This window comes from Aliivibrio kagoshimensis (genome assembly GCF_050337105.1).
GTDB lineage: Bacteria > Pseudomonadota > Gammaproteobacteria > Enterobacterales > Vibrionaceae > Aliivibrio_A > Aliivibrio_A kagoshimensis.
Genome location: NZ_JAKJSQ010000005.1, coordinates 114,692 through 172,362, shown reverse-complemented (window position 1 = coordinate 172,362; position 57,671 = coordinate 114,692). Strand labels below are relative to the sequence as shown.

The 57,671-nt window shown below is 43.4% G+C and carries 51 protein-coding genes and 1 riboswitch (2 of these 52 running past the window's edge); of the genes, 26 read left to right on the top strand and 25 right to left on the bottom strand.

Going from position 1 to position 57,671, the window contains the following annotated elements; translation table 11 throughout:
* The 7 genes from L4C32_RS03415 to L4C32_RS03385 form a co-directional block, all read right to left on the bottom strand.
* A protein-coding gene (locus tag L4C32_RS03415) for a TIGR03899 family protein (protein ID WP_428195442.1) crosses the window boundary here: on the bottom strand, window positions 1–893 show its 5' portion. Its footprint begins 13 nt before the window's first position; only the first 893 of its 906 coding nucleotides appear in the window; it begins with the start codon at window positions 891–893; the stop codon falls past the left edge of the window.
* Between the two features lie 304 nt (window positions 894–1,197).
* On the bottom strand, window positions 1,198–1,680 hold the full coding sequence (locus tag L4C32_RS03410) for a DUF3299 domain-containing protein (RefSeq protein WP_428195441.1): 483 nt from the start codon (window positions 1,678–1,680) through the stop codon (window positions 1,198–1,200).
* A gap of 13 nt (window positions 1,681–1,693) precedes the next feature.
* Complete coding sequence (locus L4C32_RS03405) at window positions 1,694–2,953, bottom strand: ABC transporter permease (RefSeq protein WP_428195440.1); 1,260 nt, start codon at window positions 2,951–2,953, stop codon at window positions 1,694–1,696.
* Window positions 2,950–3,642: an ABC transporter ATP-binding protein gene (locus tag L4C32_RS03400; protein ID WP_428195439.1), complete on the bottom strand. Its 693-nt coding sequence runs from the start codon at window positions 3,640–3,642 to the stop codon at window positions 2,950–2,952. Before L4C32_RS03400 ends, L4C32_RS03405 begins: the two co-directional genes overlap by 4 nt.
* 129 nt (window positions 3,643–3,771) lie before the next feature.
* Complete coding sequence (locus tag L4C32_RS03395) at window positions 3,772–4,281, bottom strand: ZrgA family zinc uptake protein (RefSeq protein ID WP_428195438.1); 510 nt, start codon at window positions 4,279–4,281, stop codon at window positions 3,772–3,774.
* 50 nt (window positions 4,282–4,331) lie between these two features.
* Entirely contained in the window at window positions 4,332–4,616 is a 285-nt protein-coding gene (locus L4C32_RS03390) for a DUF2607 family protein (RefSeq protein ID WP_428195437.1), read from the bottom strand.
* 99 nt (window positions 4,617–4,715) lie between these two features.
* Window positions 4,716–5,267, bottom strand: a complete 552-nt coding sequence (locus L4C32_RS03385) for a YtfJ family protein (protein WP_428195436.1) — start codon at window positions 5,265–5,267, stop codon at window positions 4,716–4,718.
* Window positions 5,268–5,500: 233 nt separating this feature from the next.
* Here L4C32_RS03385 and L4C32_RS03380 point away from each other — a divergent pair, with 233 nt between their 5' ends.
* Window positions 5,501–5,710, top strand: coding sequence for a DUF1107 domain-containing protein (locus L4C32_RS03380; RefSeq protein WP_428195435.1), 210 nt, complete (start codon window positions 5,501–5,503; stop codon window positions 5,708–5,710).
* A 69-nt stretch (window positions 5,711–5,779) separates the two neighbouring features.
* Here the strand turns inward: L4C32_RS03380 and msrA are convergent, their stop codons facing one another.
* The gene (gene msrA / locus L4C32_RS03375) at window positions 5,780–6,409 is read right to left on the bottom strand and encodes a peptide-methionine (S)-S-oxide reductase MsrA (RefSeq protein ID WP_428195494.1); all 630 of its coding nucleotides are present in this window, start codon (window positions 6,407–6,409) and stop codon (window positions 5,780–5,782) included.
* A gap of 199 nt (window positions 6,410–6,608) precedes the next feature.
* Here msrA and tamA point away from each other — a divergent pair, with 199 nt between their 5' ends.
* Together tamA and tamB are read left to right on the top strand one after the other, a co-directional pair.
* A complete protein-coding gene (tamA, locus tag L4C32_RS03370) occupies window positions 6,609–8,330 on the top strand; it encodes an autotransporter assembly complex protein TamA (RefSeq protein WP_428195434.1) in 1,722 nt (573 codons plus the stop codon).
* Window positions 8,327–12,079: an autotransporter assembly complex protein TamB gene (gene tamB / locus L4C32_RS03365; RefSeq protein WP_428195433.1), complete on the top strand. Its 3,753-nt coding sequence runs from the start codon at window positions 8,327–8,329 to the stop codon at window positions 12,077–12,079. The genes tamA and tamB overlap by 4 nt, the downstream gene beginning before the upstream one ends.
* Here tamB and ppa read toward each other — a convergent pair.
* Both ppa and fbp read right to left on the bottom strand, forming a co-directional pair.
* Complete coding sequence (ppa, locus tag L4C32_RS03360) at window positions 12,076–12,603, bottom strand: inorganic diphosphatase (RefSeq protein WP_428195432.1); 528 nt, start codon at window positions 12,601–12,603, stop codon at window positions 12,076–12,078. The genes tamB and ppa overlap by 4 nt on opposite strands.
* A 174-nt stretch (window positions 12,604–12,777) precedes the next feature.
* Window positions 12,778–13,791, bottom strand: coding sequence for a class 1 fructose-bisphosphatase (fbp, locus tag L4C32_RS03355; protein WP_428195431.1), 1,014 nt, complete (start codon window positions 13,789–13,791; stop codon window positions 12,778–12,780).
* 186 nt (window positions 13,792–13,977) lie between these two features.
* Between fbp and mpl the strand changes: the two genes are divergently transcribed.
* The 7 genes from mpl to rluA all read left to right on the top strand — a co-directional run bounded on the left by mpl (window position 13,978) and on the right by rluA (window position 23,273).
* Window positions 13,978–15,333, top strand: coding sequence for a UDP-N-acetylmuramate:L-alanyl-gamma-D-glutamyl-meso-diaminopimelate ligase (gene mpl / locus L4C32_RS03350; protein ID WP_428195430.1), 1,356 nt, complete (start codon window positions 13,978–13,980; stop codon window positions 15,331–15,333).
* A gap of 12 nt (window positions 15,334–15,345) precedes the next feature.
* Window positions 15,346–15,981 carry a flavin prenyltransferase UbiX gene (locus L4C32_RS03345; RefSeq protein ID WP_428195493.1) on the top strand — a complete coding sequence of 212 codons (636 nt, stop codon included), beginning with the start codon at window positions 15,346–15,348 and terminating at the stop codon, window positions 15,979–15,981.
* 35 nt (window positions 15,982–16,016) lie between these two features.
* Window positions 16,017–16,122, top strand: a riboswitch (TPP riboswitch).
* Between the two features lie 91 nt (window positions 16,123–16,213).
* Window positions 16,214–17,167 carry a thiamine ABC transporter substrate binding subunit gene (thiB, locus tag L4C32_RS03340; protein ID WP_428195492.1) on the top strand — a complete coding sequence of 318 codons (954 nt, stop codon included), beginning with the start codon at window positions 16,214–16,216 and terminating at the stop codon, window positions 17,165–17,167.
* A gap of 13 nt (window positions 17,168–17,180) precedes the next feature.
* Window positions 17,181–18,785, top strand: coding sequence for a thiamine/thiamine pyrophosphate ABC transporter permease ThiP (gene thiP, locus L4C32_RS03335; protein WP_428195491.1), 1,605 nt, complete (start codon window positions 17,181–17,183; stop codon window positions 18,783–18,785).
* Entirely contained in the window at window positions 18,778–19,482 is a 705-nt protein-coding gene (gene thiQ, locus L4C32_RS03330) for a thiamine ABC transporter ATP-binding protein (protein WP_428195429.1), read from the top strand. The genes thiP and thiQ overlap by 8 nt, the downstream gene beginning before the upstream one ends.
* Before the next feature lie 117 nt (window positions 19,483–19,599).
* A complete protein-coding gene (gene rapA / locus L4C32_RS03325) occupies window positions 19,600–22,512 on the top strand; it encodes an RNA polymerase-associated protein RapA (RefSeq protein ID WP_428195428.1) in 2,913 nt (970 codons plus the stop codon).
* 23 nt (window positions 22,513–22,535) lie between these two features.
* On the top strand, window positions 22,536–23,273 hold the full coding sequence (rluA, locus tag L4C32_RS03320; RefSeq protein WP_428195427.1) for a bifunctional tRNA pseudouridine(32) synthase/23S rRNA pseudouridine(746) synthase RluA: 738 nt from the start codon (window positions 22,536–22,538) through the stop codon (window positions 23,271–23,273).
* A 71-nt stretch (window positions 23,274–23,344) separates the two neighbouring features.
* On the opposite strand, the gene argR is transcribed toward rluA, so the two are convergent.
* Window positions 23,345–23,815, bottom strand: coding sequence for a transcriptional regulator ArgR (gene argR, locus L4C32_RS03315; protein ID WP_428195426.1), 471 nt, complete (start codon window positions 23,813–23,815; stop codon window positions 23,345–23,347).
* A gap of 325 nt (window positions 23,816–24,140) precedes the next feature.
* Here argR and mdh point away from each other — a divergent pair, with 325 nt between their 5' ends.
* Complete coding sequence (mdh, locus tag L4C32_RS03310) at window positions 24,141–25,073, top strand: malate dehydrogenase (RefSeq protein ID WP_428195425.1); 933 nt, start codon at window positions 24,141–24,143, stop codon at window positions 25,071–25,073.
* A gap of 97 nt (window positions 25,074–25,170) precedes the next feature.
* On the opposite strand, the gene ispB is transcribed toward mdh, so the two are convergent.
* On the bottom strand, window positions 25,171–26,142 hold the full coding sequence (gene ispB, locus L4C32_RS03305) for an octaprenyl diphosphate synthase (RefSeq protein WP_428195490.1): 972 nt from the start codon (window positions 26,140–26,142) through the stop codon (window positions 25,171–25,173).
* A gap of 268 nt (window positions 26,143–26,410) precedes the next feature.
* Here ispB and rplU point away from each other — a divergent pair, with 268 nt between their 5' ends.
* The 6 genes from rplU to folA all read left to right on the top strand — a co-directional run bounded on the left by rplU (window position 26,411) and on the right by folA (window position 30,295).
* On the top strand, window positions 26,411–26,722 hold the full coding sequence (rplU, locus tag L4C32_RS03300; RefSeq protein WP_428195424.1) for a 50S ribosomal protein L21: 312 nt from the start codon (window positions 26,411–26,413) through the stop codon (window positions 26,720–26,722).
* A gap of 17 nt (window positions 26,723–26,739) precedes the next feature.
* On the top strand, window positions 26,740–26,997 hold the full coding sequence (gene rpmA, locus L4C32_RS03295) for a 50S ribosomal protein L27 (protein WP_428195423.1): 258 nt from the start codon (window positions 26,740–26,742) through the stop codon (window positions 26,995–26,997).
* Window positions 26,998–27,215: 218 nt separating this feature from the next.
* A complete protein-coding gene (cgtA, locus tag L4C32_RS03290; RefSeq protein WP_428195422.1) occupies window positions 27,216–28,388 on the top strand; it encodes an Obg family GTPase CgtA in 1,173 nt (390 codons plus the stop codon).
* Window positions 28,389–28,528: 140 nt separating this feature from the next.
* Window positions 28,529–29,302, top strand: a complete 774-nt coding sequence (locus L4C32_RS03285) for a threonine/serine exporter family protein (protein WP_428195421.1) — start codon at window positions 28,529–28,531, stop codon at window positions 29,300–29,302.
* Window positions 29,295–29,771: a threonine/serine exporter family protein gene (locus tag L4C32_RS03280; protein ID WP_428195420.1), complete on the top strand. Its 477-nt coding sequence runs from the start codon at window positions 29,295–29,297 to the stop codon at window positions 29,769–29,771. Before L4C32_RS03285 ends, L4C32_RS03280 begins: the two co-directional genes overlap by 8 nt.
* Before the next feature lie 35 nt (window positions 29,772–29,806).
* Window positions 29,807–30,295, top strand: coding sequence for a type 3 dihydrofolate reductase (gene folA / locus L4C32_RS03275; RefSeq protein WP_428195419.1), 489 nt, complete (start codon window positions 29,807–29,809; stop codon window positions 30,293–30,295).
* A gap of 17 nt (window positions 30,296–30,312) precedes the next feature.
* On the opposite strand, the gene apaH is transcribed toward folA, so the two are convergent.
* The 6 genes from apaH to lptD all read right to left on the bottom strand — a co-directional run bounded on the left by apaH (window position 30,313) and on the right by lptD (window position 37,097).
* Window positions 30,313–31,128: a bis(5'-nucleosyl)-tetraphosphatase (symmetrical) ApaH gene (gene apaH / locus L4C32_RS03270; protein ID WP_428195418.1), complete on the bottom strand. Its 816-nt coding sequence runs from the start codon at window positions 31,126–31,128 to the stop codon at window positions 30,313–30,315.
* A gap of 6 nt (window positions 31,129–31,134) precedes the next feature.
* The gene (apaG, locus tag L4C32_RS03265; RefSeq protein WP_428195417.1) at window positions 31,135–31,515 is read right to left on the bottom strand and encodes a Co2+/Mg2+ efflux protein ApaG; all 381 of its coding nucleotides are present in this window, start codon (window positions 31,513–31,515) and stop codon (window positions 31,135–31,137) included.
* A 24-nt stretch (window positions 31,516–31,539) separates the two neighbouring features.
* Entirely contained in the window at window positions 31,540–32,349 is an 810-nt protein-coding gene (rsmA, locus tag L4C32_RS03260) for a 16S rRNA (adenine(1518)-N(6)/adenine(1519)-N(6))-dimethyltransferase RsmA (RefSeq protein ID WP_428195416.1), read from the bottom strand.
* Window positions 32,346–33,338, bottom strand: coding sequence for a 4-hydroxythreonine-4-phosphate dehydrogenase PdxA (gene pdxA, locus L4C32_RS03255; protein WP_428195415.1), 993 nt, complete (start codon window positions 33,336–33,338; stop codon window positions 32,346–32,348). The genes rsmA and pdxA overlap by 4 nt, the downstream gene beginning before the upstream one ends.
* Window positions 33,325–34,641 (bottom strand): peptidylprolyl isomerase SurA, encoded by a 1,317-nt coding sequence (gene surA, locus L4C32_RS03250; RefSeq protein ID WP_428195414.1) that lies wholly within the window; start codon window positions 34,639–34,641, stop codon window positions 33,325–33,327. The genes pdxA and surA overlap by 14 nt, the downstream gene beginning before the upstream one ends.
* Before the next feature lie 110 nt (window positions 34,642–34,751).
* Complete coding sequence (gene lptD / locus L4C32_RS03245; protein WP_428195413.1) at window positions 34,752–37,097, bottom strand: LPS assembly protein LptD; 2,346 nt, start codon at window positions 37,095–37,097, stop codon at window positions 34,752–34,754.
* A 164-nt stretch (window positions 37,098–37,261) separates the two neighbouring features.
* Here lptD and djlA point away from each other — a divergent pair, with 164 nt between their 5' ends.
* Window positions 37,262–38,095, top strand: coding sequence for a co-chaperone DjlA (gene djlA, locus L4C32_RS03240; RefSeq protein WP_428195412.1), 834 nt, complete (start codon window positions 37,262–37,264; stop codon window positions 38,093–38,095).
* 46 nt (window positions 38,096–38,141) lie between these two features.
* Here the strand turns inward: djlA and L4C32_RS03235 are convergent, their stop codons facing one another.
* The 5 genes from L4C32_RS03235 to leuA all read right to left on the bottom strand — a co-directional run bounded on the left by L4C32_RS03235 (window position 38,142) and on the right by leuA (window position 43,783).
* Window positions 38,142–38,918, bottom strand: a complete 777-nt coding sequence (locus tag L4C32_RS03235) for a DUF547 domain-containing protein (protein WP_428195411.1) — start codon at window positions 38,916–38,918, stop codon at window positions 38,142–38,144.
* A 119-nt stretch (window positions 38,919–39,037) separates the two neighbouring features.
* Window positions 39,038–39,640 carry a 3-isopropylmalate dehydratase small subunit gene (leuD, locus tag L4C32_RS03230; protein WP_428195410.1) on the bottom strand — a complete coding sequence of 201 codons (603 nt, stop codon included), beginning with the start codon at window positions 39,638–39,640 and terminating at the stop codon, window positions 39,038–39,040.
* Window positions 39,641–39,650: 10 nt separating this feature from the next.
* A complete protein-coding gene (leuC, locus tag L4C32_RS03225; RefSeq protein ID WP_428195409.1) occupies window positions 39,651–41,051 on the bottom strand; it encodes a 3-isopropylmalate dehydratase large subunit in 1,401 nt (466 codons plus the stop codon).
* A 41-nt stretch (window positions 41,052–41,092) separates the two neighbouring features.
* Window positions 41,093–42,181: a 3-isopropylmalate dehydrogenase gene (gene leuB / locus L4C32_RS03220; RefSeq protein ID WP_428195408.1), complete on the bottom strand. Its 1,089-nt coding sequence runs from the start codon at window positions 42,179–42,181 to the stop codon at window positions 41,093–41,095.
* A gap of 57 nt (window positions 42,182–42,238) precedes the next feature.
* Entirely contained in the window at window positions 42,239–43,783 is a 1,545-nt protein-coding gene (gene leuA, locus L4C32_RS03215; protein ID WP_428195407.1) for a 2-isopropylmalate synthase, read from the bottom strand.
* A 567-nt stretch (window positions 43,784–44,350) separates the two neighbouring features.
* Between leuA and L4C32_RS03210 the strand changes: the two genes are divergently transcribed.
* From L4C32_RS03210 to L4C32_RS03175, 8 genes are all read left to right on the top strand, one after another.
* A complete protein-coding gene (locus L4C32_RS03210; RefSeq protein ID WP_428195489.1) occupies window positions 44,351–45,013 on the top strand; it encodes a TetR/AcrR family transcriptional regulator in 663 nt (220 codons plus the stop codon).
* A complete protein-coding gene (locus L4C32_RS03205; protein ID WP_428195406.1) occupies window positions 45,010–46,326 on the top strand; it encodes an efflux RND transporter periplasmic adaptor subunit in 1,317 nt (438 codons plus the stop codon). Before L4C32_RS03210 ends, L4C32_RS03205 begins: the two co-directional genes overlap by 4 nt.
* Entirely contained in the window at window positions 46,326–49,433 is a 3,108-nt protein-coding gene (locus L4C32_RS03200; RefSeq protein ID WP_428195405.1) for an efflux RND transporter permease subunit, read from the top strand. Before L4C32_RS03205 ends, L4C32_RS03200 begins: the two co-directional genes overlap by 1 nt.
* 463 nt (window positions 49,434–49,896) lie before the next feature.
* Window positions 49,897–50,862 (top strand): transcriptional regulator LeuO, encoded by a 966-nt coding sequence (gene leuO, locus L4C32_RS03195; protein ID WP_428195404.1) that lies wholly within the window; start codon window positions 49,897–49,899, stop codon window positions 50,860–50,862.
* A 228-nt stretch (window positions 50,863–51,090) separates the two neighbouring features.
* A complete protein-coding gene (locus tag L4C32_RS03190) occupies window positions 51,091–52,887 on the top strand; it encodes an AMP-dependent synthetase/ligase (protein ID WP_428195403.1) in 1,797 nt (598 codons plus the stop codon).
* Between the two features lie 386 nt (window positions 52,888–53,273).
* Window positions 53,274–54,992, top strand: a complete 1,719-nt coding sequence (locus L4C32_RS03185) for an acetolactate synthase 3 large subunit (protein WP_428195402.1) — start codon at window positions 53,274–53,276, stop codon at window positions 54,990–54,992.
* Between the two features lies 1 nt (window position 54,993).
* On the top strand, window positions 54,994–55,488 hold the full coding sequence (gene ilvN / locus L4C32_RS03180) for an acetolactate synthase small subunit (protein ID WP_428195401.1): 495 nt from the start codon (window positions 54,994–54,996) through the stop codon (window positions 55,486–55,488).
* A gap of 219 nt (window positions 55,489–55,707) precedes the next feature.
* Complete coding sequence (locus tag L4C32_RS03175; RefSeq protein WP_428195400.1) at window positions 55,708–55,839, top strand: hypothetical protein; 132 nt, start codon at window positions 55,708–55,710, stop codon at window positions 55,837–55,839.
* A 52-nt stretch (window positions 55,840–55,891) separates the two neighbouring features.
* On the opposite strand, the gene L4C32_RS03170 is transcribed toward L4C32_RS03175, so the two are convergent.
* Both L4C32_RS03170 and pykF read right to left on the bottom strand, forming a co-directional pair.
* Window positions 55,892–56,563, bottom strand: a complete 672-nt coding sequence (locus tag L4C32_RS03170) for a GntR family transcriptional regulator (protein WP_428195399.1) — start codon at window positions 56,561–56,563, stop codon at window positions 55,892–55,894.
* A 259-nt stretch (window positions 56,564–56,822) separates the two neighbouring features.
* A protein-coding gene (pykF, locus tag L4C32_RS03165) for a pyruvate kinase PykF (RefSeq protein WP_428195398.1) crosses the window boundary here: on the bottom strand, window positions 56,823–57,671 show its 3' portion. It continues 564 nt past the right edge of the window; only the last 849 of its 1,413 coding nucleotides appear in the window; its start codon lies beyond the right edge, outside the window; it ends in the stop codon at window positions 56,823–56,825.

Below are 57,671 nucleotides of genomic sequence, written 5' to 3'. Positions count from 1 at the left end.
TGGATACTTGAGTTGGCATCACTTTGCACAATAAAGCGTTGGCTTAATAGCGCTGATATCTGATCGTAGTAACTGTTATTCGGTTTGTTGCCGAGTAATTTACATAGCTCAGCTCCCGTTGGGCTAAAGCGATAATAGATCAGCCGAGCCCCTTTTTGAGTGGGCTGTAGCGTTAAGTGTTTTCCTTGATAGGCCAGAGGAAGAGAGACTTCTGTATCTATCTCACCAGACTCAAGCTCAGTACCTAGCAGTAACCCCAACTCAATCAATAGCAGTAGGCTTGAATAGGGCAGTTTGAAATTGCCTAACGGAATGAGATGCGGTCCGTCGGTTTTGTACAGGGTTGTCAGTTTCCCTGAACACTTGTAGCCCATCAATAATTTTTTGCTATTGTCTTGACCAAAGCTGCAAGCTAACGACGCTGCACGTTGAAAGGTATGCGCCTCTCTCTGTGTCATGTCCTTAAGAACTTTCAGAGCTTTTAAAGAGGTAGAACCAGGAGTTACCACCTCTTGTTTTAGTACCTGACTCCACAACTTTTGCATCGAACTGTCATGGATATCCTGTGCCATATCAAAAAATCGGTATAACCAATCTTGGTCAGGATCTCCAGCCGTTTCGTCTTGGCAAACATCGTGGCTGTAACGAATGATCGTCTCTAAATTCTTTTGACGTTGCTCTCGCAGTTTTTTATCACGAAGCAAAGATCGTTTTAATAGAGAGCTCTCTGCATCTGGTTTAGAGAGCTTAGCATTGATTCCGTGATGACTCGCAATATCACGAATTCGACGATCACTACTAACGACGTAGTTATCTTTTTTGCCGTTTGTTTTGCCCTTCTTCTCTGAAGAGGGATCTTGATCGATCACGACGGGTGTTTCTGGAACCGACATTTCAGACCTCAACCTATGGGAGAAAAAAGGACATTAATGCATTTTTTGCAGAGGTTGTCTGCGAATAATGGCACAATTTTAGCGTTTCAATCAAAATTCACTATTCAAACTCATAACAATTTGTTAACTTATACCCAGTTGGAGGAGGATCTATGAAAATGCCTGTAGACAATAAAGTTAGAAAGTATTTAATGCTTACAAGTTTGTTATTTGGATACCTATTTGTATTAGTGTATTTGTCTGAATTCATCGCTTAATCTGCCGTTTTCCTCTTTATGTTTCGTTTGTTAATCTTTTGTGATGGTTATTCGTCATCATACTCTTCAATTTTTACTCCTTGCAGCAGATAACCCGTTTGAGCCAACTCATGGTCAATAGATTGCGTGGTTAATGTCCCTACGATATAAACGACATCCCACAGTTGCTGTACAGGTGCACCTTCCTTAAATTTCACGTAGATGATCTGATTCGGTGGTGGTGGCGGAACATGGATGCAAGCGCCAAAATAAGGTACAAGCAGAAATTCGGTGATGACATCAGAGTCTCCCTCTAAAGGGATAACAAAGCCTGGTATTTTCACCATGCTTCCGTTTAACTCCTCTCTCACTTGACCTATTTTTGATTGCGGTAATGCATCACCATTATGGTTGATCGTTGGCATACCTTGAGGATCAAAGTGCTGCTTCTCACTTTCAGGGATCAGATCAATCCAATCTAAAGTCAAAACGTCATTGGCCATCCCGTTTAAGGGTAAAAGTGCACAGAGTATCAGTAGTAATCTTTTCATCGGTTTTCTCCTGTTATATTCGTATGGTCATGCCATCTGAGAGTGAGTGTCGGTAAGCTCTAAATGCGGGAATAAAGCCAATGAGTGTTCCTGCTGCGAGCACCACTGCGGTTAACGTTAGCTCGTATGAGGTTAGCAGGGTCAATTCAATGTTGATGCCGAAGTAGCTATGGCTGATGGGTTTGATTATCGCCAGCAGTAGATACAGCGCAATGACACCTAACGTGATACCTAGTGCGGTTAAGACAAAAGCTTCACTGATCAGCAGCGAGAAGATATGTTTTGGTTGCGCCCCCATAGCGCGCAGTATCGCCATCTCCCGTCGCCGCTCTTGTAAGCTGGTCAACAAACTGCTTAACATACCTAATAGTCCCGCTATCACCACAAAGGCAGAAACGGCAAGCAGTGCTTGTTCAGCAATTGACATCATTGACCACAACTCGTGAAGCGCAATACCCGGCATAATGGCACTAAGTGGCTCGTTAGGGTAAGTGTTGATTTGACGCTGAAGGGCGAAGGTTTGAATTTTGGATTTGAGTCCTAACATGAAGGCGGTTATCTGCTTAGGAGCCAAAGATTGCTGACTCAGCTGCTCTTGAGAAGGAGAGGCTCCAAGGTGTGCGCCTGACTCCCATCCAACATGAATCGCCTCAATGGCCTCGAGACTGACATGAACGGTTTTATCAACCGGTGTGCCTGTTGGATTCAGTATTCCTACGATGTTAAAAGGTAAGTTTTTGTGCCTATTAAAGGATTGATCGCTAATACCGTGGGCAATGATCACCTCTGACCCCAGTTCATAACCTAAGGTTTTTGCCACATCTGCGCCAACAACAGCTTCAAATGTCTGTGTAAATTCATTACCTTGTTTAAAGGTTAATGGTTGTTTTTTACCGTACTGGTAAAAGCGGAAATAGTCTTGATTGGTACCCATCACTCTAAAGCCTTGATGAGAATCTCCTAGCGAGATAGGTATCGCCCATTTTACCGCCGGATTTTTCGAGATCGCTTGGTAGCTTTGCCAATCAATATTATTGGTGGCATTTCCAATTCGAAATACGGAATAGAGCAGCAGATTGATTTGACCTGAACGGGCTCCAACAATGAGGTCGGTGTTAGAGATGGTATTAGCAAAACTCTCTTTAGTTTGAGTTCGAATGCGCTCTACCCCTAATAATAAGAGGACTGAGATAGCAACGGTCACTATGGTCAGAATCGCCGTGGTTTTTCGGTTGGTTAGGCTCTGCCAAGCGAGCTTTAGCATAGTGGTCATACGGATTCTCCAGCAAGATAGTTGATCTGCTCTAAACGCACACTTCTATCAAATAGAGGCTCTAAGCTAGGGTCATGGCTGACAAACAATAGCGTGGTATCGCTGGCTTCACACTCACTCATTAACAGTTGAATGAACGCGGTGCGATTGTCGTGATCCAGTGCGGAGGTAGGCTCATCTGCAATTAAGATTTCTGGGCGACCTATTAAGGCTCTTGCTGCAGCGACTCTCTGTTGTTGTCCAATACTTAACTCAGTGACGGGAGTATCAATGCATTCAATTGGCAGCTGAAGTTGCTGTAATACTCTTTTTGCTTCCGTGAACAGTTCAGAGCCAACATTCTTAGCTCGACGCGATGAAAACTGGCAAGGAAGAAGAACATTTTGAAGCACAGATAGATAGGGAATCAGGTTAAATTGTTGAAAGATATAACCAATGTGGTCTGCTCTAAATCGATCTTTTTGAGTATTCGTCAGGCTATTCAACTCTTGGGAGAGAATATGGATATGGCCCGATGTGGGGGTGATAATACCGGCAAGCAGACTGAGTAGCGTTGATTTACCGCTACCACTGGCTCCCTTGATAAAGAGCTTCTCTCCTTTTTTAACAGAAAAGCACTGGATATCAATGGTTGGCTGGACTTTGTTAGGCCAGTGATAGCGAAGATCATTCAATTCGATTATGTTCATTGTGTCTATTTAGGAGGTGTTGCCACCTCCTAGTCCAATCATTCGAAGTTAATGCGTGAATGCTGTTTATCCAGAGATGTGGCGACTTGTCCATGGTCAGTTAAGAGATGGACATCCGCTTTCTGGCTATTAGGGAAAAGAGTAAACCATTGAGTGTTCGGCATGTTCGGCATGTTCGGCATGTTCGGCATGTTCGGCATGTTCGGCATGTTCGGCATGTTCGGCATGTTCGGCATGTTCGGTATGTTCATGCTCATCATGATGTTCTTCGTGTTCTTCGTCAGAGTGGTGCTCGTTTAGTGTATGCGTGACAGAAACATGTTCAACGGTACAAGCCCCTGACTTAGGGAGGATAAAGACACTTTCGGGCTGCTTTAAGATACGAATCGCTGTTTCTAGTTGGGATTTCTGTTGTTCCGTCTCTGGTGGATGCTCAAAGCCAACAACATCAGAGCCAGGCGCAGTAACTTCTAACAATAAGTCATGGTCATCTTGTGCAATATTAATGGCTACGATACCGTGTTGATGCGCTTGATGTTGGATAAATTCTTGTTGATGATGATCAGCAAATGATGAAAATGTTACGGTCATTCCCGCCGCTAAAATAGCAGCATTTGTTAATCGAAAATAGGCAGACATACCTTCTCCAAATTGTGTAAGTAATAAATTTTAAGGGTGTAGTAATAAATTTAAAACCTATTTGGTGGTGAGCGGGCATTACTTGAAATAGATTCAATCACGATGGTATGAAAACGTGGGGCTGAAGTTAAAATAGATTGATAGCTGGGGAGTTCAAAATGGTCAATGTGCTGAGTTAGCGCGTGAGTTGCTGCATGAAACAAAGAGCAGTTGTGCTCAGTATGATTAGACGTATCGAGATCATATTGGTGAGAAATAACCGTATGACTAAGAAGGAGAATTAGTACGACTAATCCCCATGCTGGCCATCTGTTTGGTTGTTCTCGTCTTAACATACTGTCTTTTAAAGTGGGATTAACTATTCATGTGATAATATAACATCACATGAATAGTGCAAGTAAAATAGAGGGTAAACTAACAAGGTGACAGTCAGATTAAATGGCTTGTTCAATCAGTGTCAAAACCTTCGCTATCTCGTCATCATTAAGTGACCCCTGTTTGAAAAATAGAATATTTCCATTTTTATCTTGAACGATGATCGCTGAACTATCTGATTCCAATTGCCAAGATTGTGCAACTACGCCATCTTCATCAACAATCAATGAAGACCACGAAAACTCCAGCTTGCTGTCTTCTGCTTTTGAGAGGACAAATCCCCCTGTTCCCCAAATGGCATCATCTTGATTTATGATAGTTGTGGTTTGATAGTCAGTTATTGGGAACTTTTTAGCGGTTATTGCGGTCATTAAAGGAGCATTCATTTTTTTTGCACTGCTTCGTCCAGCGATTGCTTGGATGACTCGAACTTTGCCGAGCATCATAGATGATTGCCACTCTTGATAGATGATTTCGCTATCTTGAATGATGAGTTCACCATGAGATTGCACTTCAACAGGTGGCACATTTTCGCCGATAGTGAGGTTACTTGCCCATGTTGTTACTGGAAGTATAGAAAGAAGGAGTATGCAAAGGGTTTTGATAGTCATATTTTTATCCAATTGATTTATTTTGGTATTTGTTATTGTTTTATTGGTTGATCACAAAAAACAGCCTCTGTTTTGCGATAAAATTCGCWCAACAATATAATGTTATCAAATTTTTATAGATTTGTTGTTTTTAGTGCTTATTGATAAATCGATTATAATTACTATAGTGATCGTGATGACACATTTTGTCATCAAAGAATAATAATAAACCTTAGCGTTAATGAGGTATCACCATGTTACGGATTTTTAAAAGTTATCGACCAATGCAAGTAGCAAGATTCGTGAAAACACTCTTCCGAGGACGAATCTACATCAAAGGAGTTGGCGTTTTCGAATTTGATAAGGGAAAGTTGCTGCTACCTAGCCGGAATAGCAAGTTAAAACTACTGGTAATGAAAGAGGTGAATCTACAAATTGATGCTTTAGCGGCAATGCCCGCTTAGCCAGCAAAGGTATTAATAATTGATTGATAAGAGAGAGGCTTAATGGCCTCTCTTTTTTATTGAGGGTATTTACTCAGCGGGGAAGCAGACCCCACTTCCACCTAAACCACAATAACCCTGAGGATTTTTAGCTAGATATTGCTGATGGTACTCTTCAGCAAAATAATAAGGACCAGCCAATGATATCTCAGTGGTAATCTCATCGTGTTGCTCTTCTGAATGAGTAAGTGCAGCTTGATACTGATGGCGGCTCTCTACCGCGATATCGACCTGTTGTTGAGTGTTGCAGTAGATAGCAGAACGATATTGAGTGCCTAGGTCATTGCCTTGTCGCATACCTTGGGTCGGAATATGATTTTGCCAAAAATGAACCAATAGAACTTCAAATGAGGTGATTGCTGGGTCATAAGTGACATTAACCACTTCACTATGGCCTGTCTGGCCACTACACACCTGTTCATACGTTGGATTAACGGTAAAGCCACCGCTGTAACCGACTGAGGTGCAATAGATACCTTCTATCTGCCATAAAAAACGCTCTGCTCCCCAGAAACATCCCATGCCTAACAGAACGGATTGATGTCCTTTGGGAGCGGGTGGCAGCATGGATACCTTATGTACAAAGTGCATCTGCTGCGGTGTGATCTGTTGCTGATTACCCGGGAGGGCACTTTGAGCGGTAACCATCTGTAGTTTCATCTGCGTCATGTTGAGTCCTTGAATGGAGTATTAAGTGGCATTGTCGGCGTTGCGCAATGGATGATGGTTTCTCTTCATTTCTAGTCATATTAGTATGTTGCTCTTTAGGAAAGCAATCATTTCTGCTAGTTTGTGTAAGTTGTATCGTTTCGATATCGTTATTGGATATCTCTCATTAAATAGTGGCTTGTAATCGAAAATGATGAAACAGATTAAGCTATTCGCTGTACTGCTGATGGCAACCTTCTCCTTTACCCTTCAGGCTGAGACTGAAATGAGTGTAGAGGGACTAGATGGTGATCTAGAGGAGAATGTCGAAGCCTATTTATCGGCCATTCCCGAGGACGAGTACTCGGTCTCATTACGTTTTCAATCTAGAGTAGAAACCAGTATTAAAGAGGCGCTAAAAGCGTTAGGTTTTTATGATCCTGTGATTACCTTCAATGTAAGTGGTGAGCAGGGAAGTCGACTATTGGTTGTTAATGTTATTCCAGGTGAGCCTGTGTCCATTTATGATAGCGATATTATTATTGACGGAGAGGCGAAATTTGATCCAGAATTTATTGCAGCGGTTGCTAATTCAGGTTTGAACCTAGGAGCGGTGTTAAATCACGGAAACTACGACGCTCTAAAAACAAGACTACGAAACTTAGCGTTAAGAAAAGGGTACTTTGACGGTGACTTTAGCGTTACTCGTTTAGAGGTCTCTCCAGAGAGAAAGCAAGCTTTTGTGCATCTGCACTATGACAGTGGAGATCGATACTTTTTTGGAAAAACCTTCATTGATGGCTCTCAAATTGAAGATTACAGAGTGCAATCTATAATCCCTTATCAAAGTGGCGATCCTTATTTAGCCAGTAAAGTGGGAGAGTTTAATCAATCCCTCTCTAACACTGAGTGGTTTTCATCAGTATTGGTGGAGCCAGATATTAACAATGTCAGTCAGAGCGGTGAGCTGCCGATGCAGGTGCATTTGAGCCCTCAAACTAAAAACCTTCTTGAAACCGGTATTGGGTATTCAACGGACGTTGGCATCAGAGGAAAAATCAACTGGAAGAAACCGTGGCTAAACAGTTATGGACACAGTTTAAAGACCAGTTTGTCCATCTCCAATCCCGAACAAACAGTGACCGCTGCGTATAAAATCCCATTAGAAAACGTATTGCGTGATTACTATATTGTGCAGTACGGAATGAAAAATATTGATGATCGAGACACGGACAGCTTAGAGTCGAACTTGGCCTTTGAGAGGCACTGGGTGTTGGACTCTGGTTGGCATAGAACCCTGTTTACACGACTTTTATATGAAGAGTTTACGCAAGGGAAACAGGATGGCTCTTCATGGCTGGTGTTGCCGGGTATTACATTGTCAAAGACTCGAAGTCGCGGTGGGATGATGCCAATGTGGGGCGACAGAAAGTCGATCACTTTTGAAGGCACTGATCCGGCACTATCTTCTGATGCACGCTTGGTTCGTGTGCAAGCTCATACGACTTGGATCCGAAGTCTTGGTCAGAACCATAGGGGACTATTCGGTGCTGACGTTGGCGCTATCTATACTGATGAGTTCGACAGTCTGCCACCATCGATTCGATTTTTTGCTGGAGGAGATAACAGTTTAAGAGGTTATGGTTATGAAGAGATCTCGCCGAAAGACAGTGACGGTTTCTTAACAGGGGGCCAATATATGGCAACCTCAAGCCTTGAGTATCAATATCGGGTGGTAGGGAATTGGTGGTTAGCGACATTCGTCGATTATGGTGATGCGTGGGCCTCTGTTCCGCAGTGGAAAACGGGTGTCGGCGCTGGTATTCGTTGGGGATCACCTGTGGGTCCCGTTAGTTTAGACTTTGCTTGGGGATTGGAACAACCTCAAGGTGAAGAGTTTCATATTCACTTCTCGTTAGGGCCTGAAATATGATCCTAAAAACAGTTAACAAATGGGGTGTTAGGTGCGGTATAGCCGTTGTTGCTATGCTGGTGGTATTGATGTTCCTGTTATCCACGCTGCTGTGGACTAACTTGGGGTTAAACGCTCTGTTATGGGGGGCTCAAAAAGCACTACCTGAATTACAGATAGAGGAGAACTCCGGTGCTTTGCTTTCTGATTTTACGCTCACAGGTCTCTCTTTTTCTGATGGTGATACGATCGATATCGCCATTAAACGGCTTCGTTTAGCAATTATGCCATCTTGTCTTTTGAATCCAGAAATATGCATTGAAGCGGTTGAACTCGAAGGTGTTGTCTTTTCAATGCCGACTTTACCTATCTCTTCATCTTCTAATCAGGCCACCACAGAAAGTGAACCGTTAAGGAAGGTAGAGTCGCCAATACCGGTGGAAGTTAATCAAATAGTACTCAATGATATAGCGCTTAATATTTTGGGTAATCAAGTAAGTTGGCAGCGCTTTTCGACAGGTTTAACCATGAGCGGCCATCGATTAATGATCTCGCCAGTAACATGGCAGAGTGTGATTGTGCAGCTTGCAGAGCAAAAGAGTGTTGACGAACCGGCTCCTGTGGCAGATGCCTCACCTTCTGTCATTGAGCTGCCAGAGGTGTTAATACCGCTTGAAGTGGATCTCGCCTCTTTGAAACTGCAAGACTTTACCTTACAACAGCATGAGCCAATTATCGTCAACAGCTTAGCGTTCAGTGCAAAGGCGAAAGAGCATCAGGTATCGGTTAGCGATCTTACTCTTGATATGCCGCAGTTAAGTGTGGAGCTAAACAGTCAAATCGCTTTGATGGGGGATTATCCTTTAGATTTACAAGGGGTGATAACCCTAAAAGAGAGTGAACTGAAAGGACATACGCTTCAATTACATGCCACTAAGAGCGTAGCCGAACTGGAACTCTCAGCTCAGCTCGATGGTATGTTAAAAGCGACACTTGAAGGAAGCGTTCAACCACTGCAACCAAGGTTACCATTTGAGCTGATCCTGCATGATGGTGATCTTCGCTGGCCGTTGAACTCGACACCTGATTATCAGATACAGCTCTCTAAGCTCTCTACTAAAGGAGACTTAGAAGGGTACCAACTATCTCTGCAAGGGGATCTTCAAGGCACTGAGCTCCCTGATATAACGTTAGATGCACAAGCAAAGGGCGATCTAAAACAGATCTCAATATCTGACGTTGTTGTTAAAACCTTAGGCGGTGAGATAGCGGGTCAGGTGATGGTTAATTGGCAGCAACCCCTCAACTGGCAATCTGATCTGACGTTATCAACCATTAAACCAGGCCTGCAATGGCCAGAAGTCGAAGGTGTGTTAAATGGCGGTATCACGACCCAAGGTTCATTAACGCAGCAAGGCGGATGGAAGGTGACGGTTCCGTTGTTGGATATCCAAGGGGTAATTCGTGAATATCCATTAGACCTTCATGGGTCATTAATGGCTAGCGATGAATCCGGTCTGGGGGATCTGCAGATTAAACTGGATGATTTAGTCTTAAAACATGGCAGCAACTCGATTCAGGTAACTGGGCAGTTAGATCATGTTTGGGCAATGAACGTTGATATTGATATTCCTGAACTATCCGCCTCGGTACCTGAATTACAAGGCCAAGCAGTTGGTGAGATCAGTCTATCTGGTCTGCTGGAGACTCCTGATATTAATCTAGATCTGTCAGTCATGAGCTTAAATTGGCAGAACGAAGCAAAGTTAGAGCAGTTGACGGTAAAAGGAGGAGTATCGCCTCTGCCACGTTTTAGTGGTGATATTGATGTCGTCGCAAAAGGTGGCTTGTATCAACAAAAACGTCTCAACGCGTTAACTATGGGGTTGCAAGGCAGTGAAGAATCGCATCAGTTGACGATAACCGCGGACTCTGAACTTCTCACATTAGGCTTGTTGCTCAAAGGTGATTTCAACCGTAAAACGGGTTGGCAAGGGGAACTAAGCCGAGCTGACATTAGCACTGAGCTGGGGGATTGGATCTTAAATCGAGCGGCGAAACTGAACTATAATCTTACTAACCATTCAATGATGGTGGGGGCACACTGCTGGGGACAAGGTAAGAGTGCCATCTGCTTAGATAGAGATCTGCAAGTAGGAGAGAGAGGGGAGGCGTCCGTCAGTGTCCAACATTTTATGTTTAATACACTGAAACCCTTTATGCCCGTAAACACCAGCATTGATGCAGAGCTGAATGCGACGGTGTGGGCGAAATGGGCGCCTGATCGTTCGCCACAATTAAAAGCGAAAGTTGACATTCCTTCCGGTGTGTTACAGCAAGATATGGATGAGGTGCTGAGTCTCGGTTGGAATGCTATTTCACTGAATGCAGAGATAAAGCAGGATAAGCTCAATATAGACTGGTTAATCGATCTTACCGATAATGGCCAAATAACGGGAGATGCTCTCATCTCTCCCGTAGATCAAAAGAACAAATCTATTGACGGTACGTTAAGTATTGATGCGATTTCTTTGGCGCAGTTACAACCTTTTTTAGGGGAATACAGTACCTTAAATGCAGTAATGAATTCGAATGTAAAAATAAACGGCCCCCTAGCTCAACCTAAGCTATATGGGGGATTGAGTATTGATAACATCGAAATGAAAGGCGGGGTCTCACCGATTGATATTAATAATGGTGAGATTCAATTGGACTTTTCAGGTTATGGCGCTGCACTACAGTCAGCTATCAGTACTCCTGATGGAGACCTCAAGGTAATCGGCGATGCTGATTGGGTTGATTTAGCCGCTTGGCGCGTTGGCGTTAAGGTATCAGGTGATGAGTTACAGGTGAATTTACCGCCTGAAGTTAAGCTGAAAGTACAGCCGGATCTTACCTTATCAGTCACCCCAAAATTAGCAGAAATAAATGGGAAAGTCGTGATCCCTTGGGGGCGGATTGTGGTTGAAAACTTACCAGAGAGTGCGGTCAGTCCATCAAAAGATGAGGTGATATTAAATGCTGATTTGCAGCCCCTTCAAACGGGTGAGCCCTTCCCTATGCAGGTCAAAACCGATATTAATATTTTGATTGGAGATGACGTTCAAATCGCTACTTTTGGGTTAGAGGGAGATTTAATCGGTAACCTTAATGTGAGCCAACAAGACAAAGGGCCATTTATTAGCGGTGAGATTAATATTGAAAAGGGCACCTATCGCTCCTTTGGCCAAGATTTAGTGATCAATAAAGGAACCATACTGTTTAATGGACCGGCAGATCAACCATATGTTGCGATAGAAGCCATCAGGAATCCCGATAATACTCAAGATGATGTAATTGCTGGAATTCGAGTCAATGGAGCGGCTGATGAACCTAAAGTCGATATTTTCTCTGAGCCATCAATGCCTCAGGCAAACGCACTCTCTTATCTATTGAGGGGGCAAGATATTGGTGGAGAAGCGGGTGGTGGTGCGATGACGAGTGCGCTAATTGGCTTAAGCTTAGCAAAGAGTGGCAAGGTAGTCGGTGAGATCGGTGAGGCGTTTGGTGTTCAAGATTTGGCGCTCGATACTGCTGGTTCAGGTGATGATTCACAAGTCACAGTAAGTGGTTACCTTACCTCAGATCTTCAGGTTAAATATGGTGTTGGTATCTTCGATTCTATGGGGGAATTTACTGTGCGTTATCGCCTACTTACAGGATTGTACCTTGAGGCGATTTCAGGATTAGACAGCGCGGTAGATCTGCTCTATCAGTTTGAGTTTAATTAAGAGTGAGCACGCTCAAAGGAAGAGGTGATCTCATCCCGAGCCGCTTGTGCGTTGTCCCAACCATCAACTTTTACCCATTTACCGGCTTCTAAGTTTTTGTAATGGGTAAAAAACTGCGTTATTTGCCCTTTCAGTTGCTCAGAGAGATCGGCTAAATCATTAATGTGGTCATACTCTTTACTGAGTTTGTTGTGCGGCACGGCAAGGATTTTCGCATCTTCCCCTGATTCGTCTGTCATCTTTAATACTGCTACAGGTCGGCAGCGAATAACAGCGCCTGGCAGCAGTGGGTAGGGAGTGGGAACCAAAACATCTACTGGGTCACCATCTAACGATAAGGTGTGGTTAATGTAGCCATAATTGCACGGATAGAACATAGGAGCTGACATAAAGCGGTCGACAAAAATAGCACCACTCTCTTTATCCACTTCATATTTAATGGGATCGGCATTAGCGGGGATCTCTATCACCACATAAATATCATTAGGAAGATCCTTTCCTGCCGGAACATCATTCAAACTCATTGGTAACTCCTCTAGATTAGATAGAAATTAATAAAGAAATGAAATCATTGAGTAATGAGTGTGGTCAGGATTGGTGAGAAAGTCTACTAATTGACTCAGAAAGTGATAGAAGAAACAGGGAGGTAGCGGTGGAGTGTTAGGCCATCAATACTGACGAATGATGGCCTAGGGATTTTAGTGGCCTGGGCTCTCTTTTAGGAAAGACTCAAGTTTGTCGACCATATCGGTTGTGCCGACAAAGAAAGGAACACGCTGGTGTAACTCTTTAGGGTCGATGTCCAAAATACGTTGGTTACCATCGGTTGCTTTGCCGCCCGCTTGCTCCATAATTAACGCAATAGGGTTACATTCGTACAGCAAACGTAACTTACCATCTGGGTGAGTGAGCGTACTTGGGTAGAGGTACATCCCCCCTTTTAATAGGTTTCTGTGGAAATCGGCAACCAGAGATCCAATATAGCGAGAGGTATATGGACGATGCTCTTCAGGGCAGTTCTCTTGGCAGTACTTGATGTATTTTTTTACTCCAAGAGGGAAACGGAAGTAGTTTCCTTCATTGATTGAGTAAATTTTACCCACATCAGGGATCTGCATGTTTTCGTGAGAGAGACAGAATACACCTAACGATGGGTCATAAGTAAAGCCATGAACACCGTTACCTGTGGTGTAAACCAACATGGTTGAAGAACCGTAGATAACATAACCTGCCGCAACCTGTTTGTTACCTGGCTGTAGGAAATCCTCTTCTACTGCGGGAGTGCCTTCTGGAGAGATACGACGGTAGATAGAGAAGATGGTACCGACTGAAACATTGACATCAATGTTCGATGAGCCGTCAAGTGGATCCATTAATACTACGTATTTTGCACTGCGATTTAACGCTTTGTTAAAGGCAACTGCTTCATCTTCTTCTTCACTCGCCACACCGCAAACTTGATCTCGTGCTTCGAGTGCAGATTTGAATACTTCGTTAGCGTATAAGTCTAATTTCTGTTGCTCTTCGCCTTGAACATTCTCACTGCCGACTGAACCTGTGATATCGACCAATCCGGCCTTATTTATCTCACGGTTTACGATTTTTGCAGCAAGTTTAATCGAACCGAGTAGGGAAGAAAGGTCTCCACTGGCGTGGGCAAAATCATTTTGTTTTTCAACAATAAACTCGCCTAGTGTTCTGGTCTGTGACATGTTCTATCCTTAGTAATCATTTATGATTGGATGTCATTGGAATTAGGCTCAGGTACAATACGTGTTAAGAACCGTGTTTTATTTTTAATAAATCTTGTTAGCTGTATCTAATTGTATAGCAAAGATCTTTTTATTCGTATTGAAGTAACTCAAAATGGCGTTACTTATCTTCTTTGAGCAATGATTATGCATATTCATATTTTGGGCATCTGTGGCACCTTTATGGGCGGAGCGGCCGTTTTAGCTAGGCAACTAGGGCATAAAGTCACCGGCTGTGATGCTAATGTTTACCCCCCGATGAGCACTCTTTTAGAGTCGCAAGGTATTGAAATTATTGAAGGGTTCAATCCTGAACAGCTGAATCCTGCACCGGACCTCGTGGTCATTGGTAATGCAATGAGTCGCGGTAATCCATGTGTTGAATATGTATTGAATCACAACCTCAAATACACTTCTGGTCCGCAGTGGCTGCAAGAATTTTTATTGCACGACCGTTGGGTTCTGGCTGTTTCAGGCACCCACGGTAAAACTACCACGTCGAGTATGTTGTCTTGGATTCTTGAAGATTGCGGCTATTCTCCGGGCTTTCTAGTCGGCGGAGTGCTAGGAAACTTCGGGGTTTCAGCCCGTTTGGGCGACAGTATGTTCTTTGTTGTGGAAGCCGATGAATATGACAGCGCTTTTTTCGATAAACGTTCCAAGTTCGTCCATTACCACCCAAGAACGTTGGTGATGAATAATCTAGAGTTTGATCATGCCGACATTTTTGACAATCTTGCCGCGATTCAAAAGCAGTTTCATCACTTGGTGAGGACAGTACCGGGTAATGGTCGTATTTTTGCACCAAAATCTGATCCGGTACTGGCCGAGGTGATTAATCAAGGGTGCTGGAGTGAATTGGAGTTTACTGGCGCCGATGGTGTGTGGCAGGTGGAGAAGCATAAATCTGATGGTTCACGATTTGATGTCATCTTTGAGGGGGAAATATCCGGCAGCGTAGATTGGGATTTAGTCGGTGATCATAATGTTCAAAATGGGTTGATGGCGATTGCAGCGGCAAGGCACGTTGGTGTGACTATCGATCTTGCTTGTGAAGCCCTAGGGAAATTCATTAATACCAAGCGCCGTTTAGAGTTAAAAGGCACGGTTAACGAGATTACTGTCTATGATGATTTTGCTCACCACCCAACCGCAATTGGTCTCACATTAGATGGCCTGCGTAATAAAGTGGGTCAGAAGAAGATCATTGCGGTGCTTGAGCCTCGTTCAAGCACCATGAAACTTGGGGTTCATAAGGATACGCTCGCCAGCTCTTTAGCTCTGGCTGACTCGGTCTACCTTTATCAGCCTGCTAATATCGACTGGTCATTGCAGGACGTTGCTGAACAGTGTCGTCAACCTGCAATGATTTCAGACGATATTGAACATTTTGTTGATGCGATAGTCGCTGAGGCGAATCCTGGGGATCAAATCTTAGTGATGAGCAACGGCGGCTTTGAAGGTATTCACGACAAATTACTAACCAAGTTACAGGCCAAGTAGGGAGTAGTAATGATGAATGATGTGAAAGTAGATTTTGAGAGTAAATCGATCACGTTAGCCATGACCGGAGCGTCGGGTGCCCCCTACGGCTTGAGGTTATTAGAGTGTCTGTTGGCATCAGGTTATCAAGTCTATGTATTGATCTCTTCGGCAGCGCGAGTTGTGATGGCCACTGAACATCACTTAAAACTTCCAGCCAGTCCTGCAGGAATCAAAAAGGCGTTGGTTGAACACTTACATTGCCCGCCTGAGCGATTAGTAGTGTGCGGTAAAGAGGAGTGGTTCTCTCCTGTCGCTTCGGGCTCCGCGGCACCAAAACAGATGGTGGTTTGTCCTTGTTCTGCCGGAACATTGGCGTCGATTGCTCATGGCATGTCTGATAACTTAATTGAGCGCGCCGCAGATGTGGTGCTTAAAGAGCGTGGTCAGCTGATCTTAATGGTTCGGGAAACGCCATTCTCTACTCTGCATTTAGAGAATATGCATAAGCTCTCTACAATGGGGGTGACAATTATGCCAGCGGCTCCGGGTTTTTATCATAATCCGAAATCCATTGATGATTTAGTCGATTTTATGGTAGCCAGAGTGCTGGACCATCTCGGTATTAACCAAGGCTTGGTTCCTCGTTGGGGATATGACCAGCGATAATTGATTTGGCATTGCCTCATTTTTCTATACAATGAGGCTTCTCAACGGGGAGCTTAATGTGAATTAGGCTGAGATTGTAGATACAGGACCCGTATACCTGAACCAGATAATACTGGCGTAGGAATTGAGCGCTCAGTTATCGTATGTCGATACTCTCCTCATTTCTATGCCATCCACGCTATATATGGAGTGCATAGTGAAAAAAATTCTTCCTCTTGTAACGTTAGCTGCCATGACATCGATGTCCGCTTCGGCCGCAGATACATTAACCGTTTATACATATGACTCATTTGCCTCTGATTGGGGACCTGGCCCAAAAGTTGAAAAAGCGTTTGAGCAGAAGTGTGGTTGTGATCTTGAGTTTGTTGCTCTTGATGATGGCGTTACCATTTTAAATCGCTTGCGTTTAGAGGGTAAAAACAGCAAAGCCGATATCGTGCTAGGTTTAGACAATAATTTGATTGCAGAAGCGAAGAAGACCGGGTTATTGACTCAGCATAGTGTCGATACCAGCAGCGTTACTTTGCCAAACGGTTGGTCAGATACAACATTTGTTCCATTTGATTACGGCTACTTCTCTTTTGTTTACAACAAAGAGAGCTTAAAGAACCCACCTAAGAGCTTGAAAGAGTTAGTTGAACAGCGCGATGATATTAAAGTGATCTACCAAGATCCTCGCACTTCTACTCCAGGACAAGGTTTGATGCTGTGGATGAAGTCTGTCTATGGTGACGATGTGACTGGTGCATGGAAACAGCTGGCGGAAAAAACGGTCACTGTAACTAAAGGTTGGTCTGAAGCTTATAATATGTTCTTAAAAGGTGAAGCGGATATGGTGCTCTCTTACACCACCTCGCCGGCTTATCACATTATTGCGGAGCAGAAAAACCAATATGTATCAGCGGATTTTGCTGAAGGTCACTACACGCAAGTAGAAGTTGCGGCTAAAGTGAAAAGTAGCAAAAATCAGACGTTAGCGGATCAATTTATGGCCTTTATCTTAAGTGATGAGTTCCAAGAGGTCATGCCTACTGGGAATTGGATGTACCCAGTGACAGAGGTTGAGCTACCAGAAGGGTTTGAGCAACTTACTATCCCGTCAAAATCACTGACATTTAACTCAGATGAAATTGCTGAGAATCGTAAAACTTGGATTCGTGAGTGGCAGCACTCAGTCAGCTTCTAATGTTGTTCTATTGATGTCTATCGATAAAAAACAGATGCCCGGCATAGCGATTGCCGGGTTTATTTTTGTTTTTGTAGGCTCTGCCATTACGGCGTTGCTGTTGCAATCTCCAACTTTAGATCTCAGTGCCATCTGGTTTGATCCCTACTATCGACACGTCACTACTTTCAGTTTTTACCAATCCTTTTTATCTACCTTATTGAGTGTTGGCCTCGCTATTCCCGTTTCTCATGCTCTGTCACGTCGCACCTTCCCAGGTAAAGCACTGCTTCTTAAACTGTTTGCCACTACTCTGGTACTCCCTGTCTTGGTCGGGGTGTTTGGTCTGCTCTCAATTTATGGTAACAGCGGTTTACTTTCACAGCTGTTGGCGGTGTTTGAGCAAAAATTACCTTTTTCTATCTACGGCCTTAATGGCATTTTATTGGCTCATGTCTTCTTTAATCTTCCATTTGCTACCCGTTTGTTATTGCAATCTCTCGACTCTATTCCAGCGGAGCAACATAAACTGGCGGCTCATTTAGGAATTAATCACTGGAATAAATTTAAATTGGTTGAGTGGCCGATGCTTCGTCAGCAGCTGCCCCATGTGGCTGGTTTGGTCTTTATGCTCTGCTTTACCAGTTTTGCCACGGTAATGGCACTGGGGGGGGGGCCAAAGTCCACCACGATTGAGCTGGCTATCTATCAGGCGATTAAGTTTGATTTTGACCTACAAGCAGGTGCACTGCTGGCATTGTGGCAGATGTTATTGTGCGGCCTACTGGCTATGGCCATACAGAGGATCTCTCGTCCTGTTCCGATTGCTAGTGGAAGTCGAGGTCATGTTCAGCGGTTGTATGGTGATTCAAAACTCGCTAAATATTGGGATATCAGTTGGATAGTACTGGTGGTTCTATTGGTTATTCCCCCGCTGATGTCGGTGGTTGCATACGGTGTGAATGAGCGATTTTTTGATGTCGTTAGTAGTTCGAACTTTTGGAGTGCCATTAAAAGCTCTCTATTGGTAGCGACGTTTGCCGCAACGTTATCTCTTATTGCAGGTTTGTTTATTTTGATAGCCAGCCGAGTATGGCGCTTGGCTGGGATGAATTTTCGTTCAGATAAGTTGGAGTTAATTGGCACTATTATTCTGGTAACACCAGGGCTGGTAATAAGTACCGGGATATTTTTGTTGCTTCGAGATGTTACGGATGTATTTCGTTTAGCGATAGTCATCGTCATCGCAGTCAATGCGTTGATGGCACTACCTTATGTGATAAAAACCTTAGCGCAACCCATGCTGCATATCGCTCAACAATATGACACCTTGTGTGCCAGCTTAGGTATATTGGGTTTTCACCGTTTTTGTCTGATTGAGTGGCGAGCATTAAAGGCGCCAATTATTCATGCCTTTGCGATTAGCTTTGTATTGTCGATGGGGGACATCAGCGCGATATCACTGTTTGGAAGTCAAGATTTTAATACGCTACCTCTCTATCTGTTTCAACTGCTTGGCAGTTATCAGATGGATGCTGCTGCGGTAGTGTCACTGTTTCTATTACTATTCAGTGTTGGGGTATTTGTGGTGCTTGAAAGGGTATTTATGGTGAATAAAAAAGGGACACACAATGATTAACTTCTCCAACGTTCAATATCAATACCAGCAAGAGAGATTCAATTTTGAACTGGATATTGAAGCAGGAAGTGTTGTTGCCGTGTTAGGAGCCAGTGGGGCAGGTAAAAGCACCTTATTGCACTTAGCAGCGGGTTTCATTGATCCGGCTGTTGGCGATATTTTTGTAGAAGGAGCACGAGTTAACGGCCTTGCTCCTCATCAACGCCCACTCTCTATGTTATTTCAAGAGCATAACCTTTTTGCGCATCTTAGCGTGGCCGATAACATAGGTTTAGGGTTAGAACCCAGTTTGAAACTGAGTGTGCAGCAACAAAAGAAAGTCATCGAAGTGGCAAAACAGGTTGGGGTAGATGCGTTATTGTTCCGCTTACCAGAGCAATTATCAGGTGGCCAGAAACAGCGAGTGGCCCTAGCACGTTGTTTTGCCCAAGAGCGTGCTCTACTGCTGCTTGATGAACCATTTTCTGCTCTCGATCCTGTGTTGAGGGAGGAGATGTTATTGACCGTTAAACAGCTGGCCGCGATGAATCAAGTGACCGTATTAATGGTGACTCATCACATTTCAGATGCCCTCAATATTGCTTCCCATTATGCCTTTATTGAGCAGGGAGCAATTGCCAGTTTTGACTCGATTGGGAAGCTGACTGCTGAACATCCTCTGCTCAGTTTGGGTCAATTTGTAAAGTCGGGTCAATAGTTTACTTTTGGTCGTTCAAAATTTGCAGTTGATAGTATAATTACTAGTGATCTTGTTACCATCTTAACGTAGAATCATCGCCCATTTTATCCTCTTAATTTAAGGTCTATTACCATAATGCCATTTGCTCTCGGACAACGTTGGATCAGTGATACAGAAAGTGATTTAGGATTGGGAACGGTCGTTTCAGTAGACGTTCGTACCGTAACGATTATGTTTTCCGCTTCTGAAGAGAATCGTTTATACGCAAAAAGCGATGCGCCTGTGACACGAGTTATGTTCAATGTTGGTGATAACGTTGAGAGCTATGAGGGGTGGAGCCTTAACGTTGAAGAGGTTCGAGAAGACGCTGGCACACTTATCTATGTAGGGACACGTTCTGACACCGAAGAGACTGGTGTGGTATTGCGTGAGATCATGTTGAGTCATCAGATTCGATTCAATAAACCACAAGATAAGTTGTTTGCAGGGCAGATTGATCGTATGGATCGATTTACGCTGCGCTATAACGCATTAAATAATCAATTTGCACAGCATAAGAGCCCAATGCGAGGCTTATGTGGGATGCGTGCAGGTTTAATTCCTCATCAGCTATTTATTGCTCACGAAGTGGGGCGTCGTTATGCACCTCGAGTGCTACTGGCCGATGAAGTGGGGTTAGGCAAAACCATTGAAGCGGGCATGATCCTTCATCAGCAAGTGTTGTCCGGCCGAGCGGAGCGTGTCCTTATCTTGGTTCCAGAGACGCTTCAGCATCAGTGGTTGGTTGAGATGATGCGCCGTTTTAATTTGCACTTCTCCATTTTTGATGAAGAGCGCTGCGTTGAAGCGTATGCCGATGCAGAGAACCCATTTGAAACCGCACAGTTTGTTCTATGTTCACTGGATTTTGTTCGCCGAAGTAAGCGACGCTTTCAGCAGGTACTGGATGCCGAATGGGATCTATTGATTGTTGATGAGGCGCATCACCTTGAATGGAGCCAAGACAAGCCAAGCCGAGAGTATCAAGTGGTAGAAGCGATCGCTGAACAGACTGCGGGTGTTCTACTATTAACAGCAACACCAGAGCAGTTGGGTCATGAGAGTCACTTTGCTCGTCTGCGTCTATTGGATCCCGACCGCTTTTATGATTATCGTGCGTTTGTTGAAGAGGAGCGCCAGTACGAACCTGTGGCTGATGCTGTTGCGACCTTATTTTCGGGGGATCCTCTTTACAATGAGGCCAAAAATAGCATCACCGAACTGTTGTCAGAGCAGGATGTTGAGCCACTGCTGAGAGTGATTGAGTCATCAGATGTTGATGATGAGCAGCGCGCTGAAGCCAGACAAGAGTTGATTGATAACTTAATGGATAGGCACGGTACTGGCCGAATTTTGTTTAGAAATACACGTTCAGCCATTAAAGGATTCCCGCAGCGTAATCTACACCTACTGCCAATGGAAACTCCCGCTCAATATGTTACCTCTATGCGTGTCGCCAATATGATGGGTGGTCAACTAAGCGCAGAAGAGAAAGCGGTGAAAAACCTCTATCCAGAAGAGATATTTCAAGAGTTTGAAGGTGAAGGTAGCTCATGGTGGCAGTTTGACCCACGAGTGAACTGGTTGCTTGAACTGTTAAAAGAGAAGCGCAATAAAAAGATTTTGGTTATCGCCTCTCGAGCCTCAACGGCACTGCAACTTGAACAAGCGCTACGTGAGCGTGAAGGCATTCGCGCGTCAGTTTTTCATGAAGGGATGTCCATTCTAGAGCGTGATAAAGCGGCAGCCTATTTTGCGCAAGATGAAGCGGGTGCTCAGGTACTGATCTGTTCAGAGATTGGCTCAGAAGGTCGAAATTTCCAGTTTGCTAGTCACTTAGTCATGTTTGATTTGCCGTTTAACCCAGATCTGTTAGAGCAACGTATTGGACGTCTTGATCGCATCGGTCAATCTAACGATATCGATATCTACGTGCCATATTTAACCACCTCTTCTCAGCAGCTACTGGCTCGCTGGTTTAACGAAGGACTGAATGCTTTTTCTGAGACCTGTCCAACTGGCCGTGCGGTGTATGAACAGTTCTCTGATCGTATTATCGAAATGTTGGCTTCTGGAAACTCTGATGATCTTGACGCGGTGATTGAAGAGTCTGCTGCAATGAATCAGGGGTTAAAAACTCAAATGGAGCAGGGTCGAGACCGTTTGTTGGAGATGCACTCAAATGGTGGGGATAAAGCGCAAAAGATTGTAGAGAAAATAAGCGCAGCGGATGGTGATACTAATCTGGTCACGTTTGCCTTAAGTCTGTTTGATACCGTTGGATTAAACCAAGATGATAATGGCGAAAATGCGATTATCATTACTCCCTCTGAGCATATGATGGTCTCCAGTTACCCAGGCCTGCCAGAAGAAGGCTGTACCATTACCTTTGATCGCGAAACGGCGTTATCACGTGAGGATATGCACTTTATCAGCTGGGAGCACCCAATGATTCAAGGGGGTATTGATCTCTTATTGAGTGAAGGCGTTGGTACCTGTGCGGTATCACTATTAAAGAACAAAGCACTGCCTGTGGGAACTCTGCTGCTAGAGCTTATCTATGTGGTTGATGCACAAGCACCAAAGCGCAGTGGTATCGCAAGGTTCTTGCCAAAAACACCAATCAGAATGCTGATGGATGGCTCAGGTAATGATCTCTCCGCTAATGTGGAATTTGAAGGTTTTAATCGTCAACTTAGCCCAGTGAACCGTCATCTAGGCAGTAAATTAGTGAACTCGGTACAAGGAGATGTACACCGTTTGATTGAGGCTGCTGAACCTAAAATGGTTGATCACCTTGCATCGGTCCGTGCAGCAGCGAAAGGTGACATGCAAGGAGCCTTAAACAGTGAACTGCAGCGTCTTCAGGCTTTGAAAGCGGTTAACCCAAACATTCGTGAAGATGAATTGACGCAGATTGAAGAGCAGATTGAGAGTTTGACCAGTTACATTGATAAAGCGCAGGTGCAACTGGATTCACTGCGTTTGATTGTTGTTAGTCATAATTAATCGCGCCACTGTTGAGTTTTAATATGTCTGTTATTGAGTATCACCCACCGACTGACCCTTGGTTAGAGATTGTTTATCAAGATGAGCATATTCTTACGGTCAATAAGCCTGCCGGGTTGCTGTCAAATCCTGGTAAACACCCCGATCACTATGACAGTGTCTGGTCTCGAGTGATCGCTGAGTTTCCAGAGGCGCAGCTGGTGCATCGCTTGGATATGGCAACTTCAGGCTTGATGGTGTTTGCTCTGCATAAAGAAGCAGAGCGTCATATAAAAAAGCAGTTTCAATACCGATTGACGCACAAAGTCTACTACGCTCGAGTGTGGGGAAGAGTTGAGCAACAGCAAGGGGAGATTGATCTTCCTCTGATTTGTGACTGGCCAAATAGGCCTAAGCAGAAAGTCTGTTATGAACATGGCAAGCAGTCTCAAACTCGATACGAAGTGATTGCTTACGAAGATCAAACCACGTTGGTGAGGTTGCTGCCTGTCACAGGACGCTCCCATCAACTCCGGGTACATATGATGGCACTAGGGCATCCTATTGTTGGAGATGAGTTTTATGCCTGTGAAGCGTCAAGAGCGTTTTCAGAGCGTCTACAGCTACACTCTGCTGAGTTAAGTCTTTATCACCCTCACAGCAATCAACTGACTCATCTCTTTGTTCCGTGTGATTTTTATCCTGAGGCGAGAGGCGATGTATTACCAGCCATTGAGCGGCCAGTTGAACTGCCAGATTATAAGTTACTTGTCTCTTCGTAGTGTTGATTAAATTGCGGGCAAAAAAAAGGATGAGACGTAGGCTCTCATCCTTAGCTATTTTGGGTGGCCATTTATACTGAGTAATCAAATAAGTCACAAACAGAATCAAATAACTCTACCGTCGAGACATTGAGTGTCGGTGTAATAAAGATAGTATCATCACCCGCAACAACCCCTAAAATCCCTTCAGATTTACCTAATGAATCCAGTAATCTCGCAATGAGCTGAGCGGCACCAGGCCCAGTATGAATAACAACAATCGCTTGGTTGCGATCGATATCCATGACTAAATCTCGTAGTGGACTTGTGGTGGTGGGTACCCCAAGTTCAATTGGAAGGCAGTAGACCATTTCCATTTTGGCATTACGAGTTCTCACCGCGCCATATTTGGTCAACATACGTGATATTTTTGATTGGTTTATATTGTCAAAGCCTTGGTGTTTAAGGGCATCAACAATTTCGCCTTGTGAGCCAAATCGTTCTTCTTTCAGAATAGCCTTAAATGCTTTGACCAAGTGGTCATTTTTTTCAGTATTTCGCATATCAATTATTTCTAAGAGAGAGGAGGAACTCATATTTTCGCATATATTGATAAAAAACATCAAACAAAGTCATAGAAATGGTGTCCAAGTCACTATGTAGCGGTGTTAACTATATGAACGCTATGTAGGTTAAATGTAAAATAAGTTATATTCTTTAGTCGTATGTGTATTGAGTGATGCGGTTAGCCCGTATAGAATACAAACTCGTAGGCTCCTAAAGCTGATGGTTCTGGATTGAAATTCAGTAATGCTTACGATAACTTTAGAGAATACTGAATCTTATAAAATTTCGAGAATATAACTTCGAGCGTAAAGGAGAACGAATATGAAAGTTGCTGTGATTGGAGCTGCTGGTGGCATTGGGCAAGCTCTTGCCTTACTACTGAAAAACAATTTGCCAGCGGGATCGGATCTTGCTTTGTATGATATCGCACCTGTGACTCCTGGCGTTGCTGTCGATCTGAGCCATATCCCAACACCAGTTTCTATTAAAGGTTACTGTGGTGAAGATCCATCTCCAGCACTAGAGGGTGCTGATGTGGTCCTTATCTCTGCTGGTGTCGCTCGTAAACCAGGTATGGATCGTTCTGATCTGTTTAATATCAATGCAGGGATTGTGAAGTCTTTAGCGGAGAAAGTGGCTATCTCATGCCCAGATGCATGCATAGGTATTATTACTAACCCTGTAAATACGACAGTAGCGATTGCTGCTGATGTATTGAAAAAAGCCGGTGTGTACAATAAACGTAAACTATTTGGTATCACGACGCTGGATGTTATCCGCTCTGAGACTTTTGTCGCTGAGCTAAAAAACAGAGCGGTCGGTGAAGTGAGTGTTCCGGTTATTGGTGGTCACTCAGGTGTGACGATTCTTCCTCTTCTCTCTCAAGTAGAAGGTGTTGAGTTTACTGCTGAAGAAGTGACTGCTTTGACTCCTCGTATTCAAAATGCAGGTACAGAAGTAGTAGAAGCTAAAGCAGGCGGTGGTTCTGCTACGCTCTCTATGGGTCAAGCGGCGTGTCGTTTTGGTCTCTCTTTAGTTAAGGCACTACAAGGCGAAAAAGGCGTTGTAGAGTGTGCTTATGTTGAGAGTGATAATCCTCATGCTCGTTTCTTTGCTCAACCAATCTTATTGGGTAAAGAGGGCGTTGAAGAGGTACAGAGCTATGGTAAGTTGAGTGATTTTGAGCAACAAGCCTTAGACAGCATGTTAGATACGCTAAAAGCGGACATTAAGCTGGGCGAAGATTTCGTCTAACCATTTAAATAAAAGTCATCTAATAAARAAGGAAGCGACTCGGTCGCTTCCTTTTTTCATCCTGTAGATGCCATAGCTTATAGCTAGCTGCCAGATATTAACTGCTACGACGTACTGCCATATGAGCAAGTGCCTTTAACGCCTCTTTATACTCAGACTCTGGAAGAATCGTTAATTCAGCGATTGCTTTGTCTGCTTCTTCTTCCGCTTTTTGGCTGGTATAAGCAAGGGATCCTACTTGATCCATTGCGGCTAAGATTGGAGTTAACTGGTCCAAACCGTTGCCATTCTCGATCGCTTCTCTGATCATGGCTGCTTGTTGTTGATTACCATGTTTCATTGCATGTAATAGAGGCAAGGTCGGTTTTCCTTCAGCAAGATCATCGCCGACGTTTTTGCCCATCTCTTCACCGTCAGCGGCGTAATCCATAACATCATCAATAAGCTGAAATGCCGTTCCTAAGTATTTTCCGTAATTTTGCATTGCGGTTTCTATCTCAGGTGAAGCGTCATTTAACATCGCGCCAATTTGCGTTGCCGCTTCAAACAGGCGTGCGGTTTTTGAGTAGATGACCTGCATGTAGCTCTCTTCAGTGGTGTCTGGGTTATTGCAGTTCATTAATTGTTGAACTTCGCCCTCAGCGATCACATTAACAGAGTCACTCATTAAACCTAGGATCTTTAAGGATCCTAAACTGGTCATCATTTGAAATGAACGGGTATAGATAAAATCGCCAACCAGTACACTGGCAGCATTACCAAATGCAGCGTTGGCTGTTTCTTTACCACGTCGCATGTCCGACTCGTCGACAACGTCATCGTGCAGTAATGTGGCGGTGTGGATGAACTCAATGAACGCTGCAGCCATGGTATGCTTTTCACCATGGTATCCGAGCGCTTTTGCTGATAAAACGGCGAGCATTGGTCGTAGGCGTTTTCCGCCGCCACTGATAATATAAAAACCAAGTTGATTGATTAATGCTACGTCAGAATTAAGTTGAGCGAGTATCGTTTCGTCTACTTTTTTCATATCGTCAGCAGTAAGCGCTTGGATAGTTTTAAAATCCATCATAGGTCCAGCAAGTAAAAGGCCTGAGCAGGCAAGTGAATTTAATTTATTCAACGAATAGTACACCAAAACAGCCTCGACTATACAATTTATGTGTGACTAAAGGGGGCCCAAATAAATTTGTTTAGCTTTTCGCCATTTTTCTTCACTTTATGGCTTGTCAGCAGTAAATCATTCGCGTAGAATCCACGCCCTATTGATGAGTATAAACGCATACCCATTTTGTCCCAAGAGGCATTAGGCTGTGCGGAAGAAAGCGGAGTAAAACATGTACGCTATTTTCCAAAGTGGTGGTAAACAACACCGTGTAAGTGAAGGTCAAACTCTTCGCTTGGAAAAACTAGACGCTGAAACTGGCGCAACTGTTGATTTTGACAGTGTTCTTATGATTGCTAACGGTGAAGAAATCACTGTAGGTGCACCTTTAGTTGCTGGCGCGAAAATTACTGCTGAAGTAGTTAAGCACGGTCGTGGCGATAAAGTAAAAATCGTTAAGTTCCGTCGTCGTAAGCATTCTCGTAAGCAAATGGGCCATCGTCAATGGTTCACTGAAGTCAAAATTACTGGCATCAGCGCTTAATTTAAGGAGCATATAAAATGGCACATAAAAAAGCTGGCGGTTCTACTAATAACGGCCGTGATTCAGAAAGCAAACGCCTAGGTGTTAAGCGTTTCGGTGGCGAATCTGTACTTGCAGGTAACATCATCGTTCGTCAGCGTGGAACTAAGTTCCACCCTGGAAACAACGTAGGTTGCGGTAAAGACCACACTCTATTCGCTCTTACCGAAGGTAAAGTGAAGTTCGAAGTTAAAGGTCCTAAAAACCGTAAGTTTGTAAGCATCGAAGCTGAGTAATTAGCCTCAAGATGAATTCTAAAGCCCTGCCTATATGGCGGGGCTTTTTATTTATAGATGCCGAGTAATAAAAAGATCCTAGTGATCTTAGTTTCGATCAATAACTGCTATAGAAGCGAATTGAGTTTCTCAGCTTTATATTCTGACCTAAACTTACTGTAAGAGTATTTTGTGTCTAGTTATCAATCGACACACAACGCGATAGTGCGGAGAAAAACATGAAATTCGTTGATGAAGCGGTAATAAAAATTGAAGCGGGAGATGGCGGCAGCGGTGTCGTTAGTTTCTGGCGTGAAAAATTTGTTGATAAGGGCGGCCCAGACGGCGGCGATGGCGGTGATGGCGGTGACGTTTATTTACTTGCCGATAATAATTTAAACACATTGGTCGACTATCGTTTCGAGCGTTTCCATAAAGCGGAACGTGGAACCAATGGTAGTGGCGGCAACTGTACGGGTAAACGCGGTCAAGACAAAGTGATCAAAGTTCCTGTAGGGACTCGTGCGACAGACCTTGAAACCGGTGAAGTCGTTGGTGAGCTTACCGAGCACGGCAAAAAGCTGATGGTTGGTAAAGGTGGGTGGCATGGCTTGGGCAACCAACGCTTTAAATCATCGGTTAACCGTGCACCACGTCAAAAGACACTTGGTACGCCAGGTGAAGTTCGTGAACTGCGCTTAGAGTTACTTCTCCTAGCGGATGTTGGTATGTTAGGCCTGCCAAATGCGGGCAAATCAACCTTTATTCGTGCTGTTTCTGCTGCTAAACCGAAAGTAGCAGATTACCCATTTACGACCTTGATCCCTAGCTTAGGTGTGGTTCGTGTTGGTGCTGGTAATAGCTTTGTGGTTGCTGATATACCGGGTCTGATTGAAGGTGCTGCGGATGGTGCTGGTTTAGGTATTCGATTCTTAAAGCATCTTGAGCGTTGTCGTGTGTTATTACACATGGTTGATCTGCAGCCTGTTGATGGCAGCGATCCAATACAAAATGCACTGACGATTATTGCTGAACTTGAACAGTACAGTGAAAAAGTATCAGCAAAACCAAGATGGTTGATCTTCAATAAAGTGGATCTTATGTCTGAAGAGGAAGCGGATGAGAAGATCACTGAGATCCTTGAAGCCCTTGCTTGGGAAGGCGATCACTTTAGAATTTCTGCAGTTAATCGCATTGGAACTAAAGAGCTGACTTATAAACTCTCAGACTTTATGGAAAACTTAGCCCCTGAAGAGATCGTTGAAGAAGCTTCGGATGATAAAGTGGACTTTAAGTGGGATGATTATCATAAAGACGCCATCGCAGGTAAACATGTGGTGACTGAAGATGATGACGATTGGGATGATTGGGATGACGAAGATGATGGTCATGTCATCTACGTAAGAGACTAATCCTCAGCAATACTTATAAAAGTCGCATTAATTGCGACTTTTTTTATATAGGTCAATAAATCTGCTGGAAATGTGTTCACACTGTGGGTGTTAGTTTGTACAACAAGTGTAACGATGATCAGCAAGGAGCCGGTTGGATAATGACTGAAGATCAACAGAGAGCTATTTCAAGGGTAGTAGCAAAATCGGGGCAGATATTGCTACAACATGGTGCTGAAAGTACCTTAGTTGCCGATATCAGTCGCCGAATTGGTATTGCTGCAGGTGTGTGCGATGTGCACATTTCCCTATCAGCAAGCTCAATTGTGATCACCACTATGGTTGATGATCACTGTATGACGACGACTCGACGTTGTCCTGACCGAGGCATTAATATGCGGGCAGTAACAGAGACGCAACGTATATGTATCTTAGCTGAAAAAGGGCTTCTCAATCTCTCTCAGATCCAAGTAAAGCTCGATGAAGTCAGCGCGGAAAGATATAACCGATGGTTAGTTGTGGTGATGATAGGCTTATCATGTGCCTGCTTTAGTCATTTGGCAGGTGGCGATTGGCCAGTATTCATAATGACATTTCTCGCCTCATCAATAGGTATGATTGTTCGGCAAGAGATTGGTCATCGTCACTTTAACCCGCTGCTTAATTTTGGAATTACCGCATTTGTCACCACATTGATATCCGGGCAAGCCGTGGTCTATCAGATTGGTGAACAACCTTTTCTTGCCATGGCTTCATCCGTTTTGATGTTGGTACCTGGTTTCCCCCTCATTAACGCGATCGCAGACATGGTTAAGGGCTATATCAATATGGGTATTGCACGTTGGACCATGGCTTCTTTGCTGACGCTTTCGACCAGTTTAGGAATTGTTGCTGCTATGAATCTTTTAGGAGTGTGGGGCTGGATAAATGGCTGATTTTCTGATTTTTTTGCTCGCTGTTGTTAATGATATGCTATTTGCTATGGTACCTGCCGTTGGTTTTGCGCTGGTATTTAATGTCCCAGTAAAAGCGTTAAAATACTGTGCGATTGGCGGTGCGATAGGGCATGGTACTCGATTTATCTTGATGCACTATGGCGTATCGATAGAGTGGTCGACGCTGTGCGCTGCGACGACGGTCGGTATGATTGGCGTACATTGGTCTCACCGATTTTTAGCCCACCCAAAAGTATTTACCGTTGCAGCATTAATTCCCATGGTTCCCGGTGTGTTTGCCTTTAAAGCAATGATCGCGGTGGTGGAAATTAACCAGATCGGATATAGCCCTGAATTGTGGGTGATGTTAATCGAAAACCTGATTAAAACGGTCTTCATTATCGCGGCATTAGCGATTGGCTTAGCGATGCCAGGTCTGCTTTTTTACCGCCGTAGACCAGTGGTATAATCCTCAAAAAGAGTTAATGGAATTTAGGAGTGACAATGAAAATCAGCATGATTGCTGCAATGGCAAAGCATCGAGTCATAGGCAGAGAGAACCAAATGCCTTGGCACCTGCCTGCTGACTTTGTTTGGTTTAAAAAATGCACTATGAACAAACCGATAGTGATGGGTAGGAAAACCTACGAGTCGATAGGCCGCCCACTACCGGGACGTCTTAATATCGTGATCAGTCGTGATAGCACGTTGAACATTAAGGGCGTGACCACGGTAACCAGTATTGAAGAAGCGAAGCGTGTGGCAGGTGAGTGTGATGAGTTAATGATCATTGGTGGAGGAAGTATTTATCAATCGTGTCTAGCGAGTGCTGACCGACTCTATCTAACCTATATTGATCTCGATGTTAAGGGAGATACGCTGTTTCCTGATTGGGGAGAAGGGTGGAGAGAGCTGAGTTCAGAGCACTATTGCTCGGATGAGAAAAATGCGCATGATATGAAGTTTGTGGTACTTGAAAGAGAGATCGATTAAGCATCAGAATGGAGTTGCTACTGCGGTTTAGGTAGCGACTCAAACCACGTCTTATCTTCCCACCTTAACATCGTCATTTTGTTGCCCCAAACACACCCTGTATCCAGTCCAATGACGTTTTTATCTTGGTAGCCCATCAATGCAGCCCAGTGACCAAAGATGATGGTAGGGATAATCGGCGTACGCGCTCGAAATGAGAACCATGGGATCAAACTGTTTTCATCCACTTGCTCTAAAGGGAGTTTACACGCCATGTCTAAGCGGCCATCTAAGTGACAGAATCGCATACGAGTAAAGGCATTAATGATGTACCGATAACGTTCAATACCATTCAGATCGGGCTGCCATTGATCCGGAGTGTTGCAGTACATATTAGCAAGTAACCATATCCACTGCTTGCTTTTTAATACACTTTCCACTTCACGAGCACACTCGGTTGCTGTGGCTAGATCCCATTGCGGCGAGATCCCTGCATGACACATAATGAAATTGTGACTAGGGTGCTGAGCGAGTAGCGGTTGCTGGCGTAGCCACAACAGTAAGGCTTCACTGTCTTCCGCTTCAAAAATAGCTCGGGTTTTGTCTTGATCTTTTATCGGGCAGATTCCTTGTGAAACCGCCAACAGGTGAAGGTCATGGTTGCCTAAAATGGTGACAGCAGAAGAACCAAGGTTTTTCACAAAGCGAAGTGTTTCTAGTGATTTTGGGCCACGAGCAACAAGATCTCCGGTTATCCAGAGTTGGTCACTCTCTCGATCAAATTGGACCATATCAAGCAGCTGAATCAACTCATCCAGACAGCCTTGAAGGTCACCAACAAGATAAGTCGCCACAATCAGTTAATTTATTATGTTCGGAATGGCGAGTAAAAACGGCTCAATCTCTACGTTGAACTCTTCCCCAAGGTGATCAATCATGGTGTAGTGCCCTTGCATCGTTCCGAGTGGGGTCTCAATGGCAGTTGCACTGGTATAGCGGTGCTCGTTTTTGGAAGCGATGACAGGCTGTTCACCAATAACGCCTTCACCGTTAATCACTAACTCTTTTTGATTGGAGTCAGTGATCAGCCAAAATCGACGCAATAACTGAACCTGTTGCTGACCTAAGTTTTTAATGGTGACTGTGTATGAAAAAACATAACGACCATTATCAGGCTCTGATTGCTCTGCCATATAGTGAGGCAGAACATGGCAGGTAACTAAGGGTTTATCTAAACTCATCTTCTCTCCTCACTAATCGACTATCTACTCTGAGTGATTGGCATTTAACCAGTTTGCCATTGCGACAAACTGTTCAAGGGTCAAATTTTCAGGTCGATGACTTGGGTTAATTCCTAACGCTTCAAGTTGCTCTTTATCCATTAAACCCTTGTAGCAGTTACGAACGGTTTTGCGTCGTTGGTTAAATCCTTCACGACAGACTCTCTCTAACCATTTCAAACTGTCTGCTGGATGAGGCAGTACTTCGTATGGGGTTAAACGAACCACGGCAGAATCGACTTTCGGTGGTGGTACAAATGCTGAAGGTGGTACTTCTAATACTGGCATCACTTTACAATAGTATTGTGCCATAACCGTCAAACGTCCATACGCTTTTGACCCTGGTCTTGCAGATAAGCGATTTACGACCTCTTTTTGCAGCATGAAGTGCATATCATGAACATCAGCATGAAATTCAAAGAGGTGGAACATTAATGGCGTAGAAATATTGTAGGGTAAATTACCAAAAATACGTAATTTGTTATTAGGTTTTATCAGCTGAGTAAAGTCAAAGCGCATGGCATCGCCTTCGTGGATAGTCAGCTTTGGCCCTAATTCAGGGTGGTTACGCAGACGCTCAGCTAAGTCTCTATCAAGCTCAATAACCGAAAATTTATCGACCATTTTACCAACAGGCTCTGTGATTGCTCCTAAACCTGGACCAATCTCTACCAGGTTTTGTCCTGGAAGTGGGTTAATTGCCGAGACAATCCCATCAATGACATAGGAGTCATTTAAGAAGTTTTGACCGAAACGTTTTCTTGCTTTATGACCTAGATGGACATCGTTGCTCATAGTCTATTTTCTACCAATTCAATTGCGTGAGATAGCGCTGTCTTAAAGCTACCTGTATCTGCTTTACCTGTGCCCGCTAAATCCAGTGCGGTGCCGTGATCGACGGATGTTCTTATAAAGGGTAAGCCTAATGTAATATTCACGGAATTACCAAATCCTTTAAATTTAAGTACTGGTAATCCTTGATCATGGTACATAGCTAACACTGCATCAGCATCGTCTAAATATTTATCTTGAAATACGGTGTCTGCAGGCAGAGGGCCAATAAGGTTGATCCCCTCTTCTGCTCTTAATTTTTCTAACGCGGGTTCAATCGTTTCAATCTCTTCGCGACCAAGGCAGCCATCTTCACCCGCGTGTGGGTTTAGACCACATACATAAATAGATGGTTTTTTGATACCGAATTTACTCTTGAGATCATCATTTAAGATACGTATTACTTGAGATAATCGATCTTGAGTAATGGCTTTTGATACATAAGCCAGTGGGATGTGAGTGGTCACTAGTGCGACTCGTAGCCCTTCGGTAGCAAGCATCATGACCACTTGTTGAGCGTTTGACTTCTCAGCAAAGAACTCTGTGTGGCCACTAAAAGCGACTCCTGCTCGGTTAATGACGCCTTTATGGACCGGACCGGTTACCACCGCATCAAAATCACCATCCATATTACCTTGAGCAGCAGAATCTAATGTTTCTAGAACGTAATGGCCGTTGAGCTCATTGAGGACTCCTGGAATCACTTCTGCTTTTAGTGGAATATCATGAACAACAAGTGTTCCTGCTCTGTGTGGTAGAGCAACACCTTTTGGTTGATATTCAATAATCTCTAACGGCAGCTCAAGCAGAGTTGCACGTTGTTGCAGCATTTCTGCATTAGCAAAGATGACGAGTTGATGCGGCCACTCTTGTTGAGCTAAAGAGAGGATTAAGTCAGGGCCTACACCTGCCGGTTCACCTGGAGTGATGGCGATTCGTTTAATTGATTTCATTAGTACTGCTATCGTTATCTGGTAAAATTTCAACGTAAGCGGCGGCGCGGATCTCTTGCAGCCATGCGCCTGCTTCTTCATTAAATTTACGATTCATTAAAATTCGGTATGCTCTGTTTTTAAGACTAGCATCAGTTCTGTCGACTTCTCGTTTGCCTTCCACTTCCACAATATGCCAGCCATGAACAGTTTTAAATGGCTTACTAATTTGACCTATTGCTAGCGTTTCAATTTGATGTTTAAACTCTGGGACATAGAGATCGGAGGTCTGCCAACCTAAACTTCCATTTTGCACTGCGGATCCCGGATCTTGACTGTACTGTTTTGCTAGCTCTGCAAAGGTGTATTGTCCAGACTGAATATCGGCAACAAACTCAGAAAGCTGTTTCTGAGCACCTTCATCACTCATAATCACCGTGGGTTTGATCAGAATGTGTCTTGCATTGATTTCGGTAACCGCGACGGTTTCAAGCCCTTTAACGTCTTCAATTTTTAAGATGTGAAAGCCTACACCACTGATAAAGGGGCCAATTATACTCGACTTACCTTGACCGGCAATCTGATCGGCAAAAATGGTTGGCATCTCCTCTTTTCTCATCCATCCCCAGTCCCCACCATTTAGGGCTTTAGGGCCTTTTGAGTAGGTATAAGCCATGGTTGAGAAATCGGCACCCTGTTTAAGGCGTTCCACCAATTCATTGGCCTGTTGCTCTAGCTCTTTTTTCTCTTCAGCGGTGGCACTATCCTGCGGACGGAGTTGAATGTGAGCGATTTGGTACTGTACTGTTGCTTGTGTCTCTTCAGCTAAAATTGACGCTAAGCTCTCAACTTCTTGCGGTAAGATGCTGATTCTTCGGCGAACTTGAGCATTTCTCGCTTCACTTGCCGCAATTTCACCACGAATCTGTTCACGAAAATCAGCATAAGAGAGACCTTGCTGTTCAGTTTTGTCTCTTAGTTGATCCAAGGTGATCTTGTTATTTTTGGCGATCTCATCGATAGCGGTGGCTAAACGAGTATCATCAATTTTGATGCCCATTTGGGTCGCCTGCTGGTTTTGGATGGTATCAACGATCAGTTTTTCCATCACCTGCTCACGCAATATGGACATCTCTGGTAAAGGTTGACCTTTTTGTTCTGCATTGATCTTGACGGTTTTGATGGCCGTATCAATATCGCTTTTTAGTACCACACCATCATTAACCACAGCAACAACACTGTCTAATTCTACTGGCTCTGATGATACCGAACTGCTCACTATCATCAGTAGTGCGCTAAATAGAGGAGACTTCCAATTTTTCATATTTTCATCCAAGGCATCGCACATAAATGAGAGGTAAATGGCTGCGCACTGTAGCACAGCTAAACGTCGAACTCATTATTATGGCAATTTTTCTGTTAAAAGAGCTTACGTTAGTTATTTAAATAAAAGGGGCGGCCATAACCAAGGGCATTGCCACCGTCACTAGAGCCGACAGCGGTATTGTTGCCTAAACCACGGATACCAACAGTAAAACCAATGTTGGACTCATACTCTGGACCCGGAGTTGGGGTTCCGACCCCATTAGGCCAGTCTCTGAGTTGATAGCTGTAAGTAAGACCAAATGACCAACAATCACTGAGATAAGTGACACCTGCCAACGACTCAATGGTAATGTCCTCATTGGTGTCATAAAAGTACTGTCCTTTAACCGACCAGCTTTTGTTGACATCAAATGCGGTCAAGAAACCCGCTTGAGATATTCCCTCTTCAGTATATTGATTGCTGTCTCTATCAATAAAGGCAACGGTTTTGCTGATGTAATCTTTAGTTACATAGCGGTAGTTAAGTTGAACATAGCCTTTATTATGACGGTATTCGATGGTGTTGTTAAGCAGCTGTAGCTCTTCTAGGTTAGAGTCATATTGCAAGCCACCGTGGTAGAACAGGTAGTCGTCATAGTTGAAGTCAGTTTCAATGGCCCAAGCACTTTTGTCTGAATCGGTGGAGTTATCGGTTGATGACTTTTCAAAGTAGTATATTTGGCCAAAGGCAATGTTCATTCGCTCTCTGTATTGGTCATCTAAGAATCGAGTGGTGGCACCAACACTGATCTGATTGGCTGGAGCAATATAATCGACACCACTGTATTTACGGCTGCGAAACAGCCCATAATAATCAGTTTGTAATAGAGTGGAGTCGTAACCACTGTAGATATCATCCTGCTCCACATCTTGGACATAAAGGTACTGTATTTGTGGCTCTAACGTTTGAAGGTAATCATCGATAATAAAGGTGGGTCTTTCAAAATAGAGCGTGCCACTGGTTTTAAACTCAGGCACAAAACGATTCGCTTCTTCCTCTAACTCTTTCAGTTCGGTAATGGTGTCATCAAACTCTTGTTGGTAGTAGGTATACATCATTTTCGCTTCTGAGGTCACCGACCACCCAGGGGCAGCAAAAGGGAGGCGTAGTGCTGGTTCAATATGCAGACGCGTCGCAGAAGGTTTAGTGGTATCGTCGGTTTCCAATCGGCTCACATGACTAAGCAGGTTGAAATCAAGTTCATTGAAAAACTGTGGTGCGTAGTAGTTAAATTCAACTTGTGGCATCAATCGGTAGGGTTTAGTAGCATCATCTAACACCTGAAAGTCACGAATTCGAACGGTGGTGTCCCAGTTTTGAACACGATAGGAGGCTTCTGCTGATTGCAGCAGCTGACCATCTTCACGGCTACCTATGCTGGAGTTAAGGTCTCGAAAGTAGTCGATATCACTGACTTGAGTGTAATCAACGGAGAACTTCCAACTCTCTTGGTAAATGCCACTGTGCGACCAGTTACTAGCCCAGCGAGTCCCTTGTTCAAGAAAGGCCTTATCTTCCGATAGATATTCCAGATCAAAACTGCCTTGTCCGGCATCAATCATGTATCGGAACTCCCCAAGAAATTGGGTACCACGCTTTTCCATATAATTAATGGTGGTCGTGGCATCATAGTTTTCAGCAAGATTCCAGTAGATAGGAACGGAGAGTTCTAAGCCATTTTTGCTGTCTAACTTTATACTCGGAATTAAAAGACCTGTCTTTCGAGTGTCCCCCACTGGAACGGTCAGATAGGGAGTATAAAAAATGGGGACGTCGAGTACTTCAAATCTCGCATTATAAAAGTGGGCCCACTCTTCGCTCTCATCGTATTCAATCGATGTCGCACTAAACTGCCAGCTGTTATCATCTATTGGGCAAGTGGTAAAAGATCCATCTTCCATCTTGTAGATAGCCTTGCCGCTCTTAAATATGTGAGCCGCTTCACCACGAGAGTTTTCACAACGTAACTCAAATTGAGCATTGGTCATGGTGCTATCTTCGGTGTCTAAATTAGTGATCACTTTATCTGATGTGGTGATCATATCGGCATCCGTAAACACCACATTACCTTCAGCGGTAACAATGTTTTCAGGTTGATGAAGGGTGATTTTATCGGCCTCAACGGTTTTTGGCCCTTGAGTGATGATGACATTGCCTTGGTAAGTGGCTCGGTTATTATTGCTTGACTCAACACTGTCCGCTTCGATGGTGACAGGAAGTTGTTTACTGTCTGTTTGACTGGCTGATTTTTTTTCTGCTTTACGCGTAGCACAGTAGTTCTCTGGTTGCTGACAAGCGCTTTTATCGTCTTGGTTTGCATTTTTCTCGGTGGCGCTGTTGTTGGCTAACGCAGCTGTGGAGGTGAGAGAAATACCAATCATGGTTGCAAGTAGAGAACGTGAAGTAAAAGACATCGAATTGAACTTTCCTGTTTGTTATATTTGATGTGCTGATAGACTCAGTACAAATATGGACGTATCCTGAACATATTATCCTCTATCTTAAAGGAAATTGCACATGCCGACACCTTTTTTGAGACAGGAAGTAAGGTAAAAAATTCATAGCTTGAGAGCAAAATATGCATATTTTTGGAAAACTGTTAGGTGTTTTTTTTGGTTCGTTATTTGGCGGTATGCTCGGTGCAGCATTTGGTCTTTTTATCGGCCATCAATTTGATAAGGCAAAAAGTAGAGCAAGAGGCGGCTTTAACTTTCAACATTCTGGGTCGCAATCAGAACGACAATCCGAATTTTTTCACGCCGCCTTCTCGGTAATGGGCCATGTAGCAAAAGCGAAAGGGCAAGTAACACAAGAGGAGATCATGCTGGCGAGCACCATGATGGATCGAATGAGTCTTCATGGAGAACAGCGAAAAGAGGCTCAAAACGCGTTTAGAGAGGGCAAAGAGTCAGAATTCCCATTAGATGAAACCTTGCAGAAAGTGCGTCAGTCTGCCAGCGGCCGTCGTGATCTACTGCAGTTTTTTTTAGAGTTACAAATATCTGCCGCATTTGCGGATGGTGAAGTGCATCCAAAAGAGAGAGCAGTACTGCATACTATTGCTGCCGCTCTGGGTTTCTCTGCCGCTCAGTTAGAGAAAAGATTGAAAATGCAAGAGGCTGCATTTCGTTTTCAGCAGGGTGGCGGCACGCACCAAGGAAACTTTCAAGGTGACTGGGGACAAGCTTCTCAAGCCAATCAACTCAGTGATGCCTATAAATTGTTAGGCATTAGTGAAGATGCTGACGCCAAGGAATTAAAACGCGCCTATCGTAAATTGATGAATGAACATCATCCGGATAAATTGGTCGCAAAAGGGTTGCCGCCAGAGATGATGGAGATGGCAAAAGAGAAAGCGCAAGAGATTCAAGCTGCCAATGATCTGATAAAAAAAGTGAAAGGGTTTAAATAACCACAATGTGAGTAGAGTGTCGCTCTACTCACATCCACCGCTCGACCTATTCGTTTAAACGCCAGTCATAATCAAAGCTAATCTGCCCTGAGTACCCGTTAAGTTCAACTCGATATTGCGCGAGATGTCGAAATAGCGCTTCTTTGTCGCCAAAATCGCTACTGAACCAATCATAGATTGAAGAGAGCTGTAATTTGCCGGACTCTAATGTCGCGCCTTTAGTGCTGTTGATGAAATCAGACGCGGCTTTATCTAGGAGTGCTTGACTATTTTGAGCCGTAAATGCGCTAGATTGTAAGTTGGGGCAGCCCAGACTGGCACAGTTAACGGCATAGTGGGTTCTAGCATCTTGCCAGATAGGGCGTAATATTCGATGCTCTATATCATTGAGAGTTAACTTTTTCGAGTTAATGATCGCAATCTGATCCCCCCACGGACCAAAGCTAAAAATCCCTCCCAATTTAGTGATCGATTTCAGAGGGTAATTGTCTAAGATAAGGTTTACGGTGAGCGCGTTATACAAATTAACCCAGTAGGCATATTGTTCCGTTCGGTTAAAAGTACGAGGGTCCAGTTTGCTCAAGTCAGCAAGATAATTTTGGAGTTTGGTTCTATCAATCTCTGTGACTTTACCATATTGAAAAAGTGTCTGAGTACCACGTTGAATGAGATAACTATCCAGTAGTTGTTGCCACGGTTGATGAGAGATTGAAGCGCTGTTCTGCTCATTACTTTTATCCCAAAAAGACCATAACTCCGCGTCAGGAGCGGCAGCACTATTGAGAGTGACTAGTAGCATTATTATTGAGAGGAGATATTTCATATCATAACCTTAACATGGTGAAGAGTAGGGCGTTATGACTAAGATGACCTGATGATGGGGCGTTCTATTTCAAAAAATAATAGGGCTGCGGATACGTGCAGCCCTTAATTAGAGATAAGCTATTTCAAAAAGCTTGGAATGCTCTGTTCAAACTCAGAGATTTTCTCTTCGTGCTGCAAGGTCAGTCCAATGTTATCTAACCCATTAAGTAAGCAGTGACGACGAAACTCATCAATCTCAAATCCATAGGTTTTTCCGTTGGCGGTGACTAACATGCTCTCTAAGTTAACGTTGATCTCTGCACCTTCGGTACTGTGTACAAAATCAAATAACTCATTAACTTCTTGATCCGTCAAACGAACCGGAATCATCTGGTTATTAATGGAGTTTCCATAAAAGATATCGGCAAAACTAGAGGCGATCATGATTTGAATGCCGTAGTCTGCTAATGCCCAAGGAGCGTGCTCTCTTGACGATCCGCAACCAAAGTTTTCGCGAGCCAAAAGAATACTGGCCCCTTGATAGCGTTTTTCGTTCATGACAAATTCAGGGTTTGGTTGTTGCCCTTCATCATCAAGAAAGCGCCAGTCATGAAAAAGATGTTTGCCAAAGCCGATGCGGTTTACTTTTTGTAAAAACTGCTTTGGAATAATGGCATCGGTATCAATGTTAGCGGTATCTAAAGGAACCACTAGGCCTGTGTGTTGCTTAAAACCTGACATAATCAGCTCCTTAATCTAAATCTTGAATATCAACAAAGTGGCCTGCACAAGCCGCGGCGGCAGCCATCGCTGGGCTGACTAGGTGAGTACGTCCATCACGACCTTGGCGACCTTCAAAGTTACGGTTGCTGGTTGATGCACAACGTTCATGTGGACCTAGTCTGTCATTGTTCATGGCAAGACACATTGAACAACCTGGTAGACGCCACTCAAAACCTGCTTCGATGAAGATTTTATCTAATCCTTCAGCTTCGGCTTGCGCTTTTACCTGCTCAGAGCCAGGTACGACTAAAGCTTGGACATGGCTGGCAACCGAGCGACCTTTAGCGACTTTTGCTGCTGCACGCATATCTTCTATGCGTGAATTAGTGCACGACCCGATGAACACTTTATCAATAGGGAAGTCAGACAGATTTTTGCCTGCTTCTAATCCCATATAAGCCAGCGCTTTTTCAGCAGAGGCTTTCTCAACGGGATCAGAGAAGTCGTCAGGACCAGGAATGATGGTATTAATCGGAATAACTTGGCCTGGATTGGTTCCCCAAGTGACTTGAGGTTTAATCTCACTGGCGTCTAAAGTAACAACGGCATCAAACGTGGCGTTATCATCTGTTTTCAGGCTTGACCAGTACTCAACAGCGGCATCGTAATCGGCACCCGATGGTGAAAATTTACGATCTTTAATGTAGTCGAATGTGGTTTGATCCGGAGCAATAAGTCCTGCTTTTGCACCCAACTCGATCGCCATATTACAGACGGTCATTCGACCTTCCATAGTCAAATCTGTGATGGCTTCACCACAAAACTCAACTACGTAACCCGTACCACCTGCAGCGGTGGTTTTACCAATAATCGCCAATACGATATCTTTGGCGGTGATCCCTTTAGCGACCTTTCCTTTGACTTCGATCTTCATGGTTTTGGCTTTGGCTTGTTTCAGCGTTTGTGTTGCTAAAACGTGCTCTACTTCAGAGGTACCAATACCAAATGCCAGAGAACCGAATGCACCGTGGGTCGCAGTGTGCGAGTCGCCACAGACGATGGTCATACCCGGTAGAGTAATGCCTAGCTCTGGACCCATAACATGCACAATGCCTTGATACTTGTGGTTCAAGTCATACAGAGTGACACCAAACTCTTCACAGTTTTTTGCCAATGTCTCCATCTGTATTTTCGCCATCTCGCCACACGCATTAATGTCTTTGGTCTGCGTGGAGACGTTATGATCCATTGTGGCGAAGGTTTTTCCTGTTTGACGAACGACACGTCCTTTCTCTCGCAAACCATCAAAGGCTTGTGGGGAGGTCACCTCATGGACTAAATGACGGTCAATGTACAAAATCGGTGTTTCGCCTTTTGCCGCAACGGCGACATGGGCATCATAAACTTTTTCGTATAGTGTTTTTGACATTGCGTTTTCCTTTTGCTCTTCACAGCTCTTATTATTATGATTTAATCTAAGATGTAGTTTGCGATCTTATCGCCCATTTCACTGGTACTTAATGGGGTAGCGTTTCCGGCTAGGTCGGCAGTTAGTTCGCCGGCTTCAAGTGCTTTAGAGACTGCTTTTTCAATGTCAGTAGCCGCTTGGTCTTCATGTAAACTGTAACGAAGCATAAGTGCTGCCGACAGAATTTGAGCCACTGGATTGGCAATGTTCTTTCCTGCTATATCCGGTGCGGAGCCTCCTGCAGGTTCATACAGACCAAATTTGCTTTGATTTAAGCTGGCGGATGGAAGCATGCCCATTGAACCAGTAATCATCGCACACTCATCTGAGATAATATCGCCAAAGATGTTCGAGCACAGCATGACATCAAACTGGGAAGGATCTTTAATTAATTGCATGGTCGCATTATCAATATAGATGTGGTTTAAAGCGACTTCAGGGTAATCTTTCGCCACTTCCTCTACCACTTCACGCCATAAAATAGAGCTCTGTAACACGTTTGCTTTATCAATTGAGTAGACATTTTTGCTGCGTAACATGGCTGATTCAAAAGCGATTTTTGCAATGCGCTCAATCTCATAGCGGTGATACACCTCGGTATCAAAGGCTTTCTCTTCTGGACCTTGGCCTTCACGTCCTTTCGGCTCACCAAAGTAGATACCACCAGTTAACTCACGTACTACGACGATGTCAAAACCACGTTCTGAGATATCAGCACGAAGTGGTGAGAAATTTTCCAATCCAGCATGAATTTGTGCAGGACGAAGGTTACAAAACAGTTGGAAGTGCTTGCGAAGTGGCAACAGAGCACCACGTTCAGGTTGATCGTTTGGAGCAAGGTGTTCCCATTTTGGGCCGCCGACAGAACCAAAAAGTATCGCATCGGACGCTTCACACCCCTTTAAAGTACTTTCAGGTAGCGGGCAGCCGTGATTATCAATAGCAATCCCCCCTACATCATACTGCGTTTTATCAAAGGTGATGCTGTGCTTCTTTGAAATTGCATCCAAGACTTTATGCGCTTGTTCCATTACTTCTGGGCCAATGCCGTCACCGGGTAAAACTGCAATTTTATAGCTGTTGCCTGCCATGGTTATCTCTCTCCTGATTAATTTATGATGACTGTGTTGCCATAAGTTGTTACTTAATTAGTGCTGCACTTTTTGACTTTTGATATCAACAATCTGATTCGCTCGATGAATGCTGTTGATTACGTGCAGTAGTGCTTGCCCTGATGCTTCAACGATGTCGGTTGCAAGCCCAGTGCCGTGGTATTTTCGACCTTTATAATTGGCAATAATATCAGCTTGCCCTAGGCCATCTTCACCTTCACCTTTAGCGGTTAGGTCAAATTTATCCAGTACAATTTCATACCCTGTTAAGCGGTAAATACATTGATACAGTGCATCGACTGGGCCGTTGCCGACCGCGGCCTCACTCTTCTCTACGTCTCCGCACTGTAACTTAATGCTGGTGGTTGCCATGATGCTACCTGATTGAACGCTCAAGTAGTTTATTTTAAAGAAATCGTCTTCATCCCTAAGGTTAGAGAAGTGCATCAAAGCCTCTAAGTCATAGTCGAAAACTTGACCTTTACGATCTGCAAGCTTCAAGAAGTCGGTATATAACTCGTCCAGCTTATACTCATCTTCTCGATAACCCATGGCATCCATGTGACTTTTCACTGCAGCACGTCCAGAACGACTGGTTAGATTCAACGCTTGGTTTTTTAGACCTATCGATTCAGGGGTCATGATTTCGTAAGTGTTTTTATTTTTTAAGATACCATCTTGGTGAATGCCTGAAGAGTGGCTAAAAGCATTGCTACCCACAACGGCCTTGTTGCTTTGAATCGGCATGTTGCAAAGCTGGCTGATAAGGTGACTGGTGCGGTGTATCTCTTTATGTTGAATATTGGTGTGTACCCCTAACAGCTCTGAGCGAGTTTTGATGATCATCGCGATCTCTTCAAGTGCACAGTTACCCGCTCGTTCGCCCAAACCATTAATGGTGCCTTCAATTTGACGAGCCCCTGCTTGAACCGCAGAGATTGAGTTGGCAACAGACATGCCTAAATCATCATGGCAATGGACTGAGATTATCGCTTTATCAATATTAGGAACACGATTGAATAGGGTTTCGATAATGGCGCCAAACTCACCAGGTACCGTATAACCTACTGTGTCAGGGATATTGATCGTAGAAGCACCTGCGTCAATCGCGGCTTCGACCATACGGCACAAGTTATCAATAGGAGTTCGGCCAGCATCTTCACATGAGAACTCAACGTCATCGGTATAGTTTCTAGCACGCTTTACGGCAGCGACACCCATTTCAACTACATCTTCGTAACTACGTCGCAGCTTATCTTGTACGTGCACGGTTGAGGTGGAGATAAAAGTATGGATACGAAACGCCTCAGCCACTTTCAATGACTCTGCTGCGACATCAATGTCTTTTGATACCGCACGAGCCAGAGCACAAATCCGGCTGTTTTTGATATTTTTAGCAATGGTTTGAACCGATTCAAAATCGCCAGGCGAAGAGACAGGAAAGCCTGCTTCAATCACATCAACGCCCAGTCGTTCAAGTGCATAGGCGATTTGCAATTTCTCTTTAACCGTTAAGCTTGCAGATAACGCTTGCTCGCCATCACGTAAGGTGGTGTCGAAAATTATCACTTGATCGTTCATGGCTGCTTCCTTATGTCGATATAGAATCGAATGTTATCCAATATATTATTAAGAATGATGTGTTTTAAATAACCATAGTTACAAAAAAACCCGCTTCAGGGCGGGTTTTAGAATTTGTGTGGTTTTCAACCAACAAGCTACCCGCGCGATCTGGTCACGATAAGGAGGAGGCTTAGAAGTCGAGATGAAGAAAATAGCATGACACAAATCCATATATACATTATTAACACCATATTTACCGTAATTTATTCTGAGCGTCAAACAAGAAAAGCTATTATTTGCGGAGTAAAGTCTCAAGCTCATTTGGTTTATACTGATTTTACTTTTTTATTTGGTTTAAAGTTCTGTTTGGAGTGTCGTGTGTAGATTAGACGTTCATGCATCTACCTATGTTCAGGTTAAAAAATTGTAATGTTTTTTTCTTAATTAGTTGGTGTCACTGACATGAAAGGGAGGAGGAGCTAGTAATTAATCAATTGATTAAATAGTGGTGAATTATTGTGCTGCTTATTTGTTGGTTTTTTTTCTATAATTAATCATCTGATTAATTTATTGAGACGCGATATGGTGAAGAGCCGAAAAGCAGGGCGCCCTCCTCAAAACTCCGACGTGAGAGAACGTTTGATTCAGCAAGCTCGTGAGTTATTTGTCATTCACTCATACGACAAGGTATCGACACGCTTAATCGCCGATCGTGCTGAGGTGAATATCGCGATGATACGTTACTACTTCGGTAATAAAGCGGGATTATTTGAAACCATGCTGCGAGAGACATTGCGTCCTATGCAGTTGCAGATGCAAAAGTTGACTGAAGATGCGAGTCATAAAAATTTTCTCGATTTGATGAGAACCTACTATCAGGAGATGGTAAAGGTGCCCAAGTTCCCTCGTTTGATAGCACAAGTCATGAACATGCCTCCTTCAGAAGTGCAAAGAGAACTGTTGGAGAAAGTGTTCTTAGATATCACTAAACCTGCTCAAGATGTCATTTTTGATAAGTTAATCGAAAGCGGGGTGCTTAAAAAAGGGCTGGATCCCCAGCTATGTCGAGTCTCTTACATTAGTTTGATGGTATTCCCGTTTGTAGCGCCACCGCCACTGTTAGTTTTACATGGTATTGAGCTTAATGAAGCATTTTTAAATCGTTTGATAGAGCACAATATAACACTGATGACGGAAGGGTTCATAAATGTTGAAACGATTGATAATAAGCAAGGAAGAAGCGAATGAAGTTACCTCGTAAGTGGTTATTTTTTCCCGTTGTGGCGTTAGGGGTGATGATCCTTGTCGCAGTCACTAAGATGCGCCCTGATGCGGAAGTTAAACCTTTAGAAGATCGCTCTCAAGTAGTAAAAACGGTGACGTTAGAACCGAAATCTATCGCACCTCTTGTCATTGGCTTTGGCAAAATCAGACCAAAGTTAGAGTGGAAAGCCATTGCAGAGGTCTCAGGTAAAGTGGTTTATCGTCACCCTGAATTAAATAAAGGGAATGTGCTGGTCGCTGGTACGGAGGTGCTTCGTATTGATCCATTAGATTATGAACTAAAACTGGCGCAAGCTGAGGCTGATTTAAGCTCAAGCCAAACCCAACTGGCAAAAGTGGATCTCGAAGAGAAAAATATCCGTAATACCTTATCCATTGAGAAAACACGCTTAGGCATCAGTAAAAAGGAACTGGACCGAAAAGTGAACTTACAGAAAAGAGGGTTAACGTCCACGTCTGATTTGGACCAACAGAATCAATCCTATTTGGCGCAACAAAAAGTGGTGCTTGATATTAATAATCAAATATTACTGTTGCCGGATGAACGTAAAGTTGCCCATGCGATGGTGAAAGTGAATCAAGCGAAATTAAAAGAGGCGCAGCGGTCGCTAGAGAAAACCAGCATTGTACTCCCTGTTGATGTGCGTATTGCTGAGGTGGACATTGAAGCGGACCAAGTGGTTAACCTGCAACAGGCGATGTTTATTGCCCATGGTATTGAAACCATGGAGATGGAAGCCCAAGTCTCATTGCATGATATGCAAACGTTAGCGAAAAGCTTCACCACGTTTACCTTAAATGAACAAGGGATGCCTAATATTGATGCTTTACCCTTAAAAGCCAGAGTGTTATTAAGCAGTGGTCGTTTCAATGTTGAGTGGCAAGCGCATGTCGCTCGTATTAGCGAAACCGTCGACCCAAACCAAGCCACCGTCGGTATTATTTTAGAAATTGAACAAGACTATCGAACACTAAAGCCAAGCACACCACCGCCATTGGTGAACGGTATGTTTGTTAAAGCTGTTATTGAAGGGTCTGCATCAGACCAATGGGTCGTGCCTGAAAGTGCAGTGCATGGAAGCCATATCTATTTACTTAGCAGTGACAGTCGGTTGATTATTCAGCCGATAACGATTTTATTTCGAAGAGATAATCAGGTGGTGATTACTGCGGGCCTCTCTTCGGGGGATCAATTAATCATGAATGATATTCTTCCTGCGATTAATGGCATGAAGCTACGGACGATTAAACCGCAGCAGGCAGGAGGGGGTTCGTAATGATTAAGTTCTTTGCCAGACACCCGACGGCCGCTAATCTGCTCATGTTGAGTCTGCTGTTATTAGGCGTAGTGTCACTGTCTCAGGTAAAGCGTGAAACGTTTCCTGAATTTAGTCCACTCTATATATCAGCAGGAGTTGTGTATCCTGGTGCCTCTCCTCAAGAGGTTGAAGAGAGTATCTGTGTGAGGATGGAAGATGCCGTCGATGGTCTTGGTAATATTGAAGAGACCCGATGTGAAGCGGTTGAAGGCTCAGCTCGTTTAGTGATCAAGCTGAACGAAAAAACGGATATTGGCAGGATGTTAGTGGATGTGCAGACACAGATCAATGCCATCAATGACTTCCCAAAAGAGATAGAGTCTCCGATTGTGCAGGAATTGGATTGGAATGAACCCGTGGTTGATGTGGCGATCTCTGCCAAAACAACCTGGCCTGAACTAAAAGCGTATGCTGAGAAGCTGAAGTTAATCTTAAAACTGGATTATGACGTTGCCTTGGTCAGAGTGACTGGGTTCTCTGATCATCAATACCGAGTTGAGTTAGATGAGGTCGCGATTCGTCAGCTAGGTCTCAACGTTAATGATATAGCCAATAAACTGGCTGCACAAAATATTAAATTACCGAGCGGAAGCATTGAAACGCCAGAAAAGAACTTCTTAATTCGCTTTGATGAAAGAAAAACAACCCCTGTTGAACTGGCTACTATCGTGATGGGTGCCTCTGAGAGTGGCGCTCTGATCCGCTTGGGGGATATTGCCACGATCAGTGACCGTTTTGAACTCGACGAACAGAAGATTATCTTCAACGGTAATCCCTCAGCAGTATTGAAAGTGAGTAAAAATAAATCTGATGATGCATTGAGAATTAAGGAGAGAGTGGCTGAATTTGTCACTTATCAACAGTCGGTTGCCCCGGATGGCGTGACACTGGAAATGACCAATGATCTCTCTTCACTATTATGGGATCGCCTCACTATGATGGTGAGTAATGGTTGGCAGGGTATCACCCTTGTTTTTTTAACCATGTGGCTATTTTTTACTCTACGATACTCCTTTTGGGTTGCAGCAGGCCTTCCGGTTGCTTTTCTTGGTGGTCTGTTTTTAATGGCCAGCTTAGGTCTCTCTATTAATATCATGTCTTTGGTTGCGTTATTAATGGCGATAGGGATCATGATGGACGATGCTATCGTTATTGCAGAGTCTATTGCCTCTCATTTGGACCGAGGGCAAGAGATAGATGATGCGGTGTATAATGGGGTCAAAAAAGTGATGCCGGGGGTTATCTCCTCTTTCCTTACTACGGTCTGTATTTTTGGCAGCTTGATGTTTCTGCAAGGGGAGATGGGGGCGGTATTAAGAGTGGTTCCTCAAGTGCTGATCTTGGTATTAAGCCTGAGTTTAATAGAGGCATTTCTTATTTTACCCAACCATTTATCCCATTCGCTGCATAGAGCTAAAAATGATAAACCTGTGTCTGGTTTTAAAAAACGTCTGCTCGATCGTTTTGACCACTTTCGAAATACCACGCTTGTTTATGCGGTGACTAAGGTCGTGGAGTGGCGTTATGCATTCTTAGGCAGTGTCATCGCTATGTTGCTTGTCTCCTTTTCCCTTATTTCCGGTGGCGCGCTAAAGTTTGTCGGCTTTCCTGAGTTGGATGGGGATATTGCTGAAGCGAGAATCATCCTTCCCCCAGGCTCGTCACTCTCTCAAACAGAGCTCGTTGTCGAACACATTGTGACTGCAGCGCAGCGCTTAAATAAAACATGGAGTGAAAATAACGAAGGGGGACGTCAACTGGTAGAGCATATTACGCAACAGTTTAATGTAAACGCGGATGCCAATGAATCGGGACCACACCTTGCGACAGTGCGTTTAGACTTTTTAGGGGCGGAAGAGCGAAACTCTCTATTGGATGACTTTATTGATGCGTGGCGTTTAGAGGTTGGTGATCTTCCAGAGCCTGTCACGTTAGTATTTAAACAGCCTACTATGGGACCTGGAGGGCGAGCCATTGAAATACGTATGATGGACAGTGATCTGCATACGTTAAAAGCCGCTTCTATAGAGGTTCAAGCCTATCTCAATGAGTTTGCAGGGGTGTATGGTGTCCTTGATGATATGCGAATGGGTAAAGAGGAGGTATTAGTCAAACTGCGTCCTGGAGCGGAAACCTATGGGATTACAGGGCAGCTGGTTGCTAATCAGCTGCGTGCGGCGTATTTTGGCCAGACTGCGGACGAAATTCAGTTAGGCGTTGAAAATATTGAGATAGAGGTTCGCTTTAATAAAGAGCAAGCTGGCGATCTTCATACTTTGGAGAACTTCCCTATTATCATGCCTAACGGTAGCCAGATTCCTCTCGCATCTCTTGCAACATTAACCCCTCAGAGAAACTATGTACGTATACAAAGAGTTAATGGAGTAAGAACATTAAGTGTTTTTGGTGATGTGCATGCTTCTCAGATCAGCTCTACAGAGATACTTAACCAGTTCAAGAAAGATCTTGTGCCCACGCTTCAGCAGCGGTATCCGACGTTGCGATTTGACTTTGAAGGGGAGGCGAAAGATTCAGCGCAGACAGGTCAATCTATCGCAACAGGATTTATGATAGGACTGTTTGGTGTATTTGTAATTTTAAGTTTTCAGTTTAGAAGTTACCTTGAGCCTTTTGTGGTAATGATCGCCATCCCTTTAGCATTGATTGGTGTGCTTTGGGGGCACTTCTTACTCGGACACTCATTAAGTATGCCTAGTATCATGGGGTTTGTGTCTCTTGCTGGGGTTGTCGTTAATGACTCCATATTATTGGTGCAATATATTCGTCATCATGTCGATGAAGGGATGACGGTGCATGAATCAGTGGTTAAGGCGAGCCAAGAGCGATTCCGAGCCGTCTTTTTAACGTCATTAACAACGGCTGCGGGTCTTTTACCTCTTCTGTTGGAAACCAGTTTACAAGCACAAGTCATTAAACCTTTAGTTATCTCGATTGTGTTTGGCATATTTACTTCAACACTGCTGGTGCTCTTTATGATTCCTGCTGCTTATGCAGTATTAGCGGATGGAGGCTGGGTGAAAAAACATCACAGACTCTCACTGTAAGTACTCTGCTCAGACCACGGTTCCCCCTCAACATTATCTCTATGTTGAGGGGGAAATTATTATTAGCTATTGATAAAACTATTTTTAGCGGTAGTATTTTCGAAAACAATAGCCACTTCATAATTGTTCTATCGCCTCTATGAATGATTTAACTATAACTATAATATTGCTTAATTAGTATGTCATGCTGTATAGTGGGTGATAAACCATACCTTTTAGGAATGTTTAGTTTTTTTTATTTTCCTCTTTTTTAAAGTTAATTATTTGAAACTAAATGGATAATTTTCAATTAATATGAAAAGAAATGATTAAATATCAAAGGCTATGGCGCTTTATTTGTTATTGATGAATAGTTGCATCTGGCTCGGAACTATTTCCTTGGCGAATATTATTAGGATTAAGAACGATCCGATTTGTTGGCATTGACGCTTGAGAAAAATCCCCTACTTTATAAGGCTTACCAATGATACGTAGAGATAACTCTGCCCAATCAAACCACTTTCGTATGGACTCAAACTTACGCGGCGTGGACCTGAATTTACTGACAGTCTTTGATGCTGTTATGCAGGAACAGAATATTACGCGTGCAGCACAAAATTTAGGAATGTCTCAACCAGCAGTCAGTAATGCCGTTGCGCGCTTGAAGGTGATGTTCAATGATGAGCTATTTATTCGTCATGGACGTGGTATACAACCAACATTAAGAGCGAAACAGTTATTTGGGCCACTAAGGCAAGCTCTTCAGTTGGTAAAAAACGAGTTACCAAGTTCAATATTTTCACCAGAAACGTCTGAACGTCAGTTTAAACTGGCGATCTGTAGCCCATCTGACATACGCTTCGCTCCTCGTATTATGAAGGATATCCATACCGAAGCGCCTTATGTTCAACTTCAGTTAGATGGAGAGATCGACGCTAACCTAGCTCAAAAATTACGTTATCAAGAGGTTGATTTTGTGATTGATTACGCTAAATTTGATGAACCCGGTTTTGCCAGCACCGAGCTATTTAGTGATGAGCTGGTGGTTATTAGTAGCTCAACGCACCCAAGAATTGGTGACTCAATCTCTAAACAAGAGCTGTTAGCAGAAAAACACGCGATCTTATCTAAGATAGATAAAGTGTACCGTTTTGGTGATTCTATCTACTCTAATGATAACTATGTTCAAGCGTACCAAGGTACGAGTATGAGTAATATTCTGTATGTTGTGGCTCAATCTGATTTGGTGACTGTTGCTCCGCGCTGGTTGGTTGAATCCATGCCAAATAACGCACAGTTCAAAGTCCTTGAACTGCCATTTGAGAACAACAAAATCAGTAGTTACTTGAGCTGGCATGAGTCTTCACTGAAAGACAAAGGAAATATCTGGATGAGAGATCAATTAATGAAGATCTGTGGTGAAGAGATAGTTGCTTCACATCAACTATAATCAATGTCACATATTAGAGAAAGTCAGCTTCTGCTGGCTTTTTTGTATATTCGCCTCTATGTTTTTGAATAATAGAAACTTAAATAGACTGTTTTAAAGTTTTTAAGACTCTTTATGCGTCATACCGTCGATTGAGCAATTTATTTAGTTGCCTTTTTATCCACTGTTTGTAGAATTCCTGCATCAAAATCAGCTTACACTTGTAAGCCTAAGGTACAGATATTATTTATGAATGATTTGCATATTGTAAAAAGAGTTCGTGAGCAAGCAGCTCAACGTCAAAATGATACTGCTTTACGTGAACGTGACTCTCAGGGGAATTGGTCGGATATTAGCTGGCAGCAGTTTGGACAGCAAATTGATGAGCTCTCTCTCGCACTACTGGCTTATGGGGTAAAAGTACAAGAGAACGTCGGTATATTCTCAAACAATATGGCTCGTTGGTCTATTGCTGATTTCGCGACTATGCAAGCTCGTGCAGTCACGGTTCCTATCTATCCGACCAATACCCCTAAACAATCAGCCTATATTATTAATGATGCAGACGTACGCATTCTATTTGTAGGTGAACAAGCTCAATATAATGCCGCAGTAGTGATTTTTGAGCAGTGTGAATCATTAGAGTATATCGTTGCGATGACTGACGAGGTAGACCTTAATGATCACCCTTCAGGCTATCACTGGAACAGTTTCATTGATTCCGTAACTCAGGCTGACAGCAGTGAACTTGATAGCCGGATAGAAGACGCCAATATGGATGATCTTCTGACGCTTATTTATACCTCTGGCACCACCGGTGAGCCGAAAGGTGTGATGCTTGATTATACTAATGTAGCAGCCCAGCTTTTGGGACATGATCAACGTCTGGCGTTAACGGAGAAAGATGTCTCTCTCTGCTTTTTACCTCTATCGCATGTATTTGAACGAGCTTGGACGTTTTATGTGCTTCACAAAGGTGCGGTGAACTGCTATTTACAAAATACCAATCTAATTAAAGAGGCGCTGTCGGAAGTTAAACCAACGGTGGTCGCTGCTGTCCCACGTTTTTACGAGAAGATCTTCTCTACCGTACATGAGAAGGTGTCGCGCGCACCCCTGCATAAAAAGATCATGTTCACTTGGGCAGTTAATATGGGCGCTAAAATGGCCGTGGCGCATCAAGAGTCCCGTCAACCATCTTGGGCACTAAAAAGTGCTTATCAGTTAGCGGACAAGTTAGTACTGAACAAGCTGCGTGGAATTTTGGGTGGAAACATTAACTTTATGCCCTGCGGCGGTGCAAAATTAGATACAACCATAGGACGTTTTTTTCATGCCATCGGAATTAATGTCAAACTGGGTTACGGTATGACAGAAACCACGGCAACAGTGTCTTGTTGGAATGATAGAGAGTTTAATCCTGACTCTATAGGGACAGCGATGCTGGGCGCCGAAGTGAAAATTGGCGATAAAAATGAGATTTTGGTTCGTGGTCCAATGGTTATGCGTGGTTATTATAAAAAACCAGAAGAGACAGCGAAAACTTTCACAGAAGACGGTTTTTTGAAAACAGGCGATGCTGGCGAGTTTGATGCGAATGGAAACCTCTATATAACCGATCGTATTAAAGAGTTAATGAAAACCTCTGGGGGAAAATACATCGCCCCCCAAATGATTGAAGGTACCATAGGCAAAGATCACTTTATTGAACAGATTGCTGTGGTTGCGGATACTAGAAAATTTGTTTCAGCGTTAATTGTGCCTTGTTATGATGTTCTTGAGGAGTATGCCAAAGAGCTCAATATCATCTACCATGACCGTATGGATCTACTTAAACACAGTCAAATTGTTGAGATGTTTGAGAGTAGAGTCTCTGACTTGCAAAAAGAGCTGGCTCGTTTCGAGCAGGTCAAAAAGTTCACACTGCTACCCAAAGCCTTCTCTATGGATAAAGGAGAGCTGACGCCAACTCAGAAATTACGACGTAAGGTGATTGATGAGCGGTATCAGAGTGAAATTGACGATATGTACGATGACAAAAAATAGAACTTAACCCGTTCAGAGATGAGTCAAACATCATAAAAAAGGAGCCTTGGGCTCCTTTTTTATTGCCTTGATTTTTTGTGTCGAATTTTCATTTAGATTAGGTCTAATTGTCTGCCTACCTACTCATTTTCAGGTGGAATACTTTTATTTTTTCAGTTTTATTGGTTATTTGGATTTAAAAGAAAAAACAACCGTGGACTTAATTGCAACTAAAGGGTTAAAGTTGTTTCTGGTTGGTTCTATTTGTTATGAAAAATGGAGCTGCATAGAATGAAAAATATCATTATTTCTGTTTAGGCTAAAAATAAGCCCTAACTATGCGAAACTGAAAGTTTGTTGAATACCGTTTAGCACTGTTTCAGTTAGCAATGACCTGGAGAAAAAATATGGAAATGTTATCTGGCGCGGATATGGTAGTCCGCTCACTGATTGATCAAGGTGTGAAACACATCTTTGGCTACCCTGGAGGCTCTGTTCTAGACATCTACGACGCCCTTCATGAAAAAGGGGAAGTTGAGCATGTATTAGTAAGACATGAGCAAGCCGCTGTTCACATGGCCGATGGTTTTGCTAGAGCGACAGGCGAAGTCGGTGTTGTCCTGGTTACATCGGGTCCTGGTGCAACCAATGCCATTACCGGTATTGCGACTGCTTATACTGACTCTATTCCGTTAGTGGTCATTTCAGGTCAGGTTCCAACCGGGTTAATCGGTAATGATGCATTTCAAGAGTGTGACATGATTGGTATTTCAAGACCGGTTGTGAAACACAGTTTCTTAGTCCAAAAAGCTTCTGATATTCCAGAGATCATCAAAAAAGCATTCTATTTAGCTTCATCAGGTCGACCTGGACCTGTGGTTATCGATCTTCCAAAAGACATGATGGACCCGACTAAAAAATTCGAATACGCCTATCCTGAAACCATTAAAATGCGTTCATATAATCCAACTAAAGTCGGCCATAAAGGGCAAATTAAGAAGGGATTAAAAGCACTTTTAGAAGCGAAAAAACCAGTGCTGTATGTGGGTGGCGGTGTCATCATGTCAGACAGCAGTAAAGAGGTGCTTCAGCTCTCTGAAGCACTGAATATTCCGGTGGTTAGTACGTTGATGGGGTTGGGCGGATTTCCGGCCTCCCATAAAAACTCAGTGGGCATGCTAGGTATGCATGGTTGCTACGAAGCCAATATGACCATGCACAACAGTGATCTTATATTTGGTATTGGTGTTCGTTTTGATGATAGAACTACCAATAATGTTGAGAAATACTGCCCTGATGCAAAAGTGCTTCACATCGATATTGACCCTTCATCCATCTCAAAGTCTGTACAAGTGGATGTTCCGATCGTTGGTTCAGCGGACCAGATCTTATCAAGCATGTTATCACTGCTAGAGGAGCAAGGCAGCAGCAATGATGCGGATGCTATGAAGGGCTGGTGGCAACAGATTGATGAGTGGCGCGCTCGTGACAGCTTGAAATATGATAAATCTACCGATCGCATTAAACCTCAACAAGTGGTTGAAACGCTGCACAAGCTGACCAATGGTGATGCCTATGTGGCTTCGGATGTGGGACAGCATCAGATGTTTGCTGCTCTCTATTACCCGTTTGATAAACCACGTCGTTGGATCAACTCTGGTGGTTTAGGCACCATGGGGTTTGGTCTACCAGCAGCGATGGGTATTAAATTAGCTATGCCTGACGAAGTGGTCGTTTGTATTACGGGTGATGGCAGTATCCAGATGAATATTCAAGAGTTGTCGACCGCCCTTCAGTATGATATTCCAGTTAAAATTATTAACTTGAATAACCGTTTCTTAGGAATGGTGAAACAGTGGCAAGACCTTATTTATCAAGGGCGTCATTCGCACTCTTATATGGACTCAGTGCCTGATTTTGCTGCGATAGCTGAAGCTTATGGTCATGTGGGAGTCAGAATTTCAGATCCTAATAAGCTTGAGTCAGAGCTGAAAAGAGCGTTAGATATGAAAGATCGTTTGGTGTTTGTTGATATCAGTGTTGATGAACATGAACATGTATACCCGATGCTGATTAAAGGCGAAGGAATGGACAAGATGTGGTTAAGCAAAACGGAGAGAACTTAATATGAGACGTATTATTTCACTATTACTTGAAAATGAATCAGGATCTCTTTCTCGCGTCGTTGGGCTTTTCTCTCAGCGCGGCTATAATATTGAGTCTTTAACCGTCTCTCCAACCGATGACCCTACTTTATCTCGTCTGAATATCACAACGGCAACGGATAATATTCAGTTAGAACAGATAGAAAAGCAGTTGCATAAGCTGGTTGATGTATTGAAAGTTCAGGAAGTGACAGAGACAGATCATGTTGAGCGTGAACTACTGTTAGCGAAAGTGAAAGCCAGTGGTTTTGCTCGCGCAGAAGTAAAGCGCATGTCTGATATCTTTCGTGGGCAAATTGTGGATGTAACGAGTTCTCTCTATACCGTTCAGTTAACAGGGACGAGCGATAAATTAGATGCTTTTATTACGGCATTAAGTGAAGTGACTGAGGTTGTTGAAGTGGCGCGAAGCGGCGTTGTGGGCATTGCTCGAGGTGAACGTTCACTAAAAGCGTAATTATTTAAACTGTAATAACAAATATTTAAGCCAGCTAACGACAATTAGCTGGTTTTTTTTTGCATTAGACTAAAGTCGTATACGGTGTGTGGTCTATAATTATAAAAGTATTTTTCGTAGCCTTTAACATAAGGCTTATTCTCTCTTTACAGGATGTCTGTTCTTAGTTTGAAAGAATGCAAAAAGGATTGCTAGAGACTAAATAGTGGGGCGATAGGTATGCTCAATGATTTTTTAGTCAGATTAACGGTGGCAAGTCTGGTTGTATTAGGTTTTAAATTAAGTGCCATTTACTTCTTATTGATGGTGGTTTTACTCAATACTCATCATCGAGAGCTATTTGGCTGGTAGATAAAAAAAGTCGAGGATGATCCTCGACTAAATAATTAAATGCCTATCAGTATTAACTGTTTATATACTTTTTCAGCAGTTCTAAAGTATCTTCACTGTGCGCGTCCAGTTTCTCAAGCGCTTTTGCTGTGTCACCAGAAAATGCGGCTTTCATGATAATTTCATGATCTTCGATAACCTTCGCGTGTTCAATATAGATTGACTCTTTATTGAGTAGGATATAGTCGTATCTTTTTAGCTGATCTACTAGATCTAAATAGAAGCTAAACATGATCTTAGAGTCGCTACCTGATAGTAATGCTGAATGAAACTGACGATGTAATTCGTCCCACTCATCAAGCTTGATATCTAGGTCTTGACCGAGATTTGTTTGTAGTGAGCGACTCAGTTTATGGTAACTGGTTAATACTTTTAACTCCCAATCTTCATTTCCGCTTTGAATCGATTTTTCTAATAAAAAGCGACCAACGATACGTAAACTTTCGAAAATTTCGGTTAGCTCATCAACGGATACAGGGGATACCCAGCAGCCTTTCTGAGGTTTAAACTTAACGTATTTATCTGATGATAACTGTACGAGGGCCTCTCTAATAGGAGACGCACCAACCGCATAACGGGATTTAAGATCAGCAACAACCAGCTTTTGACCGGGAAGGAGTTGACCAGTAAGGATGTCCTGACGGATCATTTTTGAAACTTTATCAGTTAATGTAGGGCTAGACACAATAAGCTCTCTTTAATGTCAAAATTACTAAAAAGGTGTAGGCTGAATGGCTGCAATGTCTATTATTAAATAGTTATTAGTATGGTTCAGAGTGTATTAATAAGTGTTATGCACTCTGATGCAAACTCATTCATTGGCTGAATGGTACAGAGGGATTTTTCTGTGATCAAGAAAATTAATAAAAAAAGGGAGCTAGCGCTCCCTTTTATTAATTAATTACATTAAGGACTTAAATTTCAATCCTGAAAACGTTTACAACCTACAGTACGTGTACTGATGCTGTGTTCGTTGTGCCTGATGGTACAAGTGCACCAGAGACCATAACGACAGTATCACCTTTAGTTGCAATACCGGACTCAATCGCAATGCTCTTACCTAAGGTAAAGAACGCATCTGTGCTGCTCATTGAATCAACAACAATAGAGGAAACACCTTTAGTTAAACAAAGCTGTGCTGCTGTTTTACTGTTGGTAGTTACCGCGATGATGTTAGCGGTCGGGAAGTACTTACGAATTGAGCGAGCTGATTTACCCGCTTCAGTAGCAACGATGATTAACGGTGCAGTCAGTTTCTCTGCAGTATCAACAGCGCCTTTACAAACCGCTTCCGTGATGCGTAAACGAGGGCTATCTAAACGAGAACCTAGCTCGGCTTTTAATACGTTGTCTGTACGAGCACAAATCTGAGCCATGATAGTAACCGCTTCAATTGGGTACTTACCTTTTGCAGATTCGCCTGAAAGCATTACCGCATCAGTACCATCTAAAATGGCGTTGGCAACATCACCAGCTTCAGCACGGGTAGGGCGAGGGTTTTTGATCATTGAATCGAGCATCTGCGTCGCAGTGATAACCACTTTACGAGCGCGGTTACATTTCTCAATCATCATTTTTTGAGCAAAGATAACTTCTTCTACTGGGATTTCAACACCAAGGTCACCACGAGCGACCATGATACCGTCGGACACGTCTAAAATGTCGTCGAAGTTATCCACACCTTCTTGGTTCTCAATTTTAGAGATGATGTGGATGTTCTCACCACCGTTTGCGTTTAATAGCTCACGAATCTCAAGTACATCTTCTTTTTTACGAATAAAAGAAGCGGCAAC

Coding starts and splice junctions, on each gene's coding strand:
- cgtA (WP_428195422.1), top strand. CDS start 27,216: ATGAAATTCGTTGATGAAGCGGTAATAAAAATTGAAGCGGGAGATGGC.
- leuD (WP_428195410.1), bottom strand. CDS start 39,640: ATGTCAGGTTTTAAGCAACACACAGGCCTAGTGGTTCCTTTAGATACC.
- tamA (WP_428195434.1), top strand. CDS start 6,609: ATGATGAAACAGATTAAGCTATTCGCTGTACTGCTGATGGCAACCTTC.
- thiP (WP_428195491.1), top strand. CDS start 17,181: ATGTCTATCGATAAAAAACAGATGCCCGGCATAGCGATTGCCGGGTTT.
- L4C32_RS03410 (WP_428195441.1), bottom strand. CDS start 1,680: ATGAAAAGATTACTACTGATACTCTGTGCACTTTTACCCTTAAACGGG.
- L4C32_RS03235 (WP_428195411.1), bottom strand. CDS start 38,918: ATGAAATATCTCCTCTCAATAATAATGCTACTAGTCACTCTCAATAGT.
- leuO (WP_428195404.1), top strand. CDS start 49,897: ATGATACGTAGAGATAACTCTGCCCAATCAAACCACTTTCGTATGGAC.
- L4C32_RS03400 (WP_428195439.1), bottom strand. CDS start 3,642: ATGAACATAATCGAATTGAATGATCTTCGCTATCACTGGCCTAACAAA.
- mdh (WP_428195425.1), top strand. CDS start 24,141: ATGAAAGTTGCTGTGATTGGAGCTGCTGGTGGCATTGGGCAAGCTCTT.
- L4C32_RS03205 (WP_428195406.1), top strand. CDS start 45,010: ATGAAGTTACCTCGTAAGTGGTTATTTTTTCCCGTTGTGGCGTTAGGG.
- L4C32_RS03175 (WP_428195400.1), top strand. CDS start 55,708: ATGCTCAATGATTTTTTAGTCAGATTAACGGTGGCAAGTCTGGTTGTA.
- rplU (WP_428195424.1), top strand. CDS start 26,411: ATGTACGCTATTTTCCAAAGTGGTGGTAAACAACACCGTGTAAGTGAA.
- L4C32_RS03385 (WP_428195436.1), bottom strand. CDS start 5,267: ATGACTATCAAAACCCTTTGCATACTCCTTCTTTCTATACTTCCAGTA.
- tamB (WP_428195433.1), top strand. CDS start 8,327: ATGATCCTAAAAACAGTTAACAAATGGGGTGTTAGGTGCGGTATAGCC.
- pdxA (WP_428195415.1), bottom strand. CDS start 33,338: ATGAAATCAATTAAACGAATCGCCATCACTCCAGGTGAACCGGCAGGT.
- L4C32_RS03405 (WP_428195440.1), bottom strand. CDS start 2,953: ATGACCACTATGCTAAAGCTCGCTTGGCAGAGCCTAACCAACCGAAAA.
- thiB (WP_428195492.1), top strand. CDS start 16,214: ATGACATCGATGTCCGCTTCGGCCGCAGATACATTAACCGTTTATACA.
- rapA (WP_428195428.1), top strand. CDS start 19,600: ATGCCATTTGCTCTCGGACAACGTTGGATCAGTGATACAGAAAGTGAT.
- mpl (WP_428195430.1), top strand. CDS start 13,978: ATGCATATTCATATTTTGGGCATCTGTGGCACCTTTATGGGCGGAGCG.
- surA (WP_428195414.1), bottom strand. CDS start 34,641: ATGAAAAATTGGAAGTCTCCTCTATTTAGCGCACTACTGATGATAGTG.
- ispB (WP_428195490.1), bottom strand. CDS start 26,142: ATGGATTTTAAAACTATCCAAGCGCTTACTGCTGACGATATGAAAAAA.
- L4C32_RS03190 (WP_428195403.1), top strand. CDS start 51,091: ATGAATGATTTGCATATTGTAAAAAGAGTTCGTGAGCAAGCAGCTCAA.
- L4C32_RS03200 (WP_428195405.1), top strand. CDS start 46,326: ATGATTAAGTTCTTTGCCAGACACCCGACGGCCGCTAATCTGCTCATG.
- thiQ (WP_428195429.1), top strand. CDS start 18,778: ATGATTAACTTCTCCAACGTTCAATATCAATACCAGCAAGAGAGATTC.
- L4C32_RS03285 (WP_428195421.1), top strand. CDS start 28,529: ATGACTGAAGATCAACAGAGAGCTATTTCAAGGGTAGTAGCAAAATCG.
- L4C32_RS03185 (WP_428195402.1), top strand. CDS start 53,274: ATGGAAATGTTATCTGGCGCGGATATGGTAGTCCGCTCACTGATTGAT.
- lptD (WP_428195413.1), bottom strand. CDS start 37,097: ATGTCTTTTACTTCACGTTCTCTACTTGCAACCATGATTGGTATTTCT.
- apaG (WP_428195417.1), bottom strand. CDS start 31,515: ATGAGTTTAGATAAACCCTTAGTTACCTGCCATGTTCTGCCTCACTAT.
- L4C32_RS03390 (WP_428195437.1), bottom strand. CDS start 4,616: ATGTTAAGACGAGAACAACCAAACAGATGGCCAGCATGGGGATTAGTC.
- L4C32_RS03345 (WP_428195493.1), top strand. CDS start 15,346: ATGAATGATGTGAAAGTAGATTTTGAGAGTAAATCGATCACGTTAGCC.
- leuB (WP_428195408.1), bottom strand. CDS start 42,181: ATGGCAGGCAACAGCTATAAAATTGCAGTTTTACCCGGTGACGGCATT.
- L4C32_RS03280 (WP_428195420.1), top strand. CDS start 29,295: ATGGCTGATTTTCTGATTTTTTTGCTCGCTGTTGTTAATGATATGCTA.
- L4C32_RS03380 (WP_428195435.1), top strand. CDS start 5,501: ATGTTACGGATTTTTAAAAGTTATCGACCAATGCAAGTAGCAAGATTC.
- argR (WP_428195426.1), bottom strand. CDS start 23,815: ATGCGAAATACTGAAAAAAATGACCACTTGGTCAAAGCATTTAAGGCT.
- ilvN (WP_428195401.1), top strand. CDS start 54,994: ATGAGACGTATTATTTCACTATTACTTGAAAATGAATCAGGATCTCTT.
- rpmA (WP_428195423.1), top strand. CDS start 26,740: ATGGCACATAAAAAAGCTGGCGGTTCTACTAATAACGGCCGTGATTCA.
- leuA (WP_428195407.1), bottom strand. CDS start 43,783: ATGAACGATCAAGTGATAATTTTCGACACCACCTTACGTGATGGCGAG.
- rluA (WP_428195427.1), top strand. CDS start 22,536: ATGTCTGTTATTGAGTATCACCCACCGACTGACCCTTGGTTAGAGATT.
- L4C32_RS03395 (WP_428195438.1), bottom strand. CDS start 4,281: ATGTCTGCCTATTTTCGATTAACAAATGCTGCTATTTTAGCGGCGGGA.
- djlA (WP_428195412.1), top strand. CDS start 37,262: ATGCATATTTTTGGAAAACTGTTAGGTGTTTTTTTTGGTTCGTTATTT.
- folA (WP_428195419.1), top strand. CDS start 29,807: ATGAAAATCAGCATGATTGCTGCAATGGCAAAGCATCGAGTCATAGGC.
- msrA (WP_428195494.1), bottom strand. CDS start 6,409: ATGAAACTACAGATGGTTACCGCTCAAAGTGCCCTCCCGGGTAATCAG.
- ppa (WP_428195432.1), bottom strand. CDS start 12,603: ATGAGTTTGAATGATGTTCCGGCAGGAAAGGATCTTCCTAATGATATT.
- fbp (WP_428195431.1), bottom strand. CDS start 13,791: ATGTCACAGACCAGAACACTAGGCGAGTTTATTGTTGAAAAACAAAAT.
- rsmA (WP_428195416.1), bottom strand. CDS start 32,349: ATGAGCAACGATGTCCATCTAGGTCATAAAGCAAGAAAACGTTTCGGT.
- leuC (WP_428195409.1), bottom strand. CDS start 41,051: ATGTCAAAAACACTATACGAAAAAGTTTATGATGCCCATGTCGCCGTT.